Raw genomic sequence first — 51,906 nt, 5'->3', positions numbered from 1 at the left:
CGGTGAGCCCGCCGAGCGCGCCCGCGACCGAGCGATCGGTGCTGCGCAGCGCGACGGCGGCGGTCCCCGCGCCCACCGCGGCGATGGCGGGGGTGCGGAAGCGTTCGGGCAGTGCGGCGATGCCGACGGCGGCGGTCACCACGTTGGCCGCCACCCCGTACCGGGTGGCTTCCTTGTCGTGCTTGCCGGACTTGGCGACCAGTTCCTCGACGACGGCGGTCGGCGCGGTGTCGGCGAGCAGCCGCCCGACCCCGTCGAGCATCGATCCACCCCGCGCGGCGGCCACCAGTTCTCCCGCGCCGAGCGCGCCCAGCCCTACCGCAGCCGCGCCGATGAGTCGACGCTTACCGTTCTCCGACACCGTTCGAACCTTCCGTAGCCGGGCAGCTTCGCCCATTGTTCGCCGGCCGGGCTGTGTCCCAGCAGGATTCGTCCGGGGGCTCCCTGTATCTCACACGAATTCGCGCGGGAGGGCCAGACCTCCCCCGATTTCGCGGCCGGGCCCGAAAGATACCAGCCGGTTCCGGGCAGCTTCACGGTCCGCTGCCGGCCTGCGGCGGAGGGGCCGATCAGCGCTCTGCCGCGCGGGCGGCGGCAGGGGTTCGGATCGCCGTCCTGCTGTCGGTGCCGGTGTACAGCCGTTCAACGGCACAGACAGCTCCGATGGACGCGTAGCCGCCGACAACGGCGATGCCAACCCGACCGGCAACCAGGCCACCTTCACGGTCGCCGCTGATACCTGGCCGGCGGGCGAGGGGATTCGGTCCTTCCCGAAGCTTCGAAGGCCCGGTGACCCGGAACCGGTCGCGGTAAGGGATGGTCTGCGACAGGTCCCGGCTCGTTCGGTATATCGCCGACCCACTCCGCTCGCGTCGGCGCCTCGCGGCTAGCGGCTGAGGTGGGAGTCGATGATCGGGCCGAGTCGAGCGAAGGCTTCCGCGGTGATCAGTTGATTATGGCCGAATTCGACCGTGTGCTCGGCTATTTCGCCCGCGACGTACGGCCGCCAGGTGGCGACGTTCGGGACCGGGTCCGGATTGCCCGCGGCGGTGAAGAACAGCAGGTCGCCGTCGAACACCTCGGGGCGGTGGGTGGACAGCCGGTGCAGCAGGGCGCGCAGGTCGCCGTGCAGGCGTTCGATCTCCGCTGTCGTGAAGGAGATTCCGGCGTTCGCCAGCAGTTCGGCGGCGTGCGCGGCGTCGAGATCCGCGAACTCGGGCGGGATGTCCAGGCCGGCGAACTCCTCGAGCAGGATCCCGAGCGGCGGCGCCGCGCGCCCGTCGGTGCTCCCGGTGTCCGCCCGCGCGTCCATCATGATCAGCGAGGGCACCTGTTCGCCGGCGCGGCGCAGTTCGACTGCCATGGCGTGCGCGAGCGGGCCGCCCGCGGAGTAGCCGAGCAGGTGGTACGGACCGTGCGGTTGTACGCGGCGGATCTCGCGCACGTAGCCGGCCGCCTGATCGACGATGGTCGGCTCCACGACGCCGTGTTCGGCCACGCCCGGCGACTGGATTCCGTACACGGGGCGCTCCCGGCCGATGAACCGCACCAATCCGCCGTAGCACCAGGCCAATCCGACCGCGGGATGGACGCAGAACAGGGCGGGCGCGGAACCGCCCGTGCGCATGGGGAGCAGGACACGCAGGGACGCTTCGACTTCCGGGTGCTCGGAGTCCTCGGCCAGTCGGCGCGCGAGGGCCGCGGGGGTCGGGTCCAGGAACATCCAGTGCAGCGGAACGGTGTGGCCGGTCTCCGCGCGAACCAGCGTCAGGAGGCGGACCGCGGCCATGGAGTTACCGCCGATCTCGAAGAAGTTGTCGTCGACGCCCACCCGTTCGGCGTCGAGGACGGTGGCGAAAGCGGTGGTGAAGGCACTTTCGACCGGGGTCCGGGGAGCGCGGTACGCCCGGCGGTGATCGGCCGCCGGGGTGGCGCGGTCGGGCACGCTGGGTGCGGTGGTCAGGGCGGGAAGTGCCGCGCCGGGGATTTCCAGGTCTCCGACGGCGCGGTCGGGATTCGCGGTGACCGTGGCGAACAGGTTCGTGAACGCGTCCGCCAGCGCCTGCGCGGTCTCCCGGTCGAACAGATCGGTCGCGAAGGTGAGAGATCCGGTCAGGCCCGCCGGATCGCCGGTGGGACCGAACTTTTCGGCCAGCATCCATTCGAGGTCGAACTTCGAACCCGGCGCGGGGGCATCGAGCGGGCGAATATCCAAGCCGGGCAACGCTATCGCGGTGGTCTGGATGTTCTGGAAGGCCAGCAGGACCTGGAACAGCGGGTGCTGCGCGGTGGTGCGCACGGGCGCGAGCGCTTCCACCAGGCGCTCGAAGGGCAGGTCCAGGTTTCCGTAGACGGCCAGATCGTCGCGGCGCACGGCATCGAGCACGGTGGCGAAGTCGGCGTCCGGATCTATCCGGGTGCGCAGCACCACGGTATTGACGAACATGCCGACCAGGTCGTCGAGTTCACCGTCGCCGCGACCCGCGACGACCGTGCCGAGGGCGATGTCCGCGGTGCCGGACAGCCGGGCCAGCAGCAGCGACAGCGCGGCGTGCACGACCATGAACGGACTCGCGCCGTGTTCCCGCGAGAGCAGTTGCAGCCGGTCGTGAACGGTTGCGGGGATGGCGAACTCGATGCGATCACCGATTCCGGAGGGCAGTTCGGGGCGCGGGCGGTCGGTGGGTATGCGGTGGACGGCGGGCAGCTCGGACAGCCGGGTGCGCCAGAAGTCGAGTTGCCGATGCGCGAGGCTGCTCGGATCCAGGTCGGAGCCGAGGATTTCCCGCTGCCAGAGGGCGTAGTCGGCGTAGTCCAGCGGGAGCGGGGACCAGACCGGCGGCTCGCCGTTCGTCCGGGACAGGTACGCGCCCAGCACATCTCGCGCGAGCGGCGCCATCGACCAGCCGTCGGCGGCGATATGGTGCACGGCCAGCGCCAGGATCGTGTGCTCCCGGCCCAGATGCAGGACCCACACGCGCAGGGGCGGCTCGGTCGTGATATCGAAGCCGCGCGCGAGTTGCGCGGTCAGCGCACCTTCGACTCCGTGTGCCCCGGTGTGGATTTCGAGCAACGGGGTGCCGCCGGGGGTGGCGGGCAGGATCAGCTGGTACGGCACGCCCTCGGAATCCTCGGGGTAGATCGTGCGCAGCGTATCGTGACGGGCCGTCACATCGTCGATGGCGGCGCGCAGGGCCGGAATATCCAGTCGCCCGGTCACATCGAACGCGCCGGGGATGTTGTAGACCGGCGAGCTCGGATCGTAGCGATTGAGGAACCACATGCGCTGCTGTGCGGCGGACAGCGGGATGTGATCCGGGCGGGGCCGCGGGCCGGGTCGGGGACGGTCGAGTGCGCCGCCGGTGACGATGAGCGCGGCCAGCTCGGCCACCGTCGGCGCGTCGAACAGGGCCCGAACCGGGACGGCCGTCCCCAGTGCCGCGCCCAGGCGGGCGACCACCCGGGTCGCGATGAGGGAATTGCCGCCGAGCGCGAAGAAATCGTCCGCGCGCCACACCCGGTCGACGCCGAGAACCTCGGCGAATACCGCGGCCACCGCCTCTTCCACGGGACCGGCGGGCGCCTCCTGAGTACCGGGGAACAGCTGCGGGGCGGGCAGTGCCGCCCGGTCGAGCTTGCCATTGGCGGTGCGCGGCAATTCCTCGAGCACCATGACGGCCGTTGGCACCATGTACGACGGAAGTCTGTGCGCCACCTCCTTCTTCAGTTGCCGAGCCGAGACATCGGCCCCGGGCGCGATCACCACGTAACCGACGAGACCGCCGCCGCCTTCCGGGCGGACATCGGCGACGGCCTGCACGACAGCGGGATTCGCCGCCAGCGCGGCTTCGACCTCACCGAGCTCGATGCGCAGACCGCGCAACTTGACCTGGGTGTCGGTGCGGCCCAGGTACTCCAGATCGCCGGCCCGGCTGCGCACCAGATCACCGGTGCGATACATGCGCACGCCGGGGAGGTAGGGGTGGGCGACGAAGCGCGCGGCCGTCAGGTCGGCGCGGCCGTAATAGCCTCGGGCCAGGGCGATTCCGGAGAGGTACAGCTCCCCGATCACCCCGTCCGGCACCGGGTGCAACCGCCGGTCCAGCACGAGTGCGCCGGCGCCGGCGATCGGGCTGCCGATGGTTATCGGGTCACCGGGCCGAAGCGGAGCGCTGCCGGTCGCCCAGACGGTGGTCTCGGTCGGGCCGTAGTCGTTGAAGTGCAGTCGATCCGGCGCGGCCCAGGCGGCGACCAGTTCGGGCGGGCAGGGCTCGCCGCCGTTGATGATCACCTGTAGCGAATCGATACCGACCGGGTCGACCGTGGCCAGCGCCGAGGGCGTGAGCGCGATGTGGGTGACGCGTTCGCGGGCGAGCAGCCGGCCCAGATCGGGCCCGGCGAACACCGCGGGCGGCGCGATGACGAGCGGGCAGGCCGCGCTCAACGCCATCACCATTTCCTGGATCGAGGCGTCGAAACTGGGCGAGGCCACGTGCAGCACGCGCGCGTCACCGGTGATGTGGTCGCGATCGTGCTGGGCGGCAGCGAGATTCGCCAGTCCGGCGTGCGTGACCACGACACCTTTGGGTACACCGGTCGAGCCGGAGGTGAATATGACGTAGGCCGGATTCTCCGGGCGCGCGGCATTGCTTCTCGCAGGCGCGCCCGCTGCGGTGCCGAGATCTCGGACGGTCCCGCCCGTGCCGGTGTCAGCTACCGATGCACCCGTGCTCGGGGACAGCTGGTCCGCCGGTCCGCGGTCCCGCGGATGGGCTCCACCGACGTCGATCCGTTCGGTTGCCCCGTGCACCGGCGAGCACGAGTTGTCGTAGACGTCCCGACGGGAAAGCGCTTCGCCGAGAACGGGTCCCGCAGCATCACGTGACCTCCGCTCGCCCACCGAGTCCGCCCGCGACGGTCCGGCTTCGCCGTGCACCGACAGCCACGTCACCTGCCCGCCCAGCCGGTCGCGCTGGTCGGCGACGGTTACCCCGAGGCGCACACCGGAGACATCGATGATCCTGGCTATGCGTTCGGGCGGGTAGGTCGGATCGATGGGGACGAACGCCGCGCCGGTGCGGGTGATCGCCCAGACCGCCAGCACCGATTCGATCGACCGGGGAATGCCCACCGCTATCAGGGTTTCCGGACCCGCGCCCGCATCGACCAGTCGGCGCGCGAGGAGTTCGGCGCGGGCGTCCAGCTCGCGGTACGTCAGTTCGCGGTCGTCGCAGACGACGGCGATTCCGTCGGGGTTGGCGGTGACGGCGTCGTGAATCAGTTCCGCGAGGGTGCGTGCAGCCGCCGCCGGGACCGGTGCGCGACGGGCCGCAGCGTGTTCGGCGGGAGTGCGGATGTCCATGTCGCCGATCGCCGATTCCGCGGCCGGGGACGTGGTCGCCGCCGTCAGCACGAGGGTCAGGCGCTCGAGAAGCGTCTCGACGGTGGACTCGTCGAAGAGGTCGGTGGCGTAGCAGCAGCGCAGGGTCGTGCCGCCGGGATCGGTGGTTACCGTCAGGCTCAGGTCGAATCTGGTGGTGGTTTGCGGGAATTCGAGCGGGGCGACGGTGAGGTTCGGGAGGTGCAGGGCCGGGAGGTGCAGGTTCTGGTAGATCAGCATGATCTGGATCAGCGGGTGGCGGGCGGCGGAGCGAGCCGGAGACAACAGATCCACCAGTCGTTCGAAGGGGACGTCGGCGTTGTCGAAGGCGGCCAGGTCGGCGTCGCGGGTCCGGTCCAGGAGATCGGCGAAGGGTTCGTCCGGGCGAATCTCCGTGCGCAGCACCAGGGTGTTCACGAACATGCCCACCAGGTCGTCGAGTTCGGGCCGGCCGCGACCCGCCACCGGGGTGCCGATCGCGATGTCGGCGCTCGTGCTCAGGCGCGACAGCAGCGCCGCGAGGGCCGCGTGCACGACCATGAACGGGGTCGCGCGCTGTGCGCGAGCCCGGCTCTCTATCGCGGCCGTGAGGTCGGCGTCGAGCCGGGCGGTGCACTCGGCGGCGCGGTAGGACGCTCGCGCCGGACGTGTTCTGTCCGTGGGTATTTCCAGGTGGTCGGGCAGGCCCGCGAGGGTGTTCGACCAATAGTCGAGTTGCCGGGACAGCAGTGAACCGGCGTCGTCCGCGCTGCCCAGACGAGCCAGCTGCCACAGGGTGTAGTCCGCGTACTGCACCGGGAGCGGCTCCCAGGCCGGGAGATGCCCGGCGGCCCGCGCGGCATAGGCCGCGGCGACATCCCGGGTCAGGGCGGCCATGGAGAACCCGTCGGTCGCTATGTGATGGGCGACGAGGACAACTACGTATTCCGCGCCGGCGGTGAGGTGTTCGGGCGCGTTCACAGGCGGTGCGTTACCGGGCGCGGACGATTCGGGAGCGGAATCGGACGCAGCGGATCCGGCGGGCGAGGAGTTCCCCGAAGTGGGATCGTGCGGCGTTGACGCGCGGGTTTCCACTCGGAACAGCCGCAGGCGCAGCGGCACCGCCGCGGTCACATCGAAACCCGCTGTGACAGTGTCCGTCACGACGCTGACCAGCTCCGTGGTGGAGACCGGCGCGACTTCGAGATCCAGCGGAACCTCCGCGGCCGGGACCACACGCTGGCTGCCCACGCCATCCACGTCCGGGTACAGCGTGCGCAGGCTCTCGTGCCGGTCGATCACATCGAGCAGTGCGGCGCGGAGCGCGGGCAGGTCCAGGTCGCCGGAAAGGCGCAGGGCCACGGGCACGTTGTAGGCCGAGGACGCCGGGTCGTACCGGTTGATGAACCACATGCGCTGCTGGGCGGGCGAGAGCGGCACCGGATTCGGGCGCGGTGCGCGCACCAGCTCGGGCTCCGCCGCACCGTCACCGGCCGCGCCGATGCGGCGGGCCAGATCGGCGACCAGCGGGGCTTCGAACAACAACCGAACCGGTACCGGGACGCCCAGCGCCGCGGACAGTCGCGCGGAAACCCGTGTGGCGATGAGTGAATCGCCGCCGAGCGCAAAGAAGTCGTCCTGCGCGCCGACGCGCTCCAGCCCCAGAACGTCGGCGAAGGTCTCCGCGATCACCGACTCCCGGCCGGTCGGCTCGATGTAGTCCGCCGTCGCCACCGTCGGTTCCGGCAGCGACCGCAGATCTACTTTGCCCGTGCGGGTCCGGGGCAGCTCGGCGAGGACCTGGATGGTCGACGGGACCAGATAGCGCGGCAGTCGCGTGCCCGCCCACTCCAGCAGTTCGGTCGCCGTGCGCCGGTCGGCGAGATCGGTTGTGCACGAGCCGGTCCGGTCCGAATCACCGTCGTACGTGATGATCGCGTCTTCCGTATCGATCGATCCCTGCGCCGTGTTTTGCGGATCGCCGGACCCCGGGAGGGTGCCGAGGCTCGGCTGCCGGGCCAGTGTCACGTAGGTGTGCAGGGACTGTGCGCCCGTGCGATTTCGGCGGGCGACCGTGACGGTTGCGTCCACGCCCGGGTGGGTGCACAGAACGGCGTCCACTTCGCCGGGTTCCACCCTGATGCCGCGAATCTTGACCTGGAAGTCCGCACGACCGGCGTACTCGAAACCCTGTGCGGTACAGCGCATCAGATCACCGGTTCGGTACATACGCGCGCCTGCGGCATAGGGGTCGGCGACGAACCGTGCGGCGGACAGCGCGGGACGGCCCGCATACGCGCGGGCCACACCGGGGCCGCGGATGTAGAGCTCGCCCACCACGCCGTCGGGAACCGGGCGGAGCCAGGAGTCCAGGAGCAGCAGGGTCGCGCCGGGGACGGGCGCATCGATGATCCCCGCCGTGCCGGCGGTCATCGGATCGCCGTACGCGGCGGCGATGGTGGTTTCGGCGGGTCCGTAGGAGTTGACCAGGACGCGCCCCGGCGACATGCGCTCGATCAGCGTCGCGGGGCAGGGTTCGCCGCCCAGGATGATCGCGCGGACCGTGGGCAGCGCGTCCGATTCCAGGGTGGCCAGGACCGTGGGTGTACAGATCAGGTGCGACACCGCGTTCGCGTCGATGGTGTCGGCCAGTTCCGCACCGACATTGGTCTCCGTGGCAGCGAGAATCAGCGTGCCGCCGGTCGCGAAGGTGCTGAGCCACACCAGGATTGCCGCGTCGAAGGCCGGGTTTAGGCAGTGCAGGACGCGCGCGTCCCGATCCATGCGGCAATGTTCCTCCGTCGCCGCGACCATGTTCGCGAGTCCGGTGTGGGTGACCACCACCCCCTTCGGGGTGCCGGTGGAGCCCGAGGTGAAGACGATGTACGCGGCGTGCTCCGGGCGGAGTGGTCGACGGCGGGCGGCAGCGGTGATCGGGGCGGCCGAATGCCCGGCGATCCGGCCGATCGTGGGCTCGTCGTCCACGACAATCCATGACACCGATCCCGGCAGTTCCGCTGCGAAATCCATGACGGTAATGCCCAGCACCGCATCGCATTCGGCGGCGATGACGGCGGTACGCGCGGCCGGCTGCGCGGTATCGAGGGGGACGAAGGCCGCACCGGTCTTGGCCACCGCCCAGAACGCGATCATCGACTCGACGGTTCGTGGCAGGGCGACCAGAACCGATCGTTCCGGACCGGCGCCGGCCGCGATCAACGCCCGCGCCAGCCGATTCGAGGACGTGTCCAACTGTTCGTACGTCAGTTCCGCGCCCCCTGCGAAACCTGCTGTTGCCATAAATGATTCGGATGGTCCGGTCCGAGGGAGCAGTTCGGACTCGATGCCGAGCGTTCGCAGCAACCGGGTGGAACTCGCCGAACCGATGACCGCTAGGGACTCACGAATCATGTTCGTGTCCAGCAGGTCGGGGAGCAGCGCGGGTCGCTTGGCCGGTGCGCCGTGCCGGATCGAGGTGCGGCCGTGTGTGTCCCCGAGTGCCCGGACCGGCGTCGCCGGGTCGGCGGTTAGCGCCTCCAGCAGTCGCGCCAGCTCGGTGGCGATCGAATCCGCCTGTTCCGCGGTGAAGTAGCGCGGCGAGCGGGTCAGTTCCAGGCGCAGGACGGGGTTGGCGTAGGTCGCCAGGGACAGCGGGTAGTGGGTGCCGTCGTACGCACGAATGCCGGTGACCCTCAGGTGCGCTCGTTCGGTGGCCGCGGTGAGGGCCGCGGCGTCCAGCGGATAGGACTCGAAGACGGTCGCGGTGTCGAAGAGCGGGCCGGAGGCCCCGGCGGCGTGGATGTCGTCGAGACCGAGGAATTGGTGTTCTGCCAGCGCAGCCTGTTCCCGTTGTACCCGGGTGAGCAGCGCGGCAAGGGATTCGGCGGGGTCGAGGGTGATGCGGACCGGAACGGTATTGACCAGCATTCCGATCATGCGATCCCCGCCGGGGAGTTCGGGCGGGCGGCCGGACACCGTGGCGCCGAACACGATGTCGGTCGCACCGGTGCGTTCGGCGAGCAGCAGCGCCCAGGCGACCTGGACCATGGTGTTCAACGTGACCTCGGCCTCGGCGGCCGTTGCACGCAATCGTTCGGCGGCTGCCGGGGACAGGGGGACCAGGTGCGCGCGCGGGGCCGTGGCCGTCTCGGCGCGGGGAGCGTTCGGGGCGACCAGGGTCGGGCCGTCCAACTCCGCGAGGGCTCGGGACCATGCGGCACGGGCACGGACGGAATCGCCGCCTGCCTGCCATTCCAGGTAGCGGCGGAAGGGGACGGGCGAAGCGAATCCGTTGTCGTCGCCACGGGTTTCGTACAGCGCCACCAGCTCGGCGAACAGCAGCGGCATGGACCAGCCGTCGAGGATCAGGTGGTGGTTGGTGATGACGATGCGGAACCGGCGTTCCCCCAGTGCGAGACACAGGAACCGGATCAGCGGCGGGCGGTCGACGGCGAAGGGCGTGCGCAGCTCCACCGCGGCCATCGCGTCCAGTTCGGCGTCGGCCGCGCCGATCGCCACCCGGTACTCGCACGGCACCCGGACATCGGTGACGATCACCTGGACGGCGTGATCGCCGTTCTGCACGAAGGCCGCCCGCAGTACGTCGTGCCGTCGGACCAGCGCTTCGGCCGCCGCGCGCAGCCTGCCGGGATCCAGATCCGCTTCGACATCGATCACGGCCTGCACCGAGTAGCCGTCACTGCCGCCCTCGGCCAGTTGCGCCTGGAAGAACAGGCCGCGCTGGAGCGGGGTCAGCGGCAGCGCGTCATCGAGCCGGCCGAATGTGCGCTCCCACGAATCGATGTCGGGCTGCGACGCGGTGAGCAGACCCAGGTCGGAGGGTGTGCGGCCGCCGCTACCCGGCGCGCCGACCAGCTGGGCGATCTCGGTGACCGCCGCGACCCACATCGCCGCCAGGTTCCGGACTGCGCCGGCGTGGACGGCGCTCGGCGCGAGCTGCCAGATCGCCCGAATCCGCTGCCCACGCTCGGATTCCAGCACGGCGGCGTCCACCGAGAGCACCGCGGCCAAGGGCATGTCCGCGTCGGCGTGCCCGCCGAGCCGATCGGCCATTCCCACCGGCAGCCAGTCCCCGCCGGCGTCTCCCTCCGGAATCTGCCCGAGGTAGTTGAACGCCACCTGCGGCTCACCCAACGCGCCGAGCTCCGCCGCGGTGTCCGCGTTCGAATACCGCAACAACCCGAATCCCAGCCCGCCGCGTGGAATCTCCCGCAGTTGCTCCTTGACCGCCTTCAGTGCCGCAGCCACCGAATCAGGCTCCGGGCCAACAGGTCCCAGTCGCACCGGCACCGGGGCGGTGAACCACCCCACGGTGCGAGACAGATCGGCCCCGGCCAGGACGCCCTCGTCACGCCCGTGCCGCTCCACCACGACGACCTGCGCGGCGCCGGCTTCCCCGTGCGCCGCCCGCCACCGCGCGAAGGCGACCGCCAGAGCGGCCAGCAGTGCGTCCTCGACCCCGCACCGGTAGGCGGCGCCAATTCGCCTCACCAGCAGCGCGGCCGCATCCCCGGGTACCTCGACCGTGAACCGCAGCGCGGCCCCGTGGGTATCGGCGACGGGGTCGATCCGCCGCTCCCCCACCATCGCGTCCGGGGCCAGAACGCCCTTCCAATAGTTCAACTCGTCGATCGGCCAAGCATTTTCGGCAGATCCCCGCGCGGCTCCTCCATTCCGCCGAGCCGTGCCCTCGAGATCTGCGCCGGCGTTCCCCGGCCCCGGACCGTTGTTCGCGTCCCCGGCGGCCGGTGATTCGGGTCGGTCCACGTCGCCCGGGTTCGCCAGCGTCGCCAGCCCGTGCGACCAGGTCCGGACGGAAGTCCCGACCGGATCCAGCCGCGGCGACGCCCCCTCGGAGACCTGCGCCCAAGCCGACATGAGATCCGGCAGCAGGATTCGCCACGACACCGCGTCACAGGCGAGGTGATGCACCGCTATCAACAGCCGCCCGGACTTCGCCGGACCGGAATCCAACCAGGTGAAGGCAACCATCCGTCCGGCCGAAGGATCGAGCCGCGCAACGGTCGCCGCCAGCTCGTCCGTCACCGAACCGGCGGACCGATCGGCTACCGCCACCTCCCGCACACCGGAAGTCGGCTGGCCGGAGTGGAATTCGACATCCCGCGCGTCGCCGGACCCTGCTGAGCATGCGGCGGACTCGGACTTCGGGCTGCCGCTGCCATTCTGGTGCTCCCCGTCCGGATGGTGAGCGGTGCGGGAGTGGCCGTGAGATTCGGGGTGAGCCGCATCGGCGGACGTGGTCGCCGGTACGACCGGCGCACCCGTGCTCCGGTCGTACGGCGCATCGGAGTGCGGCCCGACGGTGGGATCGACTTCCTGCCAAGAGATTCGCACCAGCCGGTCGGCGACATCGGCCTCACGGGCCGGAGGGACCTCGAGTTCGTACCCGGCGGGGGTTTCGACCAGCCGAGCTCGCAGCAGATCGTGGTGGGCCAGCAGGGATTCGAGGGTGGTGGCCAGGGAATCGAGGGTCAGGCCGCGGGGAGCGCGCAGGACCATCGATTGGGCGAAGCGGTCGTGGTGGGGGCGGGTGACGAGCCAGGCGGCCACCGGGGTCAACGGGAAGCGGCCGGTCCCGCCGCCGGGGAGTTCGGGCAGGTGGGCGGGACGGTCCCGCAGGTGGGTGAGGACCGCCGAAAGTGCTGCGGGAGTGCGGTGTTCGAAGACCTCACGGGCGGAGAAGACGAGACCGGCGGCGCGGGCACGGGTGACAAGGGTGATGGCCATGATCGAGTCGCCGCCGAGGGCGAAGAAGGAGGTGTCGGGGCCGACCGCCGGGGTGGCGAGGACTTCGGCGAAGAGGGCGCAGAGGGTGCGTTCGGTGTCGTCGGCCGGGTCGCGTTGCGAAAGTGGCGCGGCGGGAACGGGTTCGGGTAGCGCGCGGCGGTCGATCTTGCCGTTGGCGGTGAGCGGGAGCGCGCCCAGGACGGTGATCGTGGCGGGGACCATGAAGGGCGGGAGCCGGTGGGCCGCGTGGTCGAGCAGATCCGGTTCGGTGACGATGGACCCCGCGTGCGGAACCACGTAGGCCGCCAGCACGGTTCCGCCGCCGGGGGCGGCGCGTGCCACGGTGATCGCGATCTCCACGGCGGCATGGGTATTCAGGGCCGCGTCGATCTCGCCGAGTTCCACGCGCATGCCGCGCAGTTTGACCTGGAAGTCGCCGCGCCCGACGTACTCGAGCACGCCCGGTCCGCTCCACCGCACGAGATCACCCGTGCGGTACATGCGCGTGCCGCCGGGTCCGGCCACGAAGCGCTCGGCCGTCAGCGCGGGCCTGCCCACGTAGCCGCGCGCGATCCCGGGGCCGGTCACGTACAGCTCACCGGCCACACCGAGGGGAACCGGCCGCAGCCAGCGGTCCAGCACCCGCAGCCCCGCACCGGGAATCGGTGCGCCGATCCCCGCCCGCTCCCCCGGCGTCAGGCCCCGCGTGTAGGTGACGGCGACCGTGGTTTCGCTCGGGCCGTAGGAATTGAGCAGATCGCGCCCGATGCCGAAGCGCGCCACGATATCCGGCGGAGTCGGCTCCCCGCCGGAGGACACCGCACGCACCCCGTCCAGCGCGCCGGGCTCGAGGGTGGCGAGCACGGCCGGGGTAGAACACAGCTGCGTGATCCCGAAATCCCGTACCAGCGCGGCGAGTTCATCACCGATGACCGGGTCGGTCTCGGCCACCACCAGCGTCGTCCCGGACGCGAAGGCCATCAGCCACTCCAGCACCGAGGCGTCGAAACTCGGATTGAGGCACTGCAGCACCCGCGAATCCGCCGTGACCCGATACGAATCCACCACTGCCGCGGCCAGGGCCGCCAGTCCGGCGTGCGTGACCACCACGCCCTTGGGCGCACCGGTGGACCCGGAGGTGAACACGATGTACGCGGGATTCGCCAGGCGCGGCACACCGCACAGCTCGCCGGGGGTGAGCGCGTCGTCACGAAAGCCGATCCATCCGGCCTGGTCAGACAGCAGCCCATCCAATGCCAGCCAGCGCACCGAATCGGGCAGTTCCGCGGCTCCCGCCAGGGTCAAGCCGATCGACGCGCCGCATTCCTGCGCGATCCGCTCCACCCGCTCACTCGGCGACCCGGTCCCCAGGGGCACGAACGCGGCCCCGGTCTTGGCCACCGCCCACAGCGCAACCATGGCCTCGATCGAGCGCGGCAGCGCCAGCAGCACAGCCGATTCCGGCCCCAGCCCCGCCGCCAGGAGTCTGCGCGCCAGCCGATTCGAGAGCGCGTCGAGCTCACCGTAGGTGAGCCGCCGCCCGCTCCCGACCACCGCGACATGCTCGGAACCCGCCCGCCGCAACCCATCCCGCAGAATCTCCGGCAGCAGCCGGGGCGCGGGCGGGGCCAGCCCGTCCACCCCCGCGAGCAGCGCCCGTTCGTCCCCGATCCAGTACTCCAGCTCCGCGACCGGTGTCTCCGCCCGCGCCGCGAGCACCGATTCCAGCAGCACGAGCAGCCGCCGATGATGCCGCCCCAGCGAATCCTGGTCGTACAGCCGGGGATTGGCCGCGAAGTCCACGTGGATCGGCGCGTCCGCACCGTGCTGATAGAAGTTGACGAACAGATCCTCGATCGGCCCGGACGTCACCACGTGCAGCGCCGACCGCACACCCGCGAAGTCGATCCCTTCCGGAAACAGCATGATGTTGATGACCGGCCCGACGATCCCCCGCCCGAACTCCGGCCCCGCGGCACGCCCGCCGACCGCGTCCGAGGCATCCGCGCCCCGGCCATCCGCAGAACCGATGCCCGCTCCGGGCGGAACCGTCCCCGACTCCGCGTGCTCTGCGCCGGCCGAAGTCACCGCAGCCACCGCGCTCGTGTCCGGCCATTCGGCGCGGTCCGGCAGCCGCTGCTCGAACCGCATCTCCTCGTGCCGGAACCGCTGGTGCCGCAGCGCCCCCGACGCCGCCACCCGGACCGCGTCGACCACCTCCCCGAGGCACCCGTCGCGCGGCACCCGCACCCGCAGCGGCACCACATTGGAGATCATCCCGCCGGAGCGGCGCAGCAGCGCCGTCGTGCGCCCGGACACCGGCAGGCTCAGTACCACGTCCTCGGTGGCGGTGAGGCGGGCGTAGTACAGCGCCACGGCCGCCATGACCAGGGTCGCCGGACTCGTGTCGAAGGTTTTCGCCGCGGCCGCCAGGCCGTCGGCGGTCGCCGCGCTCAACTCCGCGCGCGCCTCCCGTGCGAGCGCGCGGGCCGGGGCGGTCGCGGACACCAGGCTGCACCGCTCGGGCATCCCCGCGGTGACCCCGCGCCAATACTCGGCGTCGCTGCCGTACCGGCTCGACTCCCGATAGGCCATCTCGGCCTCGTGCACCGCGACCAGCGAGGCGGCCGTCGTCTCCGGCGCGGATTCCCCGCGCACCTCGGCGTTGTACAGCTCCGCGACCCGGTACAGCAGGGTCACCGACCCGAAGCCGTCGATCAGGATGTGATGCCCGCGCGTGTACCAGAGGTGATGATCCGCTCCGACCCGCAGCACGGTGGACAGCCCGACCCGATTCCCGACCATGTCGATGGGCGCGACCACATCGGCCCGCATCCACTCCAGCGCCGCCGCAACGGGTTCCGGCTCATCCGCCAGGTCGAGAAACCCCACGGTGGGCACGAGGCTCGGATCGATCACCTGATGCGGCTGATCCTCGATCTCGACCAGTCGCAGCACCCCCGAACCGAACTCGGTCCCCGCCCGCTGTGCCGCCCGGCGCAGCGCCGGAACCCGCAGCGGCCCGCGCATCTCGATGTACTGCGCCTCCGACAGCGGAACGCCGGGATCCAGCCGCTGGGCGTACCACAGGCCCAATTGCGCCGGGGAGAGCGGGAATACGGTGGCGGTGGTCTGCTCGGCCGAGAGTTCGCGCGTCATGACGCCGCCTCATCGACTACCGGTCGAACACGAATCGTCTCGCTGCTCCGCGTACGCGGGCACCCACGCGTCCGGGCGAGCGGTCAAGCGCCCCACCATGACCGCGCGCACGTGCGCGGGCAGCATGGGCGCGAACTTGCGCACATAGGCATCCATCCATTCCGCTCTGCCGAGCAGAAATGGGAAGTCGGTGGTCATCATGCTGCGCACGACGAGCATCGGCATGGGCGCGTCCAATGGCCGAAAGTCTTTGTTCCACAGGCCCGGTTGATCACAGCCCGGGTAAAACTGCCCGAACATCACGCCCTGCGCAACGAATTTGGTCTTGAATTCGGCATGGATGTCATCGATCAGCGAATAGTCGGACAGGTTCGGAAAGACGGTGATCAACGCACGAAGCACCGAAGTCGAGCTGCCGTTCCCCGTGGGCAATCCGGGATAAATCGCAAGTGCGTCCTCGATAATTGCGCGCACCCACATCATGTGCGGTTCCGCGGCGGGAACCTGCGCGAACCAGAGCAGATCGCGGCGCATCGCCGGTTTCACATACGGGCATACCGGCCCGTCACGGCCCAGATCATCGCTGGGACGGGTCAAATAGGAATCTGCCCATGATCGGAATGCCGCGATGGTGGATCGCGCGGCCGGGCAGGATGAAGCGGTGTCCCCCAATGACACCCATTGCAGCCCCGAGCGGGGCCCGATAACACGCTCGCTCATGACTCACCTCGACGGATAAGAAGCACAGCGGCAGGCGCCGTTGCCCCATACCTATCCATAGTCCGCCGATGCCGAACTGTTAACCCGAGTAGTGAAGTACCCGAATTGATCGAAGGTGACCCGAATTTCATGGGCAATCCGAAAAAAGAAAAGACCGGTCAGGTATCGACCGGTCTTTTCCGAGAGCTGAAAATCAGGCGCCGAGCAGGCGGGTGGCCAGGTAGCTCTCCACCTGATCGAGCGCGATGCGCTCCTGCGCCATGGAGTCGCGTTCCCGCACGGTGACCGCCTGATCCTCGAGGGTGTCGAAGTCGACGGTGATGCAGAACGGGGTGCCGATCTCGTCCTGACGACGGTAGCGGCGGCCGATGGCGCCGGCGTCGTCGAACTCGACGTTCCAGTTCTTGCGCAGCTGCGCGGCCAGATCCTTCGCCTTGGGCGAGAGATCGGCGTTGCGCGAGAGCGGCAGCACCGCGGCCTTGATCGGGGCCAAGCGGCGATCCAGGCGCAGCACGATGCGCTTCTCCAGCTCACCCTTGGCGTTGGGGGCCTCGTCCTCGCTGTAGGCATCGACCAGGAAGGCCATGAGCGAACGGGTCAGACCGGCCGCCGGCTCGATCACGTACGGGATGTAGCGCTCGTTCGCGGTCTGATCGAAGAAGCTCAGATCCTGGCCCGAATGCTCCGAATGCGTCTTGAGGTCGAAGTCGGTGCGGTTCGCGACGCCCTCGAGCTCACCCCACTCGCTGCCCTGGAAGCGGAAGCGGTACTCGATGTCCACCGTGCGGGTGGAGTAGTGCGAGAGCTTCTCCTTCGGGTGCTCGTAGATCCGCAGGTTCTCCGGATCGATGCCCAGGTCCGTGTACCAGGCCATGCGGGTGTCGATCCAGTACTGGTGCCACCGCTCGTCTTCACCCGGCTTGACGAAGAATTCCATCTCCATCTGCTCGAACTCGCGGGTGCGGAAGATGAAGTTGCCGGGGGTGATCTCGTTGCGGAAGCTCTTGCCGATCTGGGCGATGCCGAACGGCGGCTTCTTGCGCGCGGTGGTCTCGACGTTCTTGTAGTTCACGAAGATGCCCTGCGCGGTCTCGGGGCGCAGGTAGTGCATGCCGTCTTCGGACTCGACCGGGCCCAGGTAGGTCTTGAGCATCATGTTGAAGTCACGCGGCTCGGTCCACTTGCCGACGGTGCCGCAGTCGGGACAGCCGATGAGATCCATCGTGACCGTGTCCGGGTCCTCGATCTTGTGCTTGGCGGCGTACGCCTCCTGCAGGTGGTCCTGCCGGTGCCGCTTGTGGCAGTTCAGGCATTCCACCAGCGGATCGTTGAACACCGCGACGTGGCCCGAGGCCACCCACACCTGACGCGGGAGAATGATCGAGGAGTCCAGGCCGACGACATCCTCGCGGCTGGTCACCATGGACCGCCACCACTGCCGCTTGATGTTCTCCTTGAGCTCGACGCCGAGCGGGCCGTAATCCCACGCCGAGCGTGTGCCGCCGTAGATCTCACCGGCCGGGTACACCAGACCCCGTCGCTTGGCGAGGTTGGCGACAGTATCCACCTTCGACTTGGGTGCCACTCGAGATTTCTCCATCCGGTCCGGAAGATTGCCAGGGATTCGTTCAAGACTATCTGTCGCGGGCAAGGGAGTTTGCACCCGCTGTCCCCTGTTCGAACCGGACTCGTCACGACCCCGTACCGCGCGCCCATTTGACATGCGCACCCGTGCATACAAAAATGGCATCGGTTTCCAATAAGGAGTTGGTTCGATGACAACGGAGAGTGGGTCCCCGCTGCGGCGCGCCCGCGTCGAGACGGAAGCGCCGACCGCGATTCCGCACGACCCGTACCCCTATCGATCCCCCGTGCCGCCGGCGGTGCCCTCGCGCAATATCCTCGACTCGGCCGGGGAACTGCTGCGGGCGCTGGCCGCGCCGGTGCGCATCGCCATCGTGCTGCAACTGCGCGAATCCCCGCGCTGCGTGCACGAGCTGGTCGATACCCTCGGTGTGACACAACCGCTGATCAGCCAGCACCTGCGGATTCTCAAGTCCGCGGGCGTGGTTCGCGGGGAGCGCACCGGGCGCGAAGTGATCTACGAACTGGTGGACGAGCATCTGGCGCATATCGTCATCGATGCCGTCGCGCACGCCGAGGAAGGGTGAACCGTGGGAACGACCGAGAAGACAGTCGGTGTTCGCAGCACCCGCCAGCGCAGCGCCATCGCGGCCCTGCTCGCCGATATCGACGAATTCCGCTCCGCGCAGGAGCTGCACGACGAGTTGCGCCGGCGCGGTGAGGGCATCGGCCTGACCACCGTCTACCGGACGCTGCAGTCGCTCGCCGACGCCGGCATGGTCGACATGCTGCGCACGGACTCCGGCGAATCGGTGTACCGGCAGTGCTCGACCGGGCACCACCATCACCTGGTGTGCCGGCACTGCGGGTCCACGGTCGAGGTCGAGGGGCCGACGGTGGAGGCCTGGGCCGATTCGATCGCGGCCGAGCACGGGTTCACCGGCATCAGCCACACCATGGAGATCTTCGGGACCTGCCCGGCCTGCTCGGCGAATCAATCCGCTTAGCGGCGAAGCGGAAACGGAACGCTCGGCGGCGCACCCGACCTTCGAAGGGACGCGCCCCCGCCCTCGGGCCGGAGACAACGCAGCGGACCCCCGCCCGACATTCGGGCGGGGGTCACGCGTTCCAGCCCCCGGGCTGCCGGAACCCGATCGGGCCGGGCAGGGGTCATCGCGGGTGCGGCGTCAGACCGCGGGGGCCAGTTCCGGCTGTGCGGCCGGGACCGTCGCGGTGCGCGGGGTCCGGTAGATGCCGACGCCGAGCAGGATCACCGCGGCGGCGGCCCAGGCGAGCAGGGTGAGCAGCGGGGCCGCGGCGCCCGCGCCGTCGAAGTAGGCGACCGAGCGCAGCAGGCTGGCGGCCGCACCGGGCGGCAGCAGCTGGCCGATGGCGCCCCAGGGCTGCGGGAGCAGTTCGGGGGCGGAGGTGGCCGCGGAGAACGGGTTTCCGACCAGCAGCATGGTCAGCGCGGCCACGCCGATGCCCGCCCGGCCCAGGGCCGCCGCGAGTCCGGTGACGGTGCCCGCGACGGCGAAGGAGACCAGTCCGGCGATGGCCGCCAGGGCGAGGTAGGAGCCCGGCAGAATCGAGAGCCAGCCCTGGGCGATCGCCATGCTCAGCAGGCCGCCGGCCACCGCGAAGGTCGCCAGGCCCACGCCGCGCAGGGCGATCGAGGAGACCAGCAGGGTCAGCAGCACCCCGGCGGCGATGCCCGACATGACCAGCGGCAGCACCATGGAACCGAAGCCCGCGCCCCGGGGATCATCGGAATCGGCGGGGACCACGTCCTGCACCGCGGCCGCGGGCTGCCCCGAGAGCACCTGGGCGATGCCCGAAAGCTGTTGTGCCACCGCCGGACTTGCGGCGGAGGCGACCATGACCCGGGGTGCTCCGCCGCCGGTCACGATGGCGCCGTAGACCTCTCGGTTCTCGATGGCGGTCCGAGCGGCGGATTCGTCTGCGACGGTGCGGATGTCGAAGGCCTCGGCGTCCTGCTCGGTGAGCTTCTGCTCGACCGCGGCGGCCTGCGGCCCGGCGACCGCGAGGGGCAGATCACGCGGGGCGATATTGGTGGCCGGCCAAGCGAACGCGATGAGCATGACAGCTTGGATCAGCGCTGCGGCCAGGCCGATGGCTACGGCCTTGCGTGTGGTGTTCATCAAGTCCATCCCAAGAAAGCGAAGGTTCGTTCTTTTTGATGGGACAACCCTGACATCGCGCTGTCAGCTTGTCAAGAACGGATATTCGTTTTACTTTTGACGTATGCCCCGAGTCAGCGAAGAACACCTGGAACGACGCAGGCAGCAGATCCTGGACGCCGCGCAAACGTGCTTCGCCCGCAAGGGCCTTCACACCACCACCATGCAGGACGTATTCGCCGAATCCGGCCTGTCCGCGGGTGCTGTCTACCGGTACTTCAAGTCCAAGGACGACATCATCGCGGCCCTGACCACCGAGGCGACGGTCGATCTGCGGGCCGCGCTCAGCGAGGCGGTCTACAGCGATCCGCTGCCCACTCCCCCGCAGCTCATCCGCACGGTCGCCGAAACCATCGTGCGGCTCAGCGGGCCGGGCGGGCCGGTCCGGCTCATCCCGCAGGCGTGGTCGCTGGCGCTCACCGACCCGAACATCGCCGACTACGTGCGCACCAATATCGGCGGCATGCGCCGGCTCTGGGTCGACTACGCCAACCGCATGCGCGAGGTCGGCTGGCTCGCGCCGGACGCGGACACCGAGGCCATCGCCCGGGCCTTCGTCGGGCTGCTACCCGGGTTCATCCTGCAGTCGCTGATTCTGGGCGACACCGATCCGGAGACCTTCGCGCGCGGGGTGGAGCAGTTGCTCCCGGCCTACAAGCCGCTGGCGCTGCCCGAGGTGTCGCCGAACTGAATCGGCAGGGAAGCGCAGCCGGCATACACGAACAGCGGCATCGCATGTGAACGGCCGCACCGTGCACGAGTGACGGTGCGGCCGTTGAGTCTTCGAGTTCTCGGGCTAGGCCAGCAGGCCCTGCCGTGCCCGGCCCGCGCCGGACAGCACCAGCAGCAGCATGGTGGCGAAGGCGTCGTCTTCCAGGCCCGCGGCCGGGAAGGTGTAGCGCAGGATGATGTCGGCCTGTTTGTCGTGCGTGACCAGGGTGATCGAGCCGAACTGCAGGGCGGCGTTGCGTTCGGCGACGCGCTTGTGCAGTTGCGGCTTGAGCTGGCGATCCCAGGCCAGGACGCAGGTCAGGGTGAGCACGTCCAGGCCGGGGGCCAGATTCACCCCGCGCAGCGAGCACAGCGCGCCGTCGAACTCGAAGCCGAGACCGCCGTCCTCGACGCGGACATCCACCTCGTACTTCGCCAGGCAGGCGCCGGCGCGGGCCTGCAGCTCCTCGGCGGCGGAGACGTCCTCGCTCACCTGACGCCACCGAAGCGACGGTCTCGCTTGGCGTATTCGAGGCAGGCGGCCCACAGGTTGCGGCGGTCGAAGTCCGGGAAAAGCGTTTCCTGGAACACGAATTCGGCGTAGGCGGACTGCCACATCAGGAAGTTCGAGGTGCGGAACTCGCCCGAGGGGCGCAGGAACAGATCCACGTCCGGCATATCGGGTTCGTCGAGGAATCTGGCGATGGTGTCCTCGTTCACCTTCTCCGGGTCGATCTCGCCCGACTTCACCCGCCGCGCGATTTCCCTTGCGGCGTCCGCGATCTCGGCGCGACCGCCGTAGTTCACGCACATGGTCAGGGTCATCACCGTGTTGTCCTTGGTGAGCTCCTCGGCGACCTCGAGTTCCTTGATCACGCTGCGCCACAGTCGCGGTCGGCGTCCCGCCCAGCGGACCCGCACCCCCATCTCGTGCATCTCGTCGCGGCGGCGGCGGATGACGTCGCGGTTGAAGCCCATGAGGAACTTCACCTCGTCCGGGCTGCGCCGCCAGTTCTCGGTCGAGAAGGCGTAGGCCGAGAGCCACTTGACGCCGATCTCGATGCACCCCTCGACGGTGTCCATGAGCACCGCCTCGCCGCGCTCGTGCCCCGCAGTGCGCGGCAGCCCCTGCTCCTGCGCCCACCGGCCGTTGCCGTCCATGACCAGCGCCACGTGCTTGGGCACGAATTCCGCCGGGATGGCGGGCGGGGTCGCCCCGGAGGGGTGCGGCGACGGCGGACGCACGTCGCGCAGGACGGTGGAGGGTTTGCGAGTACCGATCACGCCCACCATCCTGCCCGACGCGCGCAAGCCCCCGACGCCGCCCACGGCATTCCCCCAACCTCCACCCAACTTCCCCACAATTCGGACGCCGGCACGACGGCGATCCGGGGAGCGGCGGCGGGCGAGCACAGGGTCGACACCACCGCAGCACGGACGCCGGCTGACGATGGCGATCCGGAAGCTGCCGGCGAACGGCAGGTATGGATGGGTACCGCAAACCGAGAACCCCGCGCAGCCGCCCCCGGCAGCACGAAAGCTCCGGAAATAGCGATGATCCGAGAGCTTCCGGACCGCCCGCTTTCCGGGCAACGCGGGGCGCGTTGGCAGGTCGAACGCCCGCGTGCGACCTGGCCGAGCTATCGCCTCTGACGCCAGGGTGGCTCCATACGGTGTCGGCACGTCACCCGGCCCCGATCGGCCGAGACGACGATCCGCGCCCGGCGGGCAGGGTCTTCGCTACCGGAGAAAATCCAGTTCGCGCAGGAGCTCGGAGGCCGCTATCGGGCCCAGGTCGGATAGGTCGAGGTCGTCGGGGAGTCGGAGGGCGGCGATGGTCTGTTCGGCGACGCCCATGGGGTTGCGGCCGTCGATGCCCGGGGAGATGTACAGGACCGCCCGGGCGGAGCCGCCGGGGACAGTGCGGATGAACCGGGTGGTCGAGCCGTTCTCACCGTAGCCCTTGGCCCAGCCGAAGCGGTTGAGGCCCAGGAGTTTTCCGGTCGGAACGACGAGATCCCTGTAGGGGTCCACACCCGCGGCGGACTCCGGCGAGCCGGGCGCGAAGCTCGTGCGCTCGAGTTGGGGGAACGGCTGCACGAGGTTGTAGTCGGCGAAGGTCTCGGCCCAGCGCTTGGTCGATTCGCCCAGGTGGAGCGGGTGAGCGATGCCGACGGAGACGTCGTCGGCGAGATCGATGCGGTTGTCGTCGAGGTCGGCCAGGGTGCCGTCGACGTCGATGCGGAAGGCGGCCCCGGGTGTGCCGTCGGCGTCGAAGGTCGTCCAGACCAGGCGGCGCGCGAGCTGACGCAGCAGCGGATGGTCGACGAACAGGGTGCGCTGGTTGACCACGGACCACCGGCGTCCCAGCACCATGGCGGTTTCCAGGCGGGTCGACTGGTCGGCGATGGCGGCTTTCAGCGCTTTTTTGAAGGACCCGAACGCGGCGTAGGCGGCCGGGGCGGCGGGACCGTCGGTCTTACCTGGTTTGGGCAGGTTCGAACGAACGGTGCCGTCCTCCTCGCGCACGATCGGATCCAGCTCGTCGTCGAGCCCGACGGTGAACCGCCGCGGGCCGTAGTCCACGGTGAACGTGCCCTGCTCGCTCAGCCCCAGGTCCGGCACGGCGCGGTCCGCGAACTCGGCGGGCGTGATGCCGAATCCGGCGGCGAGGTCGGCGATGATCCCGCGCGCCCGGCCGCGCACGTACGGCCAGCTCGAGTTCTCCAGCACGAGCTGAATGTGCATGTGCGCGTCGCGAGTTCCCATCAGCGCGAGCATGTCGAGAGCTTCGGCCGCGCGGTTGACGGCCCGGTCCCCCTCGGCGAGGGTGCGCAGACGGGCGGCGGTCGCGTTGTCACCGAGCAGGCCCAAAGCCCGCAGCGGCCACATGTTGCGCTTCGCGGGATACTTCGCGGACACCCATTGCCTATAGAGCGCCCAGACGAATTCGCCCCTGGAGGTGGGATCGAGCGCCGCGCTGGCGAGCGCTACCCCCGCGTAGTCACCGTCCGGCGAGCACATCATGAGCATGCTCACCAGGTGCTCCACCGCCGCCACCGGCACCATTTCGGCGCTGTCCCGCAACCGGATTCGCGGCAGTTCGGCGACATCGAGCCAGCTCGGCGACTTCGGGATCCGGGTGGGCAGGCGCAACAGCGGATCCCGGTCGAGCATCTCGTCGATGACGGCGGCGACGTCGGCTCCGAAGCTCGCGGCCGCGGTGCGAATCAGCTCGCGGTGACCGCCCCGGTCCAGCGACCACAGCATCTGCTCGGCTTCGCGCCGCGCCTTGACACCCTTTCCGACCGCGGCGGGGATCAGGTCCGGCACGGTGTCGACGGCATTGCGTTCGAACCACTTCCGCGCGGCGGCCGCGAGTAGGTCGTCGCGCTCGAGCCACCCCAGCATTACGCCGGTGATCTCGGCACCGACCAAGGGCATCAGCAGCGGTGCGCCGAAGTGATCGTTGTGCCGCGTCGCGGCGAGCACAACATCTGCCACGTCGATCCCGTAGCGGCCCAGCAACTTCCGGTGGGGGTCGTTGTGCGGACCGTGCGGACCGTTGGCCGGGTAGTAGTAGATGTTGAAGCCGAAGAGCCGGTTTACCGGAACCTGCGCGAGCAGCCGCAGGTAAGGGCGCGTCAACTCTTCGGGTCCGGCGGCAAGCGCCTGAACGAGCGGATACTCGAGTTCCTCCGCGGCCCGCTCGAGTTCCCGCGTCCATGCCTCCGAGGTCTCGGGCATGCTCTGGAGCTGGATGCCGGCCCACTCCTCCTGTTCGCCCGGAAGCCATTTCAGGCGCACCGGAGCCGGAACGACATCCAGTTCGACCACCCCCGGGCGAGTCTTCTTGCGCGCCAACCAGGGTGGCGACGCCAGCACGTCCGGTAGCGAACCGGTATCGGCGTCGATCGATGAGTGCGTCAACTACTCCCCTGAGCTGCTTGCCGTTTGCCTTCGCCAGCAATGTATCCGCGCGGGCCGACACCCGGGCTCCCGCCCACCGTCTCCGCCCGAACCCACGCGGCTCCCCGCGGGGCTCCCCGGCTGCCGGGACGGTTGCTCACCCCTCCACCGAGGGCGCCCGCCTGCCGAATAGGTGTCCCACCCTTCAGCGGGCGGGTCGCGTTCTTTTCGGTGAGGTCGGCCGACTTCAACACCTGACCGGACCGCGAAATCCAGGCACTGTGGCACATCCCGGCCCGCCGGACGAATCGGCCGGTCCGGTGGAAACTCGAGCGTGAACCCACGGCGGGCGGTGGCTGGAAGCTGCCTGGCGAGGTTCGAGCCTGCTCCCCGGTGTGGTCAGCTGACGGAGGCGGACTCCGCGGGCTCGTGGGGGCGGGTCCGTTCGATCAGGGGGAGGGTCCGGAGCTGGCGTTCCAGGTGCCATTGGAGGTGGGCGGCTATCAGGCCGCTGGCCTGGCGGCGCATGTTCTCGGGGACCGCGTGGACGCCGGACCAGTCGCCGACGTTGAGGGCGACCATGTGTTCCAGGACCCCGAGGATGGGGGTGGCCGCGCCGGGCGGGCGGCAGTGCACGCAGACCGCGCCGCCGGCGGCGACGTGGAAGGCGCGGTGCGGGCCGGGGGTGGCGCAACGGGCGCACTCGTCCAGGGCGGGTGCCCAGCCCGCGAAACCCATGGCGCGCAACAGGAAGGCGTCCAGGATCAACTCGTGCGGGCGGCGGCCCAGGGCGATGGCGCGCAGGGCGCCCGCGGTCAGGGTGTGCAGGCGCGGGGCGGGGGCGCGTTCCTCACCGGCGAGCCGCTCGGCGGTCTCGAGCACGGCACAGGCGGTGGTGTAGCGGCCGTAGTCGGCGACGATGTCCGAGGCGAAGGCCTCCACCGTGTGCACCTGGGTGACCACGTCCAGATTCCGGCCGGGATGCAACTGCACGTCGATGTAGGCGAACGGTTCGAGCCGCGCCCCGAACTTGGACCGGGTCCGCCGCACCCCCTTGGCGACCGCGCGCACCAGCCCGTGCTTGTGCGTGAGCAGCGTGACAATGCGGTCGGCCTCGCCCAGCTTGTGCTGGCGAAGCACCACCGCGTTGTCTCTGTACAGCTGCACCGCAACAGTCTCGCACGCGAGACCGACCACGCCCGCCCCGGTCACCGGCGTGCCCGCACAAGATCCCGGCCCGCCCGGCGATCGGCCGCGGGACAGCCCGGCCGATCCGCCCCCCGCGCAGGCGGAGTCCCGAAGCGCCGACCGGTCCGAGCGCCCCGCGTGCGACAACCCCGATCACGCGGCGATCTTGGCCGAAAGTGACATTGGACGTGTGACCAGAATCGCGCTACGTTTCCTGCTTACGGCTGGGAGACGGGACTCACATGACGATGGCGTCGATTGGTGAACTGGGGCTGGCGGAGCTGGCCGCGGCGCTGGCGCAGGGCAAGGTCAGTTCGGTCGCGGCGACCGGCGCCGCACTCGATCGCATCGAGGCGAGCCAGGGCGGGATGAACGCCTTCCGCGTGGTGCGGCGCGAGGCGGCGCTGGCCGAGGCCGCCGAGGCGGACCGCAAGCTGGCCGCGGGCGAGCGCGCACCGCTGCTGGGCGTGCCGCTGGCCATCAAGGACGACACCGACATCGTCGGCAGTCCCACCGCGTTCGGCTGCGGCGGCAACCTCCCTGACAAGACCGCGGACGCGGAAGTGGTTCGGCGACTGCGTATCTCGGGTGCGGTGATCGTCGGCAAGACCAATACCTGCGAGCTCGGCCAGCTGCCGTTCACCAGCGGCGACGCCTTCGGCCACACCCGCAATCCGTGGGGCTCCGAGCGCACCCCGGGCGGCTCCTCCGGCGGCTCGGCCGCGGCCGTGGCGGCCGGATTGGTGCCCGCCGCACTGGGTTCCGACGGCGCGGGCTCGGTACGCATCCCGGCGTCCTGGAACAACCTCGTCGGCATCAAACCCCAGCGCGGCCGCATCTCGACCTGGCCGCTGCCCGAGGCGTTCGAGGGCCTCACCGTGCACGGCCCCCTCGCTCGCACGGTCGCCGACGCGGCCCTGCTGCTCGACGCCGCCGCCGGCCCGCACGCCGGCGATCTGCACACCCCGCCCGCCCTGCGCGTCTCGGACGCCGTCGGCCGCGATCCCGGCCGCCTGCGCATCGCGCTGTCCCTGCGAATCCCGTTCACCGCCACCAGAACCCGCCTCGACCGCGAGGTGGAGGCGCGCGTACACGCGACCGCGAACACCCTGCGCCGCCTCGGCCACGAGGTCACCGTGGCGGACCTGCACTACGGCGTCATGATGGGCGCGACCTTCTTGCCCCGTTCGATGGTCGGCATCCGCAAGGCCCTGGACGCGCTCCCCGGCGCGACCGTGGACCCGCGCACCGTCGCGAACGCGCGCACCGGACGGATCCTGGGCCCGGCCCTGTTCGCCGCCCGCCACGCGGAAACCCTGCTGCGCATGCGAATCGGCAGGTTCTTCGACGATTACGACGTGGTCCTGGCCCCCACGACCGCCACCCCGCCCCCGGGCGTGCACGAGATCGACAACATCGGGAACTGGGCGACCGACGAACTGATCACCGCCTGCTGCCCCTACACCTGGCCCTGGAACGTCCTGGGCTGGCCCGCGGTCAACGTCCCCGCGGGCTTCACCGCCGCCGGCCTCCCGGTCGGCGCCCAGCTGATGGGCCCCGCCAACTCCGAACCCCTCTTGGTTTCGGTTGCCGCCCAACTGGAGTCGGAACTGAAGTGGTACGAACACCGCCCCGCCGACTGGTGGAGCGCCCCCGCCGCTTGACAGCCGACCACACTCACCCGCGACCGGCCCGACTCGGGAGGTAGGGCCAACTCGGCACTGCCCGATCCTCGGCCGCAAGTACAGCGAGCACGAAAACGCTGAAGGACGTGCCGATCTCGCGGCCTGCTGGACGTGTCGACGGAACACTCCGGCAAAACCCGGTTCGCGCTACGCGACCCGATTGCGAGACGCCCCGCGTCAGAACCCCAAGCGCCCCAGCTGTTTCGGGTCGCGCTGCCAATCCTTGGCCACCTTCACGTGCAGGTGGAGGTAGATCCTGGTGCCGAGGATGTGTTCGATCTGCTTGCGGGCGTTGGTGCCGACCTCTTTGAGGCGGCCCCCGCCCTTGCCGATGATGATCGCCTTCTGGCTGGGGCGTTCCACGTAGAGCAGGGCGTGTACGTCGAGCATGCCCTCGTGCGTGCGCTTGCCGTCGGCCTCGGTGTCCTCGTTCTCCTCGCGGTCGAGGATGTCCTCGATCACCACCGCGAGCGAATGCGGGAGCTCGTTGTCCAGCCCCTCGAGCGCGGCCTCGCGGATGAGCTCGGCCATGAGGGTTTCCTCGGGCTCGTCGGTCAGCTCGCCGTCCGGGTAGAAAGCCGGTCCCTCGGGCATTTTCGAGGCGATGACGTCGACCAGGATCTCGACCTGCTCACCCTTGACCGCGGACACCGGCACGATCTCCGCCTCGGGCCCGAGGAGCTCGGACACCGCCATGAGCTGATGCGCGATGGCGTCCCGGCTCACCTTGTCGATCTTGGTGACCACGCCGATGACGGTGGTCTTGGGCGCCATGGTCTTGATCTGCTCGACGATCCAGCGGTCACCGGGCCCGATCTTCTCGTCCGCCGGGATGCAGATGGCGATGACGTCGACCTCGGAATAGGTGTCGCGCACCAAATCGTTGAGCCGCTGGCCCAGCAGCGTGCGCGGCCGGTGCAGCCCGGGGGTGTCCACCAGGATCAGCTGCGTGTGCTCGCGATGCACGATGCCGCGGATGGTGTGCCGGGTGGTCTGCGGCCGCGAGGACGTGATCGCGATCTTCTGCCCCACCAGGGCATTGGTGAGCGTGGACTTGCCGGTGTTGGGCCGTCCGACGAAACAGACGAAGCCCGAACGGAATTCGCCCTTCTTGTCGCTACTCACTCGAACACCTCCGACTCGGTTTCCAGATCGAAGCCCGCCGGAATGCCGGGCCGGGTGGCCGGGTCGCCCTCGACCGGGGATTCGATGATCTCGTACACCGCGCCCTTGGCATCGGTGAACACCACCCGCGTGGCGGGCGAGACCTCGCGCAGCGCGGCGACGCCGGCGTCGGAGAACCGCCCCGCCACCACCACGGCCGTCTCGAATCCCTCCGCGCCACTGGAGATCGCGGCCGCCACCGCGGCCTGCAAAGCGGTCAGGCGCAGGTTCTCGAGCGCTACCTCACCGGCCGCGTAGGTGCGGCCGTCGGTATCGCGAACGGCCGCGCCGCCGCTGCCGCCGGTGCGTCCCATCGCGCCGCGGGCCAGGGTCAGCAGTTTGCCGTCCTCGGCATCGAGTTCCGTCATCGGGCTACTCCGTCCTCGTGCGCACCGTCCGAGTTGCGTTCGGCCGCTTCGGTCTTGGCTTTGGCGCTCTTGTCGCCGGTCGGGTTCGGCGATTTCTCGCCCGCGGACTCCGGCGACTTCTCGCCGGGCTCGGCGGCGCGGCGCACCACCACGGTGTGCACCCGCACCCGCCCGCGCGCGTCGGCCCCGCCCTCACCGCGCAATTGCAATCCGTACATGACGGCCTTGGAACCGGGCAGCGGCACCCTGCCCAGCGCGTGACCGAGCAGGCCGCCGACGGTGTCGACGTCCTCGTCCTCGATCTCCATGCCGAACAGGTCGCCCAGGTCCTCGACCGGAAGTCGCGCCGAGACACGGTATTTGCCGGGCCCGATCTCCTCGACCGGCGCGGTCTCGTCGGTGTCGTACTCGTCGGCGATCTCGCCGACGATCTCCTCGAGCACATCCTCGATCGTGACCAGCCCGGCGATGCCGCCGTATTCGTCCACCAGCACCGCCATATGGTTGCGGCGGCGCTGCATCTCGTCGAGCAGGGCGTCCAGCGGCTTGGAATCCGGCATGAAGACCGCGGGCCGCATGACCTCGGCGACCTTCACCTTCTTGGCCCGATCCGCGTACAGCACCAGGTCTTTGAGGTAGACGACGCCGAGAATGTCGTCGACGTTCTCCCCCACCACCGGAATTCGCGAGTGCCCCGACCGCACGGCGAGCGACATCGCTTGCGCGGCGGTCTTATCCGACTCGATCCACACCATCTCGGTGCGCGGCACCATGACCGCGCGGGCGGGGGTCTCGCCGAGTTCGAACACCGACTGGATCATCCGGCGCTCTTCGTCGTCCACCACGCCGCGCTCACCGGCGAGATCGACCACCTCGCGCAGCTCGATCTCGGAAGCGAAGGGCCCGTTGCGAAATCCCTTACCGGGGGTGATGGCGTTGCCGAGCAGAATCAGCAGTCGGCTGATCGGTCCCAGCAGCGTGCCGATGGCCTGCAACGGCAGCGAAGCGCCCAGCGCCAGCGAATAGGCGTGCTGGCGGCCGAGTGTGCGCGGCCCGACCCCGATCACCAGGTAGTCGACCAGCACCATGACGGCCGCGGTCACCACGAGCGCGGTCACCTCGGGCAGCCAGTCCATGAGCACCGCCGCGAGCAGCACCGTGGCGCTGATCTCGCACAGCACGCGCAGCAGCACCATGAGATTCACATAGCGCGGGCGGTCGGCGATGATGCGCGTCAGCCGGACCGCGCCGGAGCGATCGGCGCGCACCAGATCGTCCACGCGCGCCGGGGAAATGGTATTCAGCGCCGAATCCAGCGCCGCGAACACACCGCCGGCCGGTACGAGCACTACGGCCAGCAGCAGTAGAACGAGAGAATTCACGCGGGATCCAGCGGATCACCGGAATCGGTGAACCCGGTCTTGCCCAGCAGTCGCCGATCCCGCTCGGCGAGTTCCTCGCGAATCCGCGCCTCGCGCACGCTCTCGTACCAGCCCTCGAGGAGTGAGCCCTGCAGGGCGAACATCTCCTTCTCCTCCTCCGGCTCGGCGTGGTCGTAGCCGAGGAGGTGGAGCACGCCGTGCACGGTCAGCAGCGCGAGTTCGTGATCCATGGAGTGCCCGGCCTTCTCGGCCTGCTGCGCGGCGAACTCGGGGCAGAGCACGATGTCGCCGAGCATGGAAGGGCCGGGCTCGGCGGCATCGGGCCGCCCGCCCGGCTCCAGCTCGTCCATGGGGAAGGACATGACGTCGGTCGGACCGGGTAGATCCATCCAGCGCATGTGCAGGTCCGCCATGGTGTCGAGATCGACCAGCACCATCGACAGCTCGGCTGCCGAGTGCACGTCCATCTGACCGATCGCGAAACGCGCGACACTGATCAGTTCTTCTTCGGATACCTCGATACCCGATTCGTTGGCGATCTCGATACTCACCCGCTCAGCCTATCGGCCGAGCTCAGTGTCGCCCCTCCCGGCTCGCGGCACGCCGCTGCGCACGGTTGCCCGGGTAGTGGGCGACCTGCGGGCGGTTGTCGTTCTCGTACCGGTCGTAGGCGTCGACGATCTCCGCGACCAGCCGGTGACGCACCACATCGCTGCTGGTCAGCGTGGCGACGTGGATGTCGTCGACATCGGTGAGGATCTCCACCGCGGCCCGCAGACCCGAGCGCGCGCCGGTCGGCAGGTCGACCTGGCTGACGTCGCCGGTCACCACCATCTTGGATCCGAACCCGAGCCGGGTCAGGAACATCTTCATCTGCTCGGCGGTGGTGTTCTGCGCCTCGTCCAGGATGATGAACGCGTCGTTGAGGCTGCGACCGCGCATGTACGCCAGCGGCGCGACCTCGATCACGCCCGCGGCCATCAGCTTGGGAATGGCCTCGGGATCCATCATGTCGTGCAGCGCGTCGTAGAGCGGGCGCAGATACGGGTCGATCTTCTCGTTGAGCGTGCCGGGCAGAAAGCCCAGTCGCTCACCGGCTTCGACCGCAGGGCGGGTCAGGATGATGCGGGTGACCTGCTTGGTCTGCAACGCCTGCACGGCCTTGGCCATCGCCAGGTACGTCTTGCCGGTACCGGCCGGGCCGACGCCGAACACGATGGTGTTCGCGTCGATGGCGTCGACGTAGCGCTTCTGGTTCAACGTCTTCGGGCGGATGGTCTTGCCGCGCCGGGACAGGATGTCCAGGCTCAGCACCTCCGCCGGCGAGTCCGACGAACCCTCGGTGAGCATGGAGTGGGTGTGCCGCACGGCTTCCGGGGTGACCCCGCGATTGCGCGCGGTGAGCGCCACCAACTGCGCGATGACCCGCTCGGCCAGGGCCACGTCGGCGGGCTGGCCGGTGAGGGTGACGGTGTTGCCGCGCACATGGATGTCGGCGTCGAGGAGTCGTTCGAGTTCACGCAGGTTCTCATCGGCCGAACCCAGGAAACCGAATACCGACTCGGGTGCCAATTCAATGCTGGAGCGAACTGTCCGGCTCGCCGGCTCGGATGCGTTGTCGCCGGCGCCGCCGCTGGACACGGGGGTGTTCTGGTCGCCGATTTTGCCTGGTGTACTCAAAAGTGGCTATAGCCTGCTTCCCGGTCTCGAGCCTCACTTCGTTGATGGAAGTTTACCGCCGTGAACCGACAGCGCCCAGTGAATAAGGGGCTACCCGTAGGGTGCGGCACAACCGCCGCAACGCTGCGGCCTGGGCGTTATCCGTTTCCGGGTAGTTCCCCGAGGGCGAAATCCCAAACCCCATCGAAAGTATGATTTCCGATCCGGGCCGATCGTGATCGCCGCGACGGGCCGTTTCCGGCGGCGGCTACCAGCGCGGGGTGAGTGCGCCGAGCGCGCCCAGGGCCACCGCGGCGGCCGTGGAGGTCCGCAGCACCGTGGGCCCGAGCAGCACGGCCCGCGCGCCCGCCTCGGACAACTGCGCGATCTCGGAGTCGTCCAGGCCGCCTTCGGGCCCGACGATGAGCACGACCTCGGCCACGCCCTCGAACGGCAGTTCGGTGAAGCGGCCCGCACCGGACTCGTGCAGGGCGGCCACGAGGGCTCCGCGTTCGACGGCCGAGCGCACCAGTTCCACAAGTTGCCGCGTCGAGTGCAGCTCGGCCACGTCGGGGATGTAGGCGCGGCGGGACTGGCGGGCGGCCTGTTTGGCGGCGGTACGCCATTTCTCGACGGCCTTGTGCGCCTTGTTCTCCCAGTTGGAGACGCAGCGCGCGGCCTGCCACGGCACGATCGCGTCCGCGCCTGCCTCGGTCATGAGCTCGATCGCGAGTTCGGAGCGATCGGACTTGGGCAGCGCCTGCACCACCGTGACCTGCGGGGTCGCGGGGGCCGCGACCCGGCGGTCGAGGACCTTCAGTTCGAGCCGGTCTTTCTGTGCCGCAACCACTTCGGAGTCGGCGAGGACGCCGTGCCCGTCCGAGAGGGTGATGGGCTCACCCACCCGGATGCGCCGGACGGTCGCCGCGTGACGACCTTCCGGACCGTCCAGGACGGCGGTCGCGCCGGGCTCCGGCACCTCGTCGAGGTAGAAGACGGTGGCGGCCAAGGGATCAGCGTCCGCTGAAGGACGCGCGCAGGCGGGCGAACAGGCCGCTGTTGTGCTCGGACTGCGTGGAGAGCACCTCGGTGCGCTCGTTGGGGCGCAGGCCCTTGTACTTGCGCAGCAGGTCGGTCTGCTTGGCGTCCAGCTTGGTCGGGATCACGATGTCCAGGTGCGAGATCAGGTCGCCGCGCGAGTTGGCCCGCAGCTTGGGCATGCCGTGCCCGCGCAGCACCGACACCTCGCCGGGCTGGGTGCCCGCGGGGATGGTCAGCTCGACCGGGCCGTCCAGGATGGTGTCGACCACGACCGTGGTGCCCAGCGCCGCGTCCACGATCGGCACGCGGATGGTGCAGTGCAGATCGTCACCGTCACGCACGAAGGTGTCATGCGGCTGTTCCACGATCTCGATGTAGAGGTCGCCGGCGGGACCGCCGCCGGGGCCGACCTCGCCCTGCGCGGCCAGGCGCACGCGCATGCCGCTGGCCACGCCGGCCGGGATCGGGGCGGCGATCTCGCGGCGCGAACGCACGCGGCCGTCGCCACCGCACTTGCGGCAGGGGTCCGGGATGGTCTCGCCCGCGCCGCGGCAGGTGGGGCACGGCCGCGACGTCATGACCTGGCCGAGGAACGAGCGCTGCACGGTCTGCACCTCGCCGGCGCCGCCACAGGTCTCACAGCGCACGGGCGCGGAGTTGCCGTTGGTGCCCGCGCCGTGGCACAGGTCGCAGGTGATGGCGGTGTCCACGGTCAGGTGCTTGGTGACCCCGACCGCGCACTCCTGTAGCGAGAGCCGGGTGCGCAGCAGCGAATCCGCACCGGGCTGCACGCGACCGCGCGGCTTGCGCGGGTTGCCGCCCTGGTTCATGCCGCCGAAGAAGGCTTCGAAGACATCGCCGAGACCGCCGAAGCCCGCGCCGGAGAAGCCGCCGCCCATCCCGCCGCCGGAGTCGAGCGGGTCACCGCCGAGATCGACGATGCGCCGCTTCTCGGAGTCGGTCAGCACCTCGTAGGCGGTCGACACCTCGCGGAACTTCTCCTGCGCCTCCGGATCCGGATTGATATCGGGATGCAGTTCGCGTGCCAGCTTGCGGTAGGCGCGCTTGATCTCCTGGTCGGTCGCGTTCCGTGCGACGCCGAGCAGTGCGTAATAGTCCCGTGCCACTTGCGCTCTCTAGTCCTGTTTCGTCTCCGCTAGCTCACCGTTGGGATCCGCTAGCTCACCGTTCGGCGAGCACCTCACCGATGTATCGGGCGACGGCCGCCACCGAGGCGATAGTCCCCGGGTAGTCCATGCGCGTCGGGCCCAGTACCCCCATACCTCCCAGAACGGTACCGGGCATGCCGTAGCCGGTGGACACCACCGCCGTCCCACGCATCTGTTCGACCTTGGTTTCCTCCCCGATCTGCACGGTCACGGTACCCGGCTGCTGCGACGCGGCCAGCAGCTTCAGCACGATCACCTGCTCTTCGAGGGCCTCCAGAACCGAACGCAGCGAACCCGGGAATCCATTCCCGGCGAAGTCTCCCGCATTGCGGGTGAGATTCGCGGTACCGCCGAGCACGAGTCGCTCCTCGGGATGTTCGACGAGGGTCTCGACCATGACGGTGGAGACGCGAATCAGGACATCGCGCAGGCGGGCCGGGGAGTGTTCGGGCAATTCGGCCACCGAGGCCGAGGCCGACGCGAGGCGTTTGCCCTCCATGGCCTTGCCGAGCATGCCGCGCAGGGCGGCCAGGTCGTCGTCGCCGATGACGTTGCCGAGATCGACCAGGCGCTGATCGACCCGGCCGGAGTCGGTGATCACGACCAGCAGCAGGCGCGCGGGGTTCAGGGCGACGACCTCGATGTGCCGCACGGTCGAGGCGGACACGGTCGGGTACTGCACCATGGCGACCTGGCGGGTGAGCTGGGCCAGCAGGCGCACGCCCCGGCGCAGCACGTCGTCGAGGTCGACGCCGCTCTCCAGGAATTCCATGATGGCCCGGCGTTCGGCGTTCGAGAGCGGCTTGACCTCGGAGATGTGGTCGACGAACTGCCGGTAGCCCTTGTCGGTGGGGATGCGCCCGGAGCTGGTGTGCGGCTGGGTGATGTAGCCCTCGGCCTCGAGCACCGCCATGTCGTTGCGCACGGTCGCGCTGGAGACACCGAGATTGTGGCGTTCGACCAGGGTTTTGGAACCGATGGGTTCCTTGGTCGAGATGTAGTCCGCGACTATGGCCCGCAGGACCTCGAGCCGCCGCTGTTCCGTGGTCGACATAAGGCCCACCTCCTCGCTCGCGTTCGGTTTGCCCGTACGCACGAGCGTCCCGGATCAATCCAGTTCAGTTTAGTTGCCCGTTGGCACATTGCCTGTAGGCCCGGTGTGGGCCGTGTACGGGCGGCAGCGAGCGCGTGCGACCGGATGCCCGCCGCCGATCCCCGGCCGGGGTGACGGCGTGAGCGTGTGAGCGCGTCCACGCGGTTTGCCGGGGCCGGACATGAGCGGCTGCGAGCCCGGCCGGTGGCCGAAGTGTCGACGGCCGAGTGGCAGTGGCCGCGGGCCTGGTCAGCGGCCGGGTGTCAGCGGTGGCGGCTGCCCTAACGATTCAGCCAGCCGGTGGCTTCGGGACCCGAGCCCGGCTTCCACTTGATGCCGCAGCCCAGGCTCGGGGTGTGCGGCTCGGGGACCGCCTGGCCCGCGAGCACGAGCTCGACCGCCGCGCGCAGTTCCACGCCGTCGGCGGGCTCGGTGTTGCCGGGGGTGGCCGCGTCGAACCGGCCGCGGTAGGCGAGCTTGCGGTCCGCGTCGTACAGGAACAGGTCCGGCGTGCAGGCGGCACGGAAAGCCTTTGCCACCTCCTGCGATTCGTCGACCAGGTACGGGAAGTCGAATCCGGCCCGCAGCACCTGCTCGCGCAGATGCGCGGCGTCGTCGTCCGGATAGTTCTCGGTGTCGTTCGAACAGATGCCGACGGTCACCAGCCCCCGCGCCCGGAACTCCGCGGTGAGCGCGCCGAGCGCGTATTCGATGCGCCGCACGTACGGGCAGTGATTCGACAGGAACAGCACGAGCAGCGCCGGATGATCGTCGAAGGCGGCCAGCGAGTATTTGGTGCCGTCCACCGCCGACAGTTCGAAATCCGGTGCGGGAGTGCCGATCGGGTCCATGTTCGATTCGAGCGCCATGGTGCCAGTGTGCCCGATCTCCGGGATTTCACTCCTGCCGCCGGTCAGGGTGGATGGCTGTGCGCTAGCTCGGGCTCCCGGCGGCTCGCGCTCCGGCAGCTCCGGCGAGCCCGGTCCGGTGTCGGCCGGCTCGGCTCGGTGTCGGCCGGCCCGGCTATGGATGCCGGCTAGCCCAGCTCGCCGAAGAACGCGCGCAGGTCGGTGACCAGCAGGCCCGGGGTCTGCATCGCCGGAAAGTGGCCGCCCACCTCGTAATCGGTCCAGCGGGCGATGGTGTTGAGCTGTTCGGCGTAGCGGCGGATCGCCAGGTCGCCGGCGAAATTGGCGACCGCGGTGGGGGTCGTGGAGCGGGTCGGCAGGTGGGGTGAGTGCAGGGATTCGTAGTAGAGCTGGGCCGAGGAGCCGCCGGTGTTGGTGAACCAGTAGGTGGCCACGGTGGCGAGCATGTGGTCGCGGTCGACGCGGACCTCGAGGGGGCCGGGGCCGCCGGTCCAGGCGTGGAACTTCTCGACCATCCAGGCCAGTTGGCCCGCGGGGGAATCGGCGAGGGCGAAGCCGAGGGTGTGTGGTCTGGTGCCTTGGATCTGGAAGTAGCCGCTGCCGTCGGAGAGGAATTCGGCCAAGTGCGCCAGGCGTTTTCGTTCCGCGGGGGTGAGGGCGGGGACGATGTCGCCGGGGACCGGGCCGTGCGGGATGAAGCCCAGGGTGGCGGCGTTCACGTGGACCCCGATCACGCGGGCGGCGTCCACGCGGCCGAGGTCGGGTGCGATGAAAGCGCCGAAGTCGCCGCCGTGCACGGCGTATCGCGGATAGCCCAGGCGGCGCATGAGTTCGGCGTAGGCGCAGGCGATGCGGTGGCTGTCCCAGCCCGCGTCGGGTGCGGGACCGGAGAAGCCGAAGTTCGGGTGCGAGGGGATGACGAGGTCGAAGGCCGGTTCGCCGTCCGGTGGATCGCTGAGCGGTTCGATGACCTCGAGGAATTCCAGGACCGTGCCGGGCCAGCCGTGCAACAGCAGCAGCGGAATCGCGCCGGGGTGCCGAGAGTGTATGTGCAGGAAGTGAATTCGGGCACCGTCCACGACGGTGACGTACTGGGTGTACGCGTTGATCCGCCGCTCCCAGGCCCGCCAGTCGAACCGGCCGGCCCAGTACCCGGCCAACTCACGCAGGTACTCCACCGGTGCCCCGCGCGCCCACCCGACCCCGGGAACCTGTGCGGGCCAGCGGGTTTCCTCGAGTCGCCGCCGCAGATCCCGCAGCTGCGCCGGCGGGATCTCGACCTGGAAAGGAACTAAGTCCTCGTCGAACATGGCGATGGCGTCAGCGTAGACCCGCGCCCACGCGCCCGTGACCGAATACCGCACAGCCGCCGCGGCACACGGGGGCGATGCCAGAACGCACCGTAGTCGAGGCGCGTGGGCGGGCCGGCGCCACACACCGCGGCGGGAGCGGCGGCCGGTCTGCCCGCGCCCGGTGCGCGGTCGTGGATGACCGTGCCCGCGAGCTTGCGCCGCCGTGGATCGGACGAAGAAAGTGCAGCGGACCTATCAGGTCAGGAGGGTGCGGACCACGGCGTCGGCGAGGAGGCGGCCGCGGTCGGTGAGGACCAGGTTGTCGTCGGTGGTGACGGCCAGGCCGTCGGCGATGACGCGCTGGGCCGCGCGGCGGCCGTCGTCGTCCAGGTCCGCCAGCGGCAGCCCGGTGCGCAGGCGGGCGGTGAGCATCACGCGTTCGGTGTATTGCTCGTCGCCGGTCAGCGCCTCCCAGCCCGCGGCGGGCAGGCCGCCGGTGGCGACCCGATCCGCGTAGCGCGCAGGGTGTTTCACGTTCCACCAGCGCACGCCGCCGACGTGACTGTGCGCGCCCGGGCCCGCGCCGAGCCAGTCGCCGCCGTCCCAGTAGCCGAGGTTGTGGCGGCAGCGGGCGCGGTCGTTCGCGGCCCAGTTGGAGACCTCGTACCAGCCCAGGCCCCCGGCCTCGAGGCGGGAGTCGATGCGTTCGTAGCGGGCGGCGAGGATGTCGTCGTCGGGCGCGGGGAGTTCGCCGCGGCGGACCCGGCGGGCCAGCGCGGTGCCGTCCTCGACGATGAGCGAATAGGCCGAGACGTGGTCGACGCCGGCGGCCAGGACGGCGTCGAGGCTGGCGTCGAGGTCGCTGTCGCGCTCGCCCGGCGTGCCGTAGATGAGGTCCAGGTTCACGTGCTCGAACCCGGCGGCGCGAGCTTCCCGCGCGGCGGCCACGGCGCGGCCCGGGGTGTGGGTGCGGTCGAGCACCTTCAGCACGTGCGCGGCCGCGGACTGCATGCCGAGCGAGATCCGCGTGAACCCGCCTTCCAGGAGCCGCTCGAAGAATTCCGGCGAGGTGGATTCCGGGTTCGATTCGGTGGTCACCTCGGCGTCGGCGGCCAGGGTGAAGTTGGCCCGCACGGCCGTCAGCACGTTCGCGAGCCCGTCCCCGCCCAGCAGCGACGGCGTCCCCCCACCCACGAAGATCGTCTCGACCTCCGGCGTATCACTCGGCAACGCGTCGAATCGCGCTGCGGCAACGGCCAATTCCCCCCGCAACGCCTCGAACCACGACTCCGGCGAGGCCGAGGTCCCCAACTCCCCCGCCGTATAGGTGTTGAAGTCGCAGTACCCGCACCGCGTGGCACAGAACGGCACATGGATGTAGATCCCGAACGCCCCGCCCCCGAAGTCCCCGAGCACCGGCTCGGCCCGCTCCCCCACGGCCGGCCCCGCCACGCTGCTCGAACTCACCGAAGACGTCACCCCACCAGTGTGACCGGAGGCCCACATCACACCGCACGCGGACCGACAGCCGACAGACCACCGGTTGGAAGCCCTGTCCGGAAGCCAGGTCGGCCACGACACTGGCCAACGCCTGGCTTCTTGCTGAGGAGTGGTCACCAAGCACCTTCAACTGGACGCCCAGTCAGCCCGGTCGGTGGGGTGCCGCAACGCACTGCTCCGGACCGACCGGCTCGCGAGCTTGCTCGTTCCACTCGATGTTGATTCGACTCGGCACCGGTCCCGGACCGGCTGCGGAACGGGTTCATCGTGTGGACAGTCCTGTCCGGCGTCTCGGCGTGGGCACTTCTGGTATTCCTGATCGCGGTCCTGACCTTCGTTTACGCCTTGGTGTGGCCGGTTATCACTAAGCACAGCGCACGGCCTGGAGACAAGGTGGTCGTGCACCTCCTTCCCCCGCGAATCGAATTTGATACGGCGCAACCGGAGCACCAAGCACGCGGCGCCGAACGGCCGCGAGACGAGCCGACGAGAGCGCCGCAGCGCCGCGTTCGTAATGGCGGCGCGGCGGCCACGGTTCACAGCCACACAATCTCTCCACGGGATCTCCCCCGTTCCGCGGTGGAAACCGCGGGCAGGTAGGCAATAGCGTCGGCCGGGTGCAGCGTGTGTGGGAATTGTGGGGCGGGGTCCTGATCGGGTGGGCCATTCTCGCGCCGGTGGCGGGCGGGATCGGGTGGGGAGTTTTTCTGTGGCGCACGCGGCGGGGAGTGGCGCGCGAGCGGGCGCGGCGGCGGGGGTGGGCCGAGGTGGGGATCGCGGTGGGGACCCTGCCGTGGGTGTGGATGATTCTCACCCCGCTGGACGGGGGTGAGCGGGGCGTGAACTGGGTGCCGTTGGTGGACCTGGCGCAGACCGTCTCGGAGGGATCGTTCAACAGCTTCGTGCAGGTCAGCGCCAACCTCGCGGTCTTCGTTCCGCTGGGATTGCTGTTGCCGCTGCGGTTTCCGTGGTTCTCGGGGGTGGGGCGGATGTTCGCGACGGGGGCCGCGCTGTCGCTCGGGCTGGAAATCGCCCAGTACGCACTGGATCTGGGCCGGTACTCGTCGGTGGACGACGTGCTGATGAACGCGGCGGGCGCGGGGATCGGAGCGGCGCTGGGACGGTTGCACGAGTCGCGGCGGGCGGCGGGGCGGTCGTACAGTACGCGGGTCATGCTCCGGATGGGCTGGGCTACAGGGGGATCGAATGCGGGATGACGCGGACGCGACGGACTTCGAGGCGGTGCCCAGGCACGCGATCGACGGCGACGCCATCGCGGTGGTGGACGCGGGATCGGTGGCGCCGGTCGTCTACGAGATCCCGATGCCGAAGGTCCGGCCGGACGGGCCGAATTTCCCGCGCACCTTCTGCGGGGTGATGTTCGCGCGGGCGCTGGTGTGGGATCCGCCCGCGGCGCAGCTGCCGACGCTGGATCTCGCCCGGCTCACGATGACCACACTGACCTCACGTTTCCGGGAGCAGGGCATCACCGCGGGCTTCGACAGATTCGACCGGGTGCCGGGCTGGCGGGCCGCGTTCTGGTGGGCGCTGATCGCCCGCGACGAGCAGGTTCTGCGCGAGTTGACCGCGTACCCGGTCGAACGGCTGCGCGCCACAGGCGGGACCGACTTCGACGACTTCCAGTACGACTGGGCCGAACTGCTGCAGACCGCCAGGGTGCACGGCCCGGAATACGTCGCCGACCGCGCCTTCGCCCTCGAGACGACGAGCCGGGTCGGCGCACAGCGCCCGGTGGATCTGCTGCTGCGCCCGAGCATCGAGGTCTTCGCCCGCCTCGCGAGCGGGGATCAGGACGGTTTCACGTGGTCACTGGCCAACGCGTTGCGCCTGCACAGGACGTTCTTCGAGCAGGAACCGTGGTCTACGGACCCGGAGGGCGTGATCGCCCTGCCGCTGCTCGGCCTGGCCTGCTGGGCTCACGACCGGGGCCTGCGCGTCGAAGTCGAATCCGAGTACCTGCCAACCGGTTTCGTGCACCGGCCGCACTGGCTGGGTGAATTGTCCACGGCCGTCGCGACCTTCGCCGCGACGGCCTCGCAGACCCGGTCAGTGGTCGGCGATCGGGGTGTTCTGGCAGAAGGTGAGTAGCCAGCGCCCGTCTTCTTTGGTCATCCCGTAGAGCGGGGTGCCCTCGGCCTCGACCTCGCCGTCGAGGTTGAAGTACCGCTGGCGCACCTTGACCGCCGCCACGTCGGGCCGGATGAAGCGCACGAAGAACACCTCGTAGGTCGCGTAGCCGGCCTTGGTCGAGCCCGGCAGCACCGAGCGCGTGAACATGGAAATCTCCTCGCGCCCGTTCAGGAATTTGCCCGCGCCGGTGGTCCAGATGGCGTCGGGATGGAACAGGTTCAGGAAGGCGTCGGCGTCCTCCGCGCGCTGTGCGGCATCGACCGTCGCGACGACGGCGTGGATGGCTTCGAGTTCGGCCGCGGTATCGAGTTCTGACGTGGTCATGTGCCCATGATGGAACCTCGAGTAGGGTTAAGGTCAACTGTCCAAGATCGTTTCAGCGTCGATCTATGACACCTGTCACAAATGGGGTCCGCTATCCAGGGGATTTCCCTCGAAAGTCCGGAAAATATCGGCCGTCGGTCGGAACAACCCATCTGACATGGCACAATAAGCTCCATGACCGGACTTGGGGTACGACTCGTGGCACGTCGCCATGTCGACTTCAAGCGTGTCTGCAGCGCGAGCTGTCTGGCCGGAAGCCTCCGGTAGATCAGCTCCCCTCTCCCCGGATCCGACGCCAGGTTTACAGCGTCGAACTCCCCGGTTCGCTGATATCGGAGGCGTGAGTCAGCCCCTCTCGCCTGCCCGCAAGATCTTCAGGAGCGACCCCTATGACGTCGAGCACCGACGCCGACAGTTCCGATTCCGTCACTCCCGCGCGCCCGCCACGACCCGAGCGACCCGCCGCCGAACGTCGTGTTCGCCCGGACCGTCCCCGCGCCGCGGCCGGTGACGCTCCCGTCGCGCCGCGTGAACGCACGGGAAAGCCGGTGCGCCGCAAGTCCGAAGGCCAGTGGGCCCTGGGCTACCGCGAGCCGCTCAACGCGAACGAGCAGTCCAAGAAGGACGACAACCCGCTCAACGTGCGCGCGCGCATCGAGAACATCTACTCGAAGCAGGGTTTCGCCTCGATCGACAAGAGCGACCTGCGCGGCCGCATGCGCTGGTGGGGTCTGTACACCCAGCGTGAGCAGGGCTACGACGGCACCTTCACCGGTGACGAGAACATCGACCTGCTCGAGGCCGAGTACTTCATGATGCGCGTGCGCTGCGACGCCGGCGCGCTGAACGTGCGCCAGCTGCGCACCCTTGGGCAGATCTCCACCGAGTTCGGCCGCGACACCGCCGACCTCTCGGACCGCGAGAACGTGCAGTACCACTGGATCCGCATCGAGGACGTGCCGGAGATCTGGCGACGCCTGGAAGAGGTCGGCCTGCAGACCACCGAGGCGTGCGGCGACTGCCCGCGCGTGGTGCTGGGCTCCCCGCTCGCGGGTGAGTCCTTCGGCGAGATCCTGGATCCGACCCCGGCCATCGACGAGATCGTCAAGCGCTACATCGGCAAGAAGGAGTACTCCAACCTGCCGCGCAAGTTCAAGACCGCCATCTCCGGTCAGCAGGACGTGGTGCACGAGATCAACGACGTCGCCTTCGTCGGCGTCGAGCATCCCGAACACGGTCCCGGCTTGGATCTCTGGGTCGGCGGCGGCCTGTCCACCAATCCGATGCTCGCCCAGCGACTCGGCGCATGGGTGCCGCTGGCCGAGGTGCCGGATGTGTGGGAGGCCGTGGTCTCGCTGTACCGCGATTACGGCTACCGCCGCCTGCGCACCAAGGCGCGCATCAAGTTCCTGGTCAAGGACTGGGGCGTGGAGAAGTTCCGCGAGGTTCTCGAGACCGAGTACCTGAAGCGCAAGCTGATCGACGGTCCCGCGCCCGCCAAGCCGGATCGCCCCATCGACCACATCGGCGTGCAGAAGCTGCGTAACGGCTTGAACGCCATCGGCTTCTCCCCCATCGCCGGCCGCGTCTCGGGCACCATCCTGAGCAAGGTCGCCGACATCGTGGAATCGATCGGCTCGGACCGCATCCGGTTCACCCCGTACCAGAAGCTCATCGTGCTGGACGTGCCGGACGACAAGGTCGACTGGCTCATCGACGAGCTGAAGCCGCTGGGCCTGCACGGGCGTCCGTCGCAGTGGCGCCGGAACCTGCTGGCGTGCAGCGGTATCGAGTTCTGCAAGCTGTCCTTCACCGAGACGCGCAAGCGGTCCCAGGTGCTGGCTCCCGAGCTGGAGCAGCGCATGGCCGACATCAACGCCAGCATCGACGTGCCCATCACCGTGAACATCAACGGCTGCCCCAACTCCTGCGGTCGCTCGCAGATCGCCGATATCGGCTTCAAGGGCATGCTCGTCGACGACGGCGAGGGGAATCAGATCGAGGGCTTCCAGGTTCACCTCGGAGGCAGTCTCGGCCTCGACTCCGGCTTCGGCCGAAAGCTGCGCCAGCACAAGGTGACCAGCGTCGAGCTCGGTGACTACATCGAGCGCGTGACGCGCAACTTCGTCAAGAACCGGGACGAGGGTGAGCGTTTCGCGGTGTGGGCGGTCCGCGCCGACGAAGCGGATCTGCGGTAGTTGGAGGAGACAGCAATGACGACGACCAAACTCGCCGAAACCGACCTGCGCGCACTGGCGGAGCGGGGTGCGACCGATCTCGGGCCGAACGCGACCGCCGAGCAGCTGCTGCAGTGGACCGAGGAGAACTTCGGATCCAACTACATCGTGGCCTCCAACATGCAGGACGCGGTGCTGGTTCAGCTTGCCGCGCAGGTGCATCCGGGTGTGGACGTGCTGTTCCTGGAGACCGGTTACCACTTCGCCGAGACCATCGGCACCCGCGACGCGGTCGAGATGGTCTACGGGGTGAACGTGGTGAACGTCGAACCCGAACAGACCGTGGCCGAACAGGATCAGCTGCTGGGCAAGGATCTGTTCGCCCGTGACGCCGCCGAATGCTGCCGGCTGCGCAAGGTGGTGCCGCTGACTCGTTCGCTGGCGCCCTACAACGCCTGGGTCACCGGCATCCGCCGTGTGGAGGCCCCGACGCGCGCCAACGCGCCACTGATCTCCTATGACGAGGGCTTCGGGCTGGTGAAGATCAACCCGATCGCCGCCTGGTCCGACGAAGAGATGGCCGAGTACATCGAAGCCAACGGCATCCTCGTCAATCCCCTTGTGGAGGAGGGATATCCGTCCATCGGTTGCGCCCCGTGCACACGGAAGCCGGAACCGGGATCCGATCCGCGAAGCGGCCGCTGGGCCGGCCTCGCCAAGACCGAATGCGGGTTGCACGCCTCATGACTTCTACCGTGACCGAATTCGATACTCTCGCCGCGCTCGAGAGCGAATCGATCCATATCTTCCGCGAGGTGGCGGGTGAGTTCGAGCGACCGGTGATCCTGTTCTCCGGTGGCAAGGATTCGACCGTCCTGCTGCACCTGGCGCTCAAGGCCTTCTGGCCCGCGCCGCTGCCGTTCGCGCTGCTGCACGTCGACACCGGGCACAACCTGCCCGAGGTGCTGGCGTTCCGCGACCACGTGGTCGAGAAGTACGGCCTGCGACTGCATGTCGCGTCCGTGGAGGACTACCTGGCCGACGGGCGGCTCACCGAGCGCCCGGACGGCATCCGCAATCCGCTGCAGACCGTGCCGCTGCTGGACGCCATCAACGAGCACCGCTTCGACGCGGTGTTCGGTGGCGGCCGCCGCGACGAGGAGCGCTCGCGGGCCAAGGAGCGCATCTTCTCCCTGCGCGACGCGTTCGGGCGCTGGGATCCCAAGCGGCAGCGGCCCGAGCTGTGGAACCTGTACAACGGCCGGCACGCGCCGGGCGAGCACGTGCGCGTGTTCCCGATCTCCAACTGGACCGAGCTGGACATCTGGCGCTACATCGCCCGCGAGGACATCGAGCTGGCCTCGATCTACTACGCCCATGAGCGCCCGGTGTACCAGCGCGACGGCATGTGGATGACCCCCGGCGTGTGGGGCGGTCCGGCCGAGGGTGAGGAGCTGTCGGTCAAGTCGGTGCGCTACCGCACCGTCGGCGACGGATCCACTACCGGCGCAATCATTTCCGACGCGGCCGACAACGAGGCGATTCTCGCCGAGGTGGCGGCCTCCCGGCTCACCGAGCGTGGCGCGACCCGTGGAGACGATCGTGTCTCCGAGGCCGCCATGGAAGACCGCAAGCGAGAGGGTTACTTCTGATGTCCGACCTATTGCGACTGGCGACTGCCGGATCGGTCGACGACGGGAAGTCCACCCTGGTCGGACGCCTGCTCTACGACACGAAATCCGTTCTCGCGGACCAGATCGACGCGGTCACCCGCGCCTCGGTCGACAAGGGTCTGTCGACCCCGGACCTGTCGCTGCTGGTCGACGGTCTGCGCGCCGAGCGTGAGCAGGGCATCACCATCGACGTGGCGTACCGCTATTTCGCCACGCCCGCACGGTCTTTCGTGCTCGCCGACACTCCCGGGCACGTGCAGTACACCCGGAACACGGTGTCCGGCGCGTCCACCGCGCAGCTGGTCATCCTGCTGGTCGACGCTCGCAAGGGCGTCATCGAGCAGACCCGCCGCCATGCCGCGGTGATGGCGCTGCTGGGTGTGCCGAAGCTGGTGCTCGCGGTGAACAAGATCGACCTGGTCGATGATCCGGCCGGCGTGTACCAGCAGATCGTCGCCGAATTCTCGGAGCTGACGGCCAAACTCGGCTGGGACGCCGAGGATGTGGTGGAGATTCCGGTGTCCGCGCTGCACGGCGACAATGTCGCCTCGCGCTCGGCGAACACCCCGTACTACAACGGGCCCTCGCTCATCGAGCACCTGGAGTCGGTGCCGGTGGACGCGGACAGCACCCGGCACGAGGTCGGCCTGCGCTTCCCCGTGCAGTACGTGATCCGCCCGCGCACCGCCGAATACCCGGACTACCGCGGCTATGCCGGTCAGGTGGCGGCGGGCACCGTGCGCACGGGCGACGAGGTCATCGTGCTGCCCTCGGGCACCCGCACCACCGTCGAGCGGATCGACACCCCCAATGGGGAATTGGCTTCCGCGCAGCCCGGACGCAGCGTCACGCTGATCCTGGCCAATGACGTGGACGTCTCGCGCGGTGACACCATCGTGGCCGCCGCCGACGCCCCCGAACCGGTCGATTCCTTCGACGCGACGGTGTGCTGGCTGGGCGACAAGCCGCTGCGCCCGGGCGCCCGCCTGCTGCTCAAGCACGGCGCGCGCACCACGCAGGCGATCGTCGGCGCGCTCATCGAGCGTTTCGACGAGCAGAACCTGGCGGCGGATCCGAACCCGGAGTCGCTGGCGCTCAACGACATCGGCCGGATCTCGGTCCGCGTGGCCGAGCCGATCGCGGCCGACGACTACAGCGTCAACCGCTACACCGGCAGCTTCCTGCTGATCGATCCGGCGGGCGGCAACACCCTGGCCGCGGGCCTGGTCGGCGACGCCCTGACCGCGGTCGAGGTCGGCACGGAAGTCGGACTCTGACATGAGTTCTCCCGGCAGCGGAGCGTTGTCGACCGCCTCGCTGCCGGTCGCCCTGCGCCGCAACGCTTTCGCGATCGGCGTGAATGCCGGGACGGTCGGCTGCCCGCCCCGCTCGGTACTTTCGATCGGCGGCTCCCGCCCCGCGCTGATCGCGGTCGCGCACGGCAGCCGCGACCCTCGTTCGGCCGCGACGATGCGCGCGGTGGTGGAACACGTGGCCGCCGCTCGCCCCGATGTCGATGTGCGCCTGGCCTTTCTCGATCTGAGCACCCCGTCGGTCGACGAGGTCGTGGACGAGATCGCCGCCGCGGGTCATTCCCACGCGATCGTGGTCCCGCTGCTGCTGGGCAGCGCCTTCCACGCGCGCGTGGATCTCCCGGAACTGCTGGACCGGGCCGGCACCCGGCATCCCCGGTTGGCCCTCACGCAGGCGGAGGTGCTCGGCCCGGATCAGCGCCTGATCACCGCCATGCGTGACCGCGTGCTCGAGCGGATCACCGGCCGGCACGATTCGGCGAGCGCCATCCACCGCGCGACACCCCGCGGGTACCGGCACTCCGGCGCAACCGCCACCGAATACGGGCTGTCCCACGAATTCGGCACGGACGCGGCCCATCCCGCGTCGATCGGCAGTGCTCTCCCCCGCCACGACCGGCCGACTTCCCGCATCGGCATCGCGGTGGCGGCGGTCGGCTCGTCCTCGGCCGCGGCCAACGCCCGCACCGCCGAAGTGGCTCGTCGCCTCGGCGCGCTCACCGGCTGGGATACCGAGATCTGCTTCGCCACAACCGAACCCACGGTGACCGAGGCGGTGACCGCCCTCCGCGCCCGAGGCGCGTCCGAGGTCCTGGTGGCCCCCTGGTTCCTGGCCCCCGGCCTGCTGACCGACCGCCTCCTGGACGCGGCCCCGGACGTCACTCATGCGTCCGTGATCGGCGCGCACTCGGCTCTACCGGAGCTGGTCTGGGACCGCTATCACGCGGCGGCGAACGCCACCCTCACCCGCTCGGCCTGATTCGACTCCGAGCTGCCGACCTGCATCGGTAGTGCCGCAAACGAATTCGCCACCCGACACCGGACCGGTGCAATCGCCGGGCTCCGACCGCGACCACATGCGGACGCGGTATCGCGAGCGTTCGGCCGACGGGCCCGCAACACTCCCTTTGCGATCCACGCCGAGCAACGGCTGATGCCGGCCGAAGCTCCATCGGGATCGGGACGGTAGGACGAGACTGTTTCGCGGCGGTCGTCGCCTTCAGAGGACAGCCCTCACCCCCGGCCGCGGCGCCCGACCCGTGGCCGGGCAGCTGACAACGGCATGGCGATCGACAACTGCCGGGTACACCGAAGTTGTTTCGGAGCGAGCCTCACCCCATTCGCCGGGTGGATGGCGATTCACGCGAACCATGCGGGGCAATCGGGCGAACCGCCCGGGGCGGGAGTGGGTGGCATGATCCCGGACGGGCGCGAGCCGGGAGCCCGATAGGGTGGGGCGGTGATCAAAGCTGTGGTGTTCGACGTGGGTGAGACGCTGATCGACGAGACCCGGATCTGGAGTCGGTGGGCGGATCGGCTCGGGGTGCCCAGGTTCGCTTTGATGGGGGCCATCGGCGGGATGGCGGCGACCGGGCGGCCGCTGACCGACGCGTTCGAATTGCTGCGGCCCGGTATCGATCTCGACGCCGAGCAGGAGGCGTGGGCGCTCGCGGAGCCGGACAGCCTGCGCAACAACTTCGACGCGGACGACCTGTACCCGGACGTGGTGCCCGCGCTCGGCGAGCTGCGGAGCCGGGGGTTGCAGGTGATCATCGCGGGAAATCAGCCGCCGCAGGCGAAGTCGGCGCTGGAGAAGATGGAGTTGCCCGTCGACGGGATCTACACCTCGGCCGAGTGGGAGCTGGAGAAGCCGGATCCGGAGTTCTTCGCCAAGGTCGCCGAGGTGGCCGGGGTGAAGTTCCGCGAGATCTGCTACGTCGGCGACCGGGTCGACAACGACGTGCTGCCGGCGGCCGCCGCCGGAATGGTTCCGACGCTGATCCGCCGCGGCCCCTGGGGCTACCTGCATTCGGAGCTTCCTCAAACCTCCTACGGCATCGTCATAGACACTCTGACGCAGCTGCCGGACGTTCTCGCGCCTCGATAGCCGGCGGTCCCGGGACGCTCGGGTTCCGCCACGTTGCCTGGTCATGCCCCGAAAACTGCGGGCACGGCACCTTCTTGAAATCGATGCGTTTCACTCTATGCGGACGCTACCGTTCCTCGACCCGATTCCAGGGTCGACGAACAGGAGCGACATATGAGTACCCGGACCCGCCTCGGCCATCGGATCGCGTGGGGCACTTCGGCGCTGGCGGCCGCCGCCGCGGCGGTCGCCGTGGCGGCGCCCCAGGCGTCCGCCGCGCTCATGATCGACCCGCAGCCGAACTCCGCCGGAAACTTCGTGGTCGGAGAGTGGTACGCGGTGGTGTACGAGCCGAATTACGGACCGAAGGAAGGCTGGATCGTCTTCACCGACAACGACACCTGCTTCCGCGCCAGGTCGGTGATCGCGGTCGAGGGCACCGGGTCCTTCAGCACCGGCGTACCGTCGGTCGGCCGGTATTCGAGCTGGAGCCCCCAAACCCCCGGCACTCACGTACTGAAAGTCGTCCAGGGCAAGGCCACCAAGTCGGTGACCGTCACCGTGCTCCCCTCCCCCGACGGCACCCCACCGCCCGCGCCCACCTACGAGGGCTGCGATGACCCCCGCACCGCCAACCCGCCGACCAGCACCGGGTCCTTCTGATCCGGCCCGACCGAACCCGAAGCTCGGAGGGGCCGGAGTCGTTGCGCGCCCGCCGTGCCACCGGGCACGCTCCCTACACGGTGCCCGCGGTCACGGCTGGTGCCAGAACGGCGCGGATCGGAGAGTGAGCGGGCCGCTGCGGACCGGCGACGCCATCAGCCAATCGCTGGTGATCGCCAGCATGCTCGCGTTGGCGCTGCGCAGGTCCGTTTCGAGCCGAGCGACCAGATCCCGCACATCGATGGTGGCCGAATCGATTTGCAGCAGTGTCGATTTCGCATCGTCTAGCACACCGCGCAGCCGGTCGAGCCGCTGCAGCACATCCATGAGATTGCGTACCATGTCGTCGCCGAGCGTGAGGAAGGAGTTCACGCCGGCGTCGTCATCGGTCAGATCGCCCGCCTGACCTGCCTCGTGCTCGCGGCGCTGACCGGCCGGCTCGTCCGGGGCCGTCACATCCCACATCCTCGGGACGGCGCGAAGATCGGAGTTTTCTGGCACAGCGTCACGACGACGCTCCCGTCTGGTCCTGGGACCGATGGACTCGCACGGCGACGACACCGCCCGACCGGCGATGCACGAAATCCTCCGCTCTGCCACGCTAGTCCCTCCGCATCCAGCTACGCGCCGCGCCCGTGAACTCACGTGTTCGACCGTTATGTGCCACCGGGGTTGACGCCCCGTGCGGACAGGGCCCGCCGACAGCTGGGGGGTGCGGGTTCAGCGACGCTTCGGGATAGCCGCAGCCGGCCGCTCGCGTGCCGGCCCGTCGCGCCGGGCACGCACCCGGGGCCCGCGCACGACCCGCCGCCGCTCGCGTCGCGGCCGGCCCGCCGAACCGGCGACGCCGGGCGTTCCCCGCTCGCAGCTCGAAATTAGCCGCGGTGTTGGACGAGTCCGCGAGTTGCCGCGATCCCGGCGACGCGCCACCGCACCCCGCCGGGTCTTACCGAACGTGCGGGCAAGCGGTCCCATCGACCGGGCGCCACCGGTCGACTACCGTCGGTGGCACACCTCGCTGCTGCCGAACCTGATCCAGGCACTTCGGACCGTTTCCCCAGTGGTTCACCACCCGGACGGGACGAAACCATGTGCGACAGCTGGCATACCACCAATTCGGTCGTGATCGTCTCCGCCGCGGTGGCGGGTCTGGACTGGGAGCATGCCGTGGCCACCATGCCCAGCATCGACTCGCCCGACCTCCGGGCGTGGATCGGGCGCAATCTCGACCGCGCCGTCGTGATTCCGAATGACAGACCACCCGGCCGAGGCTGGTGGCCGCGACGCCAAATCTGCGTACCTCCCGGCGAGTACGCGTCGTTCACCGCACTACTGGCCGACCGCGACCGAGCCGTCGACTTCGGGCGCATCAATGATCGGTCCGAGTGAGATTTCGAGATCGATTCCAGCCGTCCGCATTTCGACGGGATGGCAGTGCTCGACCCCGAAAAGGCTCGATTCGGACGAGTTACATTCCGGGAGTTGCTAGTTCGACGTCGCTCTCAGGCCGCGTTGGTGGTGCAGGCCACCTCGACCACCTTCGTGCCCGACTGTTCCGCGGACCCGGTATTCGCCAGCATCGCCTGCGGACGGTATTGCGCCAGGCTGGTATTCGCGGCGAACAACGCGAGAGAACTGTTCAATCCGGCGCCCGTCCCCACCGCACCCTTGGTGAAAACGAGTGCGCCGCAACCGTCCACCCAATCCACCAGCAGCTTGCAGTCGGTGATCCCGCCGAGGGAACACAACTCCAACGCCTGAGCGTCGGCGTCCTCCCGGCTGTAGGCGTCGACGATGGATCCGTAACTCCAGTCCGAAGCGCTGAACGCGATGGCCCCGTACAAACCCCACTGCGCGTTGGCGCTACCTGTACCGACCACGGTGCCAGCCGCGATTCCCGCCGCCGCGACAACGAAAAGTGCCCTACCCGAGAACTTCTTCAACAGAAAACCCCTGTGAATAACTAGCCAATATCAACCGACGCATCATCACCCACTCAACCCGATTTGTCCTCTGTAACAGTGGGACCAGGCATTTCGCGAGCGTCCGCACGATTTACATGACACGTCAGCTTCGGCGTCCGATTCCCGCCAGCGCAACCCTCGCGCCCGACGTTGAATATGACACGTCAAGTAAATCTCTCACGCAAGGGGAACACGAGCATGAACGCACGTTTCGAGGGCAAGGTTGTTCTGATCACCGGCGCGACCTCCGGAATCGGTGAGGCCGTCGCGCGGCGGATCGCCGCCGAAGGCGGCGGGGTCGTGCTCGGGGCGCGGGGCAAGGAGGCCGGGGAACGGCTCGGCGGGGAGATCCGCGAGCGGGGCGGGCGCGCGCTGTTCGTGCCCACCGACGTGACGGTCGAGACCGACGTCGAGCGACTGACCGCGGCGGCCGTGAGCGAATTCGGGCGGCTGGACGGGGCTTTCAACAACGCGGGCGCGGTCAACGCCTTCGGCCCGGTGCAGGACATCGAGGAGAGCGGCTGGCGCGCGGACCTGGAGTTGAACCTGACCGCCGTGTACTACGGGCTGCGGCATCAGGTTCCGGCTCTCCTGGCATCGGGCGGCGGCGCGATCCTCAACAACGCCTCCAACCTGGGTGTGGTCGGAATGGCCTCGGTCGCACCGTATGTGGCGGCCAAGCACGGGGTCGTCGGACTGACCCGGGCGGTCGCGCTGGAGAACGCCGAGCACGG

The 51,906-nt window shown here is 69.4% G+C and carries 38 protein-coding genes (1 of these 38 cut by a window edge); 15 read left to right on the top strand and 23 right to left on the bottom strand.

Annotated elements, in window-relative coordinates; genetic code table 11:
* From ABZ319_RS10300 to ABZ319_RS10285, 4 genes are all read right to left on the bottom strand, one after another.
* Positions 1-361 (bottom strand): hypothetical protein (locus ABZ319_RS10300; RefSeq protein WP_354986043.1); only part of this gene is annotated, 361 nt, incomplete at its 3' end.
* Between the two features lie 525 nt (positions 362-886).
* A complete protein-coding gene (locus tag ABZ319_RS10295) occupies positions 887-15,286 on the bottom strand; it encodes an amino acid adenylation domain-containing protein (RefSeq protein WP_354986042.1) in 14,400 nt (4,799 codons plus the stop codon).
* A 9-nt stretch (positions 15,287-15,295) separates the two neighbouring features.
* Positions 15,296-16,006, bottom strand: a complete 711-nt coding sequence (locus ABZ319_RS10290) for a DUF6875 domain-containing protein (protein WP_354986041.1) — start codon at positions 16,004-16,006, stop codon at positions 15,296-15,298.
* 193 nt (positions 16,007-16,199) lie between these two features.
* Positions 16,200-17,591 carry a glycine--tRNA ligase gene (locus tag ABZ319_RS10285; RefSeq protein WP_354986040.1) on the bottom strand — a complete coding sequence of 464 codons (1,392 nt, stop codon included), beginning with the start codon at positions 17,589-17,591 and terminating at the stop codon, positions 16,200-16,202.
* Positions 17,592-17,781: 190 nt separating this feature from the next.
* Between ABZ319_RS10285 and ABZ319_RS10280 the strand changes: the two genes are divergently transcribed.
* Together ABZ319_RS10280 and ABZ319_RS10275 are read left to right on the top strand one after the other, a co-directional pair.
* Positions 17,782-18,177: a metalloregulator ArsR/SmtB family transcription factor gene (locus ABZ319_RS10280; RefSeq protein WP_354986039.1), complete on the top strand. Its 396-nt coding sequence runs from the start codon at positions 17,782-17,784 to the stop codon at positions 18,175-18,177.
* Positions 18,178-18,180: 3 nt separating this feature from the next.
* Positions 18,181-18,597, top strand: a complete 417-nt coding sequence (locus ABZ319_RS10275; RefSeq protein ID WP_354986038.1) for a Fur family transcriptional regulator — start codon at positions 18,181-18,183, stop codon at positions 18,595-18,597.
* 180 nt (positions 18,598-18,777) lie between these two features.
* Here ABZ319_RS10275 and ABZ319_RS10270 read toward each other — a convergent pair whose 3' ends face one another.
* Positions 18,778-19,752, bottom strand: coding sequence for a hypothetical protein (locus tag ABZ319_RS10270; RefSeq protein WP_354986037.1), 975 nt, complete (start codon positions 19,750-19,752; stop codon positions 18,778-18,780).
* A 103-nt stretch (positions 19,753-19,855) separates the two neighbouring features.
* Here ABZ319_RS10270 and ABZ319_RS10265 point away from each other — a divergent pair, with 103 nt between their 5' ends.
* Complete coding sequence (locus tag ABZ319_RS10265; RefSeq protein WP_354986036.1) at positions 19,856-20,482, top strand: TetR/AcrR family transcriptional regulator; 627 nt, start codon at positions 19,856-19,858, stop codon at positions 20,480-20,482.
* 105 nt (positions 20,483-20,587) lie between these two features.
* Here the strand turns inward: ABZ319_RS10265 and ABZ319_RS10260 are convergent, their stop codons facing one another.
* The 4 genes from ABZ319_RS10260 to recO all read right to left on the bottom strand — a co-directional run bounded on the left by ABZ319_RS10260 (position 20,588) and on the right by recO (position 25,578).
* Entirely contained in the window at positions 20,588-20,965 is a 378-nt protein-coding gene (locus ABZ319_RS10260) for a hypothetical protein (RefSeq protein WP_354986050.1), read from the bottom strand.
* 26 nt (positions 20,966-20,991) lie between these two features.
* Positions 20,992-21,795 carry an isoprenyl transferase gene (locus ABZ319_RS10255; protein WP_354986049.1) on the bottom strand — a complete coding sequence of 268 codons (804 nt, stop codon included), beginning with the start codon at positions 21,793-21,795 and terminating at the stop codon, positions 20,992-20,994.
* A gap of 447 nt (positions 21,796-22,242) precedes the next feature.
* On the bottom strand, positions 22,243-24,432 hold the full coding sequence (locus ABZ319_RS10250) for a DUF4132 domain-containing protein (protein WP_354986035.1): 2,190 nt from the start codon (positions 24,430-24,432) through the stop codon (positions 22,243-22,245).
* Positions 24,433-24,810: 378 nt separating this feature from the next.
* On the bottom strand, positions 24,811-25,578 hold the full coding sequence (gene recO / locus ABZ319_RS10245) for a DNA repair protein RecO (protein ID WP_354986034.1): 768 nt from the start codon (positions 25,576-25,578) through the stop codon (positions 24,811-24,813).
* A gap of 263 nt (positions 25,579-25,841) precedes the next feature.
* Between recO and ABZ319_RS10240 the strand changes: the two genes are divergently transcribed.
* Positions 25,842-27,263: an amidase gene (locus tag ABZ319_RS10240; protein WP_354986033.1), complete on the top strand. Its 1,422-nt coding sequence runs from the start codon at positions 25,842-25,844 to the stop codon at positions 27,261-27,263.
* Between the two features lie 198 nt (positions 27,264-27,461).
* On the opposite strand, the gene era is transcribed toward ABZ319_RS10240, so the two are convergent.
* From era to hemW, 11 genes are all read right to left on the bottom strand, one after another.
* On the bottom strand, positions 27,462-28,409 hold the full coding sequence (gene era / locus ABZ319_RS10235; protein ID WP_354986032.1) for a GTPase Era: 948 nt from the start codon (positions 28,407-28,409) through the stop codon (positions 27,462-27,464).
* Positions 28,406-28,816 carry a cytidine deaminase gene (locus ABZ319_RS10230; RefSeq protein ID WP_354986031.1) on the bottom strand — a complete coding sequence of 137 codons (411 nt, stop codon included), beginning with the start codon at positions 28,814-28,816 and terminating at the stop codon, positions 28,406-28,408. The genes era and ABZ319_RS10230 overlap by 4 nt, the downstream gene beginning before the upstream one ends.
* Complete coding sequence (locus ABZ319_RS10225) at positions 28,813-30,198, bottom strand: hemolysin family protein (RefSeq protein WP_354986030.1); 1,386 nt, start codon at positions 30,196-30,198, stop codon at positions 28,813-28,815. The genes ABZ319_RS10230 and ABZ319_RS10225 overlap by 4 nt, the downstream gene beginning before the upstream one ends.
* A complete protein-coding gene (gene ybeY / locus ABZ319_RS10220) occupies positions 30,195-30,749 on the bottom strand; it encodes an rRNA maturation RNase YbeY (RefSeq protein ID WP_354986029.1) in 555 nt (184 codons plus the stop codon). Before ybeY ends, ABZ319_RS10225 begins: the two co-directional genes overlap by 4 nt.
* A gap of 22 nt (positions 30,750-30,771) precedes the next feature.
* Entirely contained in the window at positions 30,772-31,839 is a 1,068-nt protein-coding gene (locus ABZ319_RS10215; protein WP_354986028.1) for a PhoH family protein, read from the bottom strand.
* Between the two features lie 286 nt (positions 31,840-32,125).
* Positions 32,126-32,866 carry a 16S rRNA (uracil(1498)-N(3))-methyltransferase gene (locus ABZ319_RS10210; RefSeq protein WP_354986027.1) on the bottom strand — a complete coding sequence of 247 codons (741 nt, stop codon included), beginning with the start codon at positions 32,864-32,866 and terminating at the stop codon, positions 32,126-32,128.
* Between the two features lie 4 nt (positions 32,867-32,870).
* On the bottom strand, positions 32,871-34,025 hold the full coding sequence (gene dnaJ / locus ABZ319_RS10205) for a molecular chaperone DnaJ (protein ID WP_354986026.1): 1,155 nt from the start codon (positions 34,023-34,025) through the stop codon (positions 32,871-32,873).
* Between the two features lie 55 nt (positions 34,026-34,080).
* Entirely contained in the window at positions 34,081-35,121 is a 1,041-nt protein-coding gene (gene hrcA, locus ABZ319_RS10200) for a heat-inducible transcriptional repressor HrcA (RefSeq protein WP_354986025.1), read from the bottom strand.
* A 320-nt stretch (positions 35,122-35,441) separates the two neighbouring features.
* Positions 35,442-36,029, bottom strand: a complete 588-nt coding sequence (locus ABZ319_RS10195) for a thioredoxin family protein (protein ID WP_354986024.1) — start codon at positions 36,027-36,029, stop codon at positions 35,442-35,444.
* A 167-nt stretch (positions 36,030-36,196) separates the two neighbouring features.
* Positions 36,197-37,393: an epoxide hydrolase family protein gene (locus ABZ319_RS10190; protein ID WP_354986023.1), complete on the bottom strand. Its 1,197-nt coding sequence runs from the start codon at positions 37,391-37,393 to the stop codon at positions 36,197-36,199.
* Positions 37,394-37,576: 183 nt separating this feature from the next.
* Positions 37,577-38,737, bottom strand: coding sequence for a radical SAM family heme chaperone HemW (gene hemW, locus ABZ319_RS10185; protein WP_354986048.1), 1,161 nt, complete (start codon positions 38,735-38,737; stop codon positions 37,577-37,579).
* A gap of 701 nt (positions 38,738-39,438) precedes the next feature.
* Between hemW and ABZ319_RS10180 the strand changes: the two genes are divergently transcribed.
* Both ABZ319_RS10180 and ABZ319_RS10175 read left to right on the top strand, forming a co-directional pair.
* Complete coding sequence (locus ABZ319_RS10180; RefSeq protein ID WP_354986022.1) at positions 39,439-40,038, top strand: VanZ family protein; 600 nt, start codon at positions 39,439-39,441, stop codon at positions 40,036-40,038.
* Complete coding sequence (locus ABZ319_RS10175; protein ID WP_354986021.1) at positions 40,028-40,930, top strand: immunity 49 family protein; 903 nt, start codon at positions 40,028-40,030, stop codon at positions 40,928-40,930. Before ABZ319_RS10180 ends, ABZ319_RS10175 begins: the two co-directional genes overlap by 11 nt.
* Here ABZ319_RS10175 and ABZ319_RS10170 read toward each other — a convergent pair.
* Complete coding sequence (locus ABZ319_RS10170; protein WP_354986020.1) at positions 40,889-41,296, bottom strand: SgcJ/EcaC family oxidoreductase; 408 nt, start codon at positions 41,294-41,296, stop codon at positions 40,889-40,891. The genes ABZ319_RS10175 and ABZ319_RS10170 overlap by 42 nt on opposite strands.
* A gap of 389 nt (positions 41,297-41,685) precedes the next feature.
* On the opposite strand from ABZ319_RS10170, the gene ABZ319_RS10165 reads away from it, so the two are divergent.
* The 7 genes from ABZ319_RS10165 (at position 41,686) to ABZ319_RS10135 (ending at position 49,208) form a co-directional block, all read left to right on the top strand.
* The gene (locus ABZ319_RS10165; protein WP_354986019.1) at positions 41,686-43,494 is read left to right on the top strand and encodes a nitrite/sulfite reductase; all 1,809 of its coding nucleotides are present in this window, start codon (positions 41,686-41,688) and stop codon (positions 43,492-43,494) included.
* Positions 43,495-43,509: 15 nt separating this feature from the next.
* Complete coding sequence (locus tag ABZ319_RS10160) at positions 43,510-44,220, top strand: phosphoadenylyl-sulfate reductase (protein ID WP_354986018.1); 711 nt, start codon at positions 43,510-43,512, stop codon at positions 44,218-44,220.
* A complete protein-coding gene (gene cysD, locus ABZ319_RS10155; RefSeq protein WP_354986017.1) occupies positions 44,199-45,125 on the top strand; it encodes a sulfate adenylyltransferase subunit CysD in 927 nt (308 codons plus the stop codon). The genes ABZ319_RS10160 and cysD overlap by 22 nt, the downstream gene beginning before the upstream one ends.
* A complete protein-coding gene (locus tag ABZ319_RS10150; RefSeq protein ID WP_354986016.1) occupies positions 45,125-46,423 on the top strand; it encodes a GTP-binding protein in 1,299 nt (432 codons plus the stop codon). The genes cysD and ABZ319_RS10150 overlap by 1 nt, the downstream gene beginning before the upstream one ends.
* Position 46,424: 1 nt before the next feature.
* Complete coding sequence (locus tag ABZ319_RS10145) at positions 46,425-47,438, top strand: CbiX/SirB N-terminal domain-containing protein (protein WP_354986015.1); 1,014 nt, start codon at positions 46,425-46,427, stop codon at positions 47,436-47,438.
* 480 nt (positions 47,439-47,918) lie between these two features.
* Positions 47,919-48,566, top strand: coding sequence for an HAD family hydrolase (locus ABZ319_RS10140; RefSeq protein ID WP_354986014.1), 648 nt, complete (start codon positions 47,919-47,921; stop codon positions 48,564-48,566).
* A gap of 153 nt (positions 48,567-48,719) precedes the next feature.
* Positions 48,720-49,208 carry a hypothetical protein gene (locus ABZ319_RS10135; protein WP_354986013.1) on the top strand — a complete coding sequence of 163 codons (489 nt, stop codon included), beginning with the start codon at positions 48,720-48,722 and terminating at the stop codon, positions 49,206-49,208.
* A 90-nt stretch (positions 49,209-49,298) separates the two neighbouring features.
* Here the strand turns inward: ABZ319_RS10135 and ABZ319_RS10130 are convergent, their stop codons facing one another.
* A complete protein-coding gene (locus ABZ319_RS10130; protein ID WP_354986012.1) occupies positions 49,299-49,664 on the bottom strand; it encodes a hypothetical protein in 366 nt (121 codons plus the stop codon).
* Between the two features lie 633 nt (positions 49,665-50,297).
* On the opposite strand from ABZ319_RS10130, the gene ABZ319_RS10125 reads away from it, so the two are divergent.
* Positions 50,298-50,597, top strand: coding sequence for a hypothetical protein (locus tag ABZ319_RS10125; RefSeq protein WP_354986011.1), 300 nt, complete (start codon positions 50,298-50,300; stop codon positions 50,595-50,597).
* 113 nt (positions 50,598-50,710) lie between these two features.
* Here the strand turns inward: ABZ319_RS10125 and ABZ319_RS10120 are convergent, their stop codons facing one another.
* Complete coding sequence (locus ABZ319_RS10120) at positions 50,711-51,151, bottom strand: DUF4189 domain-containing protein (RefSeq protein WP_354986010.1); 441 nt, start codon at positions 51,149-51,151, stop codon at positions 50,711-50,713.
* Between the two features lie 219 nt (positions 51,152-51,370).
* Here ABZ319_RS10120 and ABZ319_RS10115 point away from each other — a divergent pair, with 219 nt between their 5' ends.
* A protein-coding gene (locus tag ABZ319_RS10115; RefSeq protein WP_354986009.1) for a glucose 1-dehydrogenase crosses the window boundary here: on the top strand, positions 51,371-51,906 show its 5' portion. 226 nt of this gene lie beyond the right edge of the window; 536 of the gene's 762 nt are visible here — the first part of the coding sequence; it begins with the start codon at positions 51,371-51,373; the stop codon falls past the right edge of the window.

This window comes from Nocardia sp. NPDC005978 (genome assembly GCF_040614455.1).
Lineage (GTDB): Bacteria > Actinomycetota > Actinomycetes > Mycobacteriales > Mycobacteriaceae > Nocardia.
This window is presented reverse-complemented; position numbering and strand designations above follow the sequence as displayed.

What these genes read in the sequence shown, in the direction of transcription:
- hrcA (WP_354986025.1), bottom strand. Translation starts at nt 35,121, where the DNA reads ATGTCGACCACGGAACAGCGGCGGCTCGAGGTCCTGCGGGCCATAGTC.
- ABZ319_RS10125 (WP_354986011.1), top strand. Translation starts at nt 50,298, where the DNA reads ATGTGCGACAGCTGGCATACCACCAATTCGGTCGTGATCGTCTCCGCC.
- ABZ319_RS10240 (WP_354986033.1), top strand. Translation starts at nt 25,842, where the DNA reads ATGACGATGGCGTCGATTGGTGAACTGGGGCTGGCGGAGCTGGCCGCG.
- ABZ319_RS10265 (WP_354986036.1), top strand. Translation starts at nt 19,856, where the DNA reads ATGCCCCGAGTCAGCGAAGAACACCTGGAACGACGCAGGCAGCAGATC.
- ABZ319_RS10150 (WP_354986016.1), top strand. Translation starts at nt 45,125, where the DNA reads ATGTCCGACCTATTGCGACTGGCGACTGCCGGATCGGTCGACGACGGG.
- ABZ319_RS10230 (WP_354986031.1), bottom strand. Translation starts at nt 28,816, where the DNA reads ATGACGGAACTCGATGCCGAGGACGGCAAACTGCTGACCCTGGCCCGC.
- ABZ319_RS10195 (WP_354986024.1), bottom strand. Translation starts at nt 36,029, where the DNA reads ATGGCGCTCGAATCGAACATGGACCCGATCGGCACTCCCGCACCGGAT.
- ABZ319_RS10175 (WP_354986021.1), top strand. Translation starts at nt 40,028, where the DNA reads ATGCGGGATGACGCGGACGCGACGGACTTCGAGGCGGTGCCCAGGCAC.
- ABZ319_RS10160 (WP_354986018.1), top strand. Translation starts at nt 43,510, where the DNA reads ATGACGACGACCAAACTCGCCGAAACCGACCTGCGCGCACTGGCGGAG.
- ABZ319_RS10280 (WP_354986039.1), top strand. Translation starts at nt 17,782, where the DNA reads ATGACAACGGAGAGTGGGTCCCCGCTGCGGCGCGCCCGCGTCGAGACG.
- ABZ319_RS10270 (WP_354986037.1), bottom strand. Translation starts at nt 19,752, where the DNA reads ATGAACACCACACGCAAGGCCGTAGCCATCGGCCTGGCCGCAGCGCTG.
- ABZ319_RS10255 (WP_354986049.1), bottom strand. Translation starts at nt 21,795, where the DNA reads ATGGTGGGCGTGATCGGTACTCGCAAACCCTCCACCGTCCTGCGCGAC.
- cysD (WP_354986017.1), top strand. Translation starts at nt 44,199, where the DNA reads ATGCGGGTTGCACGCCTCATGACTTCTACCGTGACCGAATTCGATACT.
- ABZ319_RS10170 (WP_354986020.1), bottom strand. Translation starts at nt 41,296, where the DNA reads ATGACCACGTCAGAACTCGATACCGCGGCCGAACTCGAAGCCATCCAC.
- ABZ319_RS10145 (WP_354986015.1), top strand. Translation starts at nt 46,425, where the DNA reads ATGAGTTCTCCCGGCAGCGGAGCGTTGTCGACCGCCTCGCTGCCGGTC.
- ABZ319_RS10290 (WP_354986041.1), bottom strand. Translation starts at nt 16,006, where the DNA reads ATGAGCGAGCGTGTTATCGGGCCCCGCTCGGGGCTGCAATGGGTGTCA.
- ABZ319_RS10295 (WP_354986042.1), bottom strand. Translation starts at nt 15,286, where the DNA reads ATGACGCGCGAACTCTCGGCCGAGCAGACCACCGCCACCGTATTCCCG.
- ABZ319_RS10135 (WP_354986013.1), top strand. Translation starts at nt 48,720, where the DNA reads ATGAGTACCCGGACCCGCCTCGGCCATCGGATCGCGTGGGGCACTTCG.
- ABZ319_RS10165 (WP_354986019.1), top strand. Translation starts at nt 41,686, where the DNA reads ATGACGTCGAGCACCGACGCCGACAGTTCCGATTCCGTCACTCCCGCG.